The following is a 42591-nucleotide window of genomic DNA, read 5'->3' as shown; positions in this document are numbered from 1 at the left end:
CTCCGAGCCCACGCCCAGGTCGGTCCAGTTCTCGATGAACGCGACCTTGCCGTCGTACCACGCGCCGTTGCCGACGCCGAAGTCGGTCTCGGCAGCCGTCGGGAAGGCGTAGGGCACCGCATCCACCAGCGCCTCGGCTGCTGCCACAGCCTCCGGAGAGTTGATCGTAGGCTTGCCGTCCTCGTCGACAAACTCGCCGCCGAAGCCCGCCAGGCGGTTCGCGTAGGCGGCGCCGAGGATCAGCGGCGACTTCTGACCGAAGATCGCGGATCCGTAGACGCCGTCATCACCCTCGTTCTCGGTGATGGTCTTCACATCTGCGAGGTACTCGTCCCAGGTCGCGGGGGGCTCGGTGATGCCGTTCCGCTCGAGGATCTCCTTGTTGTAGAAGAGCACGTGCGTGTCGCCGTCGAAGGGCAGGCCGTAGCGGCGGTCGCCGACCAATGTGTACGGGTCGTTGATCGACGGGATGAAGTCGTCGGTGTCGAGCGACGGGGTCTCGTCGATCCAGTCGGTGAGGTCCTGGATGGAGCCGCCCTCGGCGAGGTCCCCGATCGACACGTACCAGGGAGCGGCGACGTCGAACGTGTTCGCGCCCGACTGCTGGTCGAGGGCGAGGGTCGAGCCGATCTCGTCGTAGGGCACGATCGTGAGGTTCACCTCAGCGCCGGTCTCCTCTTCGAAGTGCTCCTTGAGCCAGTTTCCTGCGCCCTCGTGCGACGTGATGAGCAGCGCATTGAGGGTCTGGCCCGAGAAGTCGCCGTCTGCGCCCTCACCACCGGACTCGGGGCTCTGGGTCGCGCAGCCGGCGACGGCGATGGTCGCGGCCGTCAGAGCGGCGGCACCGAGGAGGACGCGCCGGCGACGGCGGCTCGGAAGGAATGACATGGGGGCTCCTCAAGGCGTCGGGTCGGGGAAGCAGATCGGCGCTCACGCTAGGAGCCGAGGGACGACCGCCGCATCGGGGACGTAACAGTTCGTCGTGGAGCGACGCGAAGAGTCATCCGGCGGGTCGCCGCACGGCTCGAGTGGCTATGGTCGCGACGTCCCCGATCTCCTGAGGAGCACCATGTCTCGCCGCATCATCCTGAACGCCTTCGACATGACCTGCGTGACTCATCAGGCTCCAGGACTCTGGCGGCACCCTGACAACCAGGCCGATCGGTACCACGATCTCGACTATTGGGTGGATCTCGCGAAGACCCTCGAGCGGGGCAGGTTCGATGCGATCTTCATCGCTGACGTGCTCGGGACGTACGACGTCTATCGCGACTCGGCCGCCACCGCGCTCGGTGATGCGACGCAGGTTCCCCTCGGCGACCCCGTCGTGCAGATCTCCGCCATGGCGCACGCGACAGAGCATCTCGGATTCGGTGTGACCGTCGCCACGACCTACGAGCAGCCGTACGCGCTCGCGCGCCGGTTCTCGACTCTCGACCACTTCACGCGCGGCCGCGTGGGATGGAACGTCGTGACGAGCTATCTCGACTCCGCCGCCCGAAACCTCGGACTCGACACGCAGATCGCGCACGACGACCGGTACGAGATCGCCGAGGAGTTCCTCGACGTCACGTACAAGCTGTGGGAAGGGTCGTGGGAGGACACCGCCGTGCTGCGCGATCGGGAGGCCGGCGTCTTCGCGGATGCGTCGCGCGTGCACCCGATCGGCCACGAGGGGCGGCATTACCGGGTTCCCGGCATCCATCTCGCCGAACCCAGCCCGCAGCGCACGCCGGTGATGTTCCAGGCGGGCGCCTCCCCTCGCGGACGCCAGTTCGCCGCGAAGCACGGCGAGGCGATCTTCATCAACGGACTGCGTCCGGAGGCGACGCGTCCGGTCACCGACGACATCCGCGATCGCGCCGAGGCTCTCGGGCGCCCGCGGGATTCGGTCAAGATCCTCACCCTGGTCACGGTCGTCGTCGCGGCGACGGACGAGGAGGCTCAGGCGAAGCTCGATGACTATCGCCGCTATGTCTCGGTCGAGGGCGCGCTGGCACTCTATGCCGGATGGACGGGACTCGACCTGTCGCAGTACGACCCCGACGTCCCCCTCGAATACGTCGACACGGATGCCGGACGATCCGCCCTCTCGGTCTTCACCAAGGCCGATCCGGAGCGCAAGTGGACGCCTCGCGACATCGCCCACTACGTCGGGATCGGCGGCATCGGTCCCGTCATCGTGGGCAGCCCGCAGACCGTGGCGGACGAGCTCGAACGATGGGTCGAGGTCGGCGGTGTCGACGGCTTCAACATCGCCTACGTCGTGACACCCGGGTCGTTCGAGGACATCGTGGACCACCTCGTGCCCGAGCTCCGCCGCCGCGGGCGCACCTGGGACGCCTACCCCGAGGGCACGCTGCGCGGACGACTCAGCGGCGACGGCTCCCCCGTGGTGCCCGAGTGGCATCCCGCGCACGCCTACCGCGGCGCCTACGAGGGCGGCGCGTCGGCTCTCGACGGCACGCTCGGCGGGCCGCTGGTGGATGCAGCGGCCGCTTCCGCTCCGGCGGAACTCGACGACCTGACAGAACTCACCGAGAAGGAGGGCGTCCGATGAGCGTCATCGCAGAGACCACCCACCGCAGCCGATGGACGGGAACGGCGGATGCCGAAGAACGCGCGCACTGGCGCGGCATCGCCGAGCGCGTCGCCGCCGAGCTCGAGAGCGATGCGCTGCAGCGCGACCGAGCGAATCAGGACCCGACAGTCGAGCTCGACCTGCTCCGCGAGGCGGGGCTGGTGACGCTTCTGCAGCCGGCCGAGTTCGGGGGTGGCGGTGCGCACTGGGAGACGGCCTTCCTCGTCATCCGCGTCCTGTCGCGCGCCGATGCGTCGGTCGCCCAGGTTCTCGCGTACCACTACATCAACTCGGGCAACATCGGCTTCGCAGCCGACCCGTCGGTGCAGGAGAGATGGCACCGCAAGACCACAGAGGGCCGATGGGTGTGGGGCGACTCCGTGAACCCGACCGACCCCGACCTCGAACTGACCGTCGACGGCGAGGGGTATCGACTCAACGGTCTCAAGCGCTTCTCGACCGGTGCCTCGGCCGGCGACGTCGTGCTGGCGGCCGCACTCGTGCGCGGCGGCGAGCGCGACGGTCAGGTGCTGTTCGTCGTGCTGGACCACGACCGCGACGGCATCCGATATCTCGGCGACTGGGATGCACTGGGACAGCGGCTGTCGGCGAGCGGGTCCGTCCGCTTCGAAGACGTGCGCGTCTCTGCCGACGACGTGCTCGGCGAACTCGGGGACGAGCCTTTCTCGACGCTGATCACGCCAGGCATCCAGCTCGCCTTCGGCAACCTCTACCTCGGTGTCGCCGAGGGAGCACTCGCCCGGGGACTCGACATCGTCCGTGCACGCCCGCGCGCCTGGTTCCTCAGCCAGGCCGACTCGTACCGCGACGACCCGTTCGTGCAGCGCGTCGTGGGCGAGTTCTCTTCGCGGATCGCGGCGGTCGAGGCGCTGGCGGACCGCGCCGGGCGTCTCTTCGACGAGGTCGTGGATGAGGGAGACGGGGTCACGGCGGCGCGCCGAGGGGAACTGGCCATCGAGATCGCCAAGGTCAAGGTCGTCTCGACCGAGGTCGGCATCGAGGTCGCGAACAGGATCTTCGAGATCACCGGCTCGAGTTCCGCGCGTGCGGATGTCGGGCTGGACCTGTTCTGGAGGAACATCCGCACGCACTCGCTGCACGATCCGATCGATTACAAGAAGCTCGAGGTCGGCGCCTGGACGCTGAACGGCGAGCTCCAGCCGATCTCGCTGTACACCTGATGGGCGAGCAGACGCGGCGGCTCGATGCCGTGCGGGAGCGACTGCGCCCGGTCATCGCAGAGATCGCGGCGGGCACGGTCGCGCGGGAGAAGGATCACGAGCTGCCGTTCGCCCAGGTCACCGCCCTCCGCGCAGCGGGCTTCGGTCGGCTCCGGCTGCCGATCGAGCACGGCGGTTTCGGGCTGGACTGGGAATCCTTCGCCGAGGTGCTGATCGAGCTCGCCGCGGCCGACTCGAACCTCCCGCAGATCTTCCGTGGCCACATCGCTTACGTCGAGCACATCCTGGCTGCGACGCCGAGTGAGCGGCGCTCCCGCTGGCTCGAGCGCATCGCCGACGGAGAGCTGGTCGGCAACGCGTGGTCGGAGAACGGTGCCGCCGCAGTGGGGACGAATGCGACGCGCGTGACCCGACGCCCTGATGGAAGCTGGCGCGTCGACGGACGCAAGTTCTACACGACGGGCAGCATCTTCGCGGAGTGGATCGACGCGACCGTCGACCTCGACGGCACGACCGTGACCGCCCTCATCCGCAGGCATCAGGACGGAGTGGAGATCTCCGACGACTGGGACGGCTTCGGACAGCCGCTGACGGGCACCGGCACTGCCGTGTTCACGGACGCCTCGGTCGATGAAGACGACGTCGAGCCGTTCACGTCGCGGTTCCCATTCCAGACGGCGGTCTATCAGCTGACGCTGCTGTCGGTGCTGGCCGGGATCGCCGCCGCGATCGAGCGCGACACCGTCGCTCAGGTGCGGGCACGCACTCGCACCTACAGCCACGGCAGCGCCGAGCGAGTGGCCGACGACCCTCAGATCCTGCAGATCGTCGGCGAGCTGACGGCGACGAGTGCGACGGCCAGGGCGCTCGTGCTCGACGTCGCTCGAGCGGTCCAGCACGCAGCAGACGTGCTGGGCACACCGGAGACGGAGGCTGCCGTGATCGCGGCCGAACTCCGCTCGGCGCAGGCGCAGATCGTGCTCACCGACCTGGTGCCCCGCGCCGCCTCTCGGCTGTTCGACACGCTCGGCGCATCTGCCGTGAGGTCGGGCACCGCTCTCGACCGCCACTGGCGGAACGCTCGCACCGTGTCATCGCACAACCCGTGGATCTTCAAGGCCCGACAGCTCGGCGACCACGCCGTGAACGGCCGGACGCCCGAGTTCGTCTGGTCGGTCGGGCAGGCGAAGGTTCTGGAGGCGAGCACGGCCGAGCGCTGAGACGTTCACCGAGGCTGCCCACCTCGCCCCTCTCGAGGCGGACGGAACGACGCATGCACCCGGTTCTCTGGCCGAAGCCGCATGAGCCGGGTGCCTCGTGAACCACGCCCCTCGAGCTACTCGATGGGAAGATCGTCGACGGACTGCGGCGGGATGCTGGCGTTCGTTCGGCGCTGCACCGTCCGGCGTTGCACCGTGCGGAGCAACGCCGTCGCGCCGGTGACGAGCAGGAGCACACCGATGGTCAGGATCATGAGAGTGCTGATCGTGACGGGTGTGAGGGTGAGCGCCCAGTCGGCGACGCCCGAGCGGCGGTCATCGTCGGCGATGAGCCAGAGCGAGGTCGCCGCCACGGCGGCGAACAGGACGCCCCAGACGATGGCAGCCCAGCGGGTGCGAGGCGGGGTGACCGCTTCGGCGTGGGGTGCGGATGCAGCGGTCGCCCCTGCTGTGCCCGCCTCGGTGGTCGTCTGAGTGCTCATCGCTCGTCCTCTTCCTCAGCCTCGATGAGGGTGATGTCTATCTCGCCGCTGGTCTGCGCGATGGTCACACGCTGCACGGTCGTCGTCGGTGCGTTCTCGGCCGAGATCGTCTCGGCCACGACCGATTCGCCGTCGCGTTCCGTCGCCGTCCATGTGCCGCTGTCGATGATCGCGCCGGTGCCGGCCTCGACCCGCGTCCAGCTCACGTCGGCGGTTCCGACGGTCGCCCGCAGCTGCAGCTGCACACCGGGGTCGACGGAGATCCAGGTGCTGCCGGCACCCTTCTCCACGACGATCGGCCGCGGAGCGTCGTCATGCCGGTTGAGCGAGATGGAGAGGTCACCGAACGGCTGGCGCACGTGCGCGGCCTCGTTGTTCGAGATCGATGCCCAGCCGATGCTCACGCCCTGGAAGGCGGAGAACCCGCCGGCCACCAGTCCGGCGACGAGCGTCAGCACGGTCGCGAAGGCGAGGAAGCCGCTGCGCCGTCGGAGGGCACCGGCGACGATCATCCCGATCGCGAGCACCAGTGCGGCCGACAGCAGGCCGAGGGCACCGCCGACTGCGGCGTCGCCGTTGCCGAGCCCGACCAGAGCGCCGACGACGATGGCGAGGCCGATGACCGAGGCGACGATCGCGAGACCCGCGCGTGGGCGGGAGGCGCGACGAATGCGACGGCGCTCCGCGGCCTCGGCGGCGAACACCGCTGCCTCCGCCTGACGCTCGCGTCTGACCTGATCGCGCGCCATGCGTTCGGCATCCTGCTGCCGCCGGCGCCACGCCTGGTCCTGCTCCTTCCACGCCCGATGCTGGATCCGCCACGCGGCGACCTCGGCCGGGTCCTGCACCCCGGAGGGAAGCGGCGCGGGTGGTGCGGGCGGTGCGTCGTCGATGAACGCGGCCGGTGCGGCGTACACCTCGGACGAGGCGGCGGATGTGGCATCCGCCCCCTCGGCGGTACCCGAACCGCCGAGGGGAACGGATGCCTCCGGGGCCGCCGGATCTGCGGAAGCCACCGGCAGATCAGGCGCGGAAGCACCCGGGGTGCGGCTTGCAGCACGCACGATCAGGAAGAGCAGGCCACCCACGATGACCAGCCCGACGATCCAGCTGAAGACCGCCAGCGCTGACCAGCTCTCGTATCCGAACCCGAACAGGCGTCCGGTGAGCGGAGCCGTCGGGATCAGCCCGACGACGGCCATGCCCAGAAGACCGAGCTGCACGGGCTGGTAGTCCCGCCGCAGCAGGTCGCGGACGTGGACCCGGCCGTCGAGATCCGGCAGCAGCGCCCAGGCGAGGGCGTAGAGGAAGATCACCGGCAGGCCGAAGAGCGCTGCGACCACGAGGACGCCGCGCACGATCAGCGGGTCGATCCGCAACCGGGCGGCGATGCCGGCGGCGACCCCACCGAGCCATCCGTCAGAGCGGACCACTCCGAGACCGGCGACCCACAGGAGGAATCGCTCGGCGCCGTGCGGAACGGCCGTCCTCGGCGGGCTGGCCTGGTCGGCGGGAGGCGGTGGCGCGGTCGGAATCGTCATGTGTCAATCCTGTCTCCCCCGGTCGGATCCCTGCCATGGGGTGAACCCCTGAGCGACCCCTGATTCTCTCCAGGGGAGGTCACGGATCCGCGCGCCGGATGATTGGATGTCGACATGTCCTCTTCCGCGACCGCGTCTGCGCGACCCTCTCGCTCCGCCGTGTCGTCGCGAGCGGGAGGAGACCTCCAGCCCGAGCCGCGTCAGGCCCTGACACGCGACCGCGACTGCCTGGTCGCAGGCGTCAGCGCGGGTCTCGCCCGTCACCTGGGCGTGCGGGTGTGGATGGTCCGTGCGCTCTTCATCGCTCTCACGATGTGCGGCGGGGCCGGCATCCTGCTCTACGCCTGGTGCTGGGCGTTCACGCCCTGGGCCGACGGCGACGGCACCCCGTCGCGACGGGTGCCCGTGGCCTGGATGCTGCTCGTCCCTGCGAGCGTCGGCATGCTCATCGTGCTCTTCTGGCGCGGCGGCAGCGACTGGCTCTCGGGAACGATTCCGCCTGATGCGGCGGCCGTGGTCGTGTTCGGCACCGTGGGGGCGGCGACCGGGGCCGGGCTGTGGGCGACCCTGATCGATCGCACCGACACCGCCCGGGGACCTCGACACACGATGCTGGTCAGGATCCTCTCGATCGCGCTCCTCGCGATGCTGTTCGGCCTGCTCCTGACCCGGCCTGTCGGCAGCACCGGTGTCGCACTCGTGCTGGTCCCGCTCGCCGGCATCCTCGCCGTGCTGCTGTCGACCCTGATTCCGCGGTGGCGCGACCTGGCGGGCGAACGCGTGCGGCGCATCCGTGAGGAGCAGCGCAGCGAGATGGCCGCGCACCTGCACGACTCCGTGCTGCAGACCCTCGCGCTGATCCAGAACAGGGCGGGCGCATCGAGCGAGGCGGCTCGGCTCGCACGGGCGCAGGAGCGCGAGCTGCGAGCCTGGCTGTACGACGGCGATGCCCCGGCCGACAGCGATCTGGCGACCGACCTGCGCGACTATGCCGGGGGCCTGGAACTCGACTACCCGGTGCGGATCGAGGTGGTCTCGGCGGGCCTCTCCACCGAGCGTGCGAGCGGGGAACTCGCCGCGGCGGCGCGAGAGGCGATGCTGAATGCCGCACGGCACGCGACGGGGGAGGTCTCTGTCTACATCGAGGGCAATGCGACCGACGTCGACGTCTTCGTGCGTGATCGGGGTCCGGGCTTCCGACTGGACGACGTGCCGGGCGACCGCCTGGGCGTGCGGGAGTCGATCATCGGTCGGATGCGTCGAGCCGGGGGCTCGGGCACCGTGCGCAGCGATGAGAGCGGCACCGAGGTGCATCTGCGACTGTCGACCGTGCCGCGGGGCGCGACGAACGCGCAGGCGCCGAACGCGCCGGCGAACACGGATGAAGGCGAGGACGCTCGTGGCTGACAGCATCCGCATCGTGATCGTCGACGACCATTCGATCTTCCGCTCGGGACTCCGCGCCGATCTCGATGCGAGCGTCGAGGTGATCGGGGAGGCAGCCGACGTGCCGTCCGCCATTGCGATGATCCGCGAGACCGTGCCCGATGTGGTGCTGCTCGACGTGCACCTTCCGGGTGGCAGCGGCGACGACTCCACCGGCGGCGAGTCGGTGATCCGCGGCTCGCTGCCCACGACGGCCCGGTTCCTGGCGCTGAGCGTGTCGGATGCCGCAGCCGACGTCGTGCGGGTGATCCGCGCCGGTGCGCGCGGCTACATCACGAAGGGCTCATCCGGCGGGGAGGTCAGCCGCGCCGTGCACGCCGTCGCCGACGGGGATGCGGTGTTCTCGCCGCGGCTCGCCGGGTTCGTGCTCGACGCTTTCGGCGCGGTCGCCGGCGAGATCGCCACGACGACCGACGAACTCGATCGACTGTCGGCACGCGAGCAGGAGGTGATGCGGCTGATAGCCCGCGGATACGCCTACAAGGAGGTGGCCGCAGCGCTGTTCATCTCGATCAAGACGGTCGAGACGCACGTCTCATCGGTGCTGAGGAAGCTGCAGCTGTCGTCGCGCCACGAACTCACGGTGTGGGCCTCGCAGCGTCGACTGCTCTAGCGGGGGCTGTTCCTCGGGATGCCTCGGGCAGCGTGCGACTCAGCGTATGCCGGGGTCGGCCGTGAGCTTTCCGAGCAGACGCTCGAGCTCGCTGAGGTCGTGCAGCGCTGGCCGTGGCAGAATGCTCGGCGATGCTCGATCACGGCGATCCGAGTGCGACATCGTCACGCCCCCAGACACGCGAACGGACCGAGATGGCTGAAGCGACAACAATCCTCGACCGGGTGGCGACGGCTGCCGAGCATCGATCGATCGCGGAATCGGTGGGCTGGCACGACGCCTTCGACTGGGCGACGATCGCAGATTCCCTGGCCGGCTCGACGTTCGGCGTGGTCGCGTATGCCGGAGACGCGGCTGTAGGCATGGGGCGCGTCGTCGGAGACGGCGTGAAGTACTTCTACGTGCAGGACCTGGCCGTCCTCCCGGCCTTTCAGGGGACCGGCCTGGGGGCGCGCATGCTGGATCGCCTGACGGAGCGAATCGCCATGGTCTCCCCGGCAACGGCCTTCGTCGGACTGTTCTCGACCGCCGCGGGCACCGACCTCTACACCTCTCGCGGTTTCGGCCCCGGCGACATGACCGGGCTGTTCAGGCTCATCGAGCCAGCGCCGCGGGACGATGGGCAGAACGGATAGACGCGGGACGACAGGACAGCGACCGGCACGCGCTGAGCACGTTCATCTGAGGGCCACGGTGCGGCCCCAGTCATCCCGCCTCGACGACCCCGGCCCTGATCCCCCAGAGCACGGCCTGCAGGCGGTCGCGGGCTCCGGTCTTCTGGAGGATGCCGGCGAGGTGGTACTTGACGGTCGTCAGTTCCACGAAGAGACGGTCGGCGATCTCGGCATTCGACAGCCCCTCGGCGAGGAGTCGGAGCACATCCAGTTCCCTCTCGGTGAGCGGAGGCCCCTCGGCCGGAACCTGCGCGCTGCTCGCTCGACGGCGGTCGGCGAACTCGTGCAGGATGCGGCGGGTCAGGCGTTGGTCGAGTGTTCCGTCGCCGGCGGCCACCGAGCGGACCGCGGCGAGCAGCGTGTGCTCGTCGGCGCCCTTGAGGAGGAACCCGGCGGCGCCTGCCTCGAGAGCGGCGAAGACATCGGCGTCGACATCGAAGGTGGTGAGGATGAGCACGTCGGTCGCCAGGGCTGCGTCTCCGACGATCTCGCGTGTGGCTGCGATGCCGTCTGTTCCCGGCATCCGGATGTCCATGCAGACGACGTCGGGGCGGAGGCTGCGGGCGAGACTCACGGCGTCGGCGCCGTCGACCGCTTCGCCGATCACCTCGATGTCGGCCTCGGCTCCGAGGATGACGGCGAGCCCGGCGCGCACGACGGCCTGGTCGTCGGCGATGAGAACACGGATCATGGGGTGCTCCGTCCGTCGTAGGGGATGCTCAGGCGATTGGTCCATCCGCCGTCGTCGTCGGGCCCTGTTGACAGGTGCGCCCTGATGAGTTCGGCCCGCTCCGCCATGCCGGAGAGCCCGTAGCCGGCGCCCGAGCTGTCGGTCGTCTCCCGCGTCCGGACTTCGGCGGAGGGCTCGTTGGCGACCGTGATCTCCACGGCATCCGCTCCGAACCGCACGGTCACGGCTCCCGCCGCGCCGGGCGCATGTCTGGCGACGTTCGCCAGCGACTCCTGCACCATCCGGTACGCGGTGGTCTCGGCGAGCGCACCCACCGGACGCGCATCCCCGACGGCGGCGAGTGCGACGCGCTGGCCCCGTTCCCGCGCGATATCCACGAGCGCAGGGATGCCGGCGATGGTCGGCACCGGGCTCGGGGCACCCGAAGGTGCGTCGTCATCGCTGCGCAGGAGCCCGACCGTCCGTCGGAGGTCGGCGAGCGCGATGCGGGCATCGTCCTGGACCGTCTGCATCATCTCCCGCGCCCGGTCGAGATCGCTGCGGGTGAGAGCGGTGGCGGCCTGGGCGCTCACGATGATCCCCGAGAGGTGATGCCCGGCGATGTCGTGCAGTTCCCGCGCGAGGGCCTCGCGCTCGGCACGCACCTCGCGCTCGGCGCGCTCGCGCCGCTCGTGCTCGGCCATCCTCGCCTGCTCCTGCAGCGCATCCGCGAGACGCTCGCGCCCGCGCACGTACTCGGCGACGGCCGCCGGTGCCGCGTACTGCAGGGCGATGCGCGCGATCACGGTGAGGATCAGGACGAGCGCCGATTCGCGTGACCCCAGGAGCAGCGCACTCGCGCCGACGCCGGTGGTCATGAGCGCGCCGAGGGCGAGCGCCGTCAGCGCCGGGTTGCGCGGGCTGCGCCGAGCCATCGCATAGGCGGCGAGGATCACGCCCAGCGAGCCGACCCCCAGCTCCCCCGCCGAGGTCGCCAGGATCACGGCATCGAGGAGCACGGCGCCGGCGAAGACGCTGATGGGTGCGCGCTGGCGGAAGACGAGCAGGACGGCCTGCAGGGCGACCAGAGCGGCGTGGGCGAACGGCGACACATCGCCCGGCACCGCTGCGGGGAGCTCGTCGATCCACAGGTCGGCTCCGATGTAGCCGACCGCCGCAGCGAGCACGAGAATCGGCGGGATCGCGCGGCGCACGCGTTCGGCGCGCCGGGAGGGCGGCTCCGCAGGGGACATGGACTCAGTCAACCACGCCGGGCCCCACCCCCGTCGGGAGGCAGGACCCGGGATCGATCGAGGTGTGATCACCGATCGCACAGTGTCTCATCGAGCGCCTCGACGACGATCCGATACTGCTCGAGCAGCACCTCGTCGTCATCCGGGGAGACCACCGCCCAGGGAAGCGCGGTCACTGCGATCGTGACAGCGGTGCCGTCAGGTGCGACGGCGTTGCGCGTCTGGGTGCCGGGGATGTCGCCTCCGTGCCCCCAGGCGAATCCTCCGCAGCTGAGCGGGTACCGCTGCAGACCGAGTCCGTACTCCGCCTCGGGCCAGAGCTCATCGCCCGCCGGCACGGTGGTCTTCATCGTCTCGAGCCCGGCACCGCTCAGCAGCTCGCCGTTCAGCAGAGCGCGCATGAAGGTGTTGAGCTCTGCCGGGGTGGACACCATGGCTCCGGCCGACCAGGCGAATGACGTGTCCATGGCGGAGATGTCACGCAGCTCTCCCGGAACGTCGGCGTGGTAACCGGTGGGGTGCTCCCCGCGGAGCGGGAGCTCACCGGGGGCGGGGAAGTACGTGTGTTCGAGTCCCAGCGGCGTCACGATGCGCTCATCGATCTGCTGGGCGATCGCGCGGTCGGTCACCGCCTCGATGAGCAGCCCGAGCACCAGGTAGTTCGTGTTGCTGTACTCCCATCTCTCCCCCGGCGCGAAGCTCGCAGGGCGAGTGAGGGCGATGTCGAGCATGTCCCGCGGAGAGATGTACTTCTCCTGCGCGCCGAAGGCATCGGCCGCGATCCGGTCGGCGTATTCCGGCAGACCGGTCGTCTGCTGCAGCAGCTGGTGCACGGTGATGCCGGCGCCGTCGATCCCCGCTCCCCTGATCAGCCCGGGAAGATACGTGTCGATCGGAGCGTCCAGGTCGACGAGGCCCTCGTCGACCAGCTGAAGCACGATCGTCGCGACGAACATCTTGGTGTTGCTGGCGATCCGCACTTCTGCGTCGGGTGGAGGCGCCTGGCCGGTCTCGATGTCGCCCTCGCCGGCGACCGCGTTCTCGACCTCACCATCCGGCGAGGTCACCGATGCGAGGGCCGCCGGGTAGCCGGCGTCGACGAGAGACTGCAATCTCGTCTCGAGCGCGCTGGTCGCCTCCGCATCCGCGGACGAGGCCGGTCGATCGGACGCCCGGAAGAGCGCGCCCGCTGTGATCGCTCCCGCGACGAGCACGGCGGCGGCCGCGATCGCGATCACCGTCCGCATCCTGCGTCTGGGGGCGGGATGGTTCTGGGGTGTGGGGATGTCGTTCATGTCGTGTCCTTTCCCGTCGGATGGGTCGTGTCGGATGCGTCGGGCATCAGAGGTCGCGCCGGGACAGAGCGACGGATGCCGCGGCGAGCGCCGCCGCGGAGAGGGCGGCGAGGGCCGCCAGCGCCACTCCGACAGGCACCCCGGCCGACCCGCCGTGAATGACGTTCTGCGCGAGCGCGACCGGCAGGAACTGCGTCCAGACGGGCGCGGAGCCGCCGCCGATCAGCGAGGTCATGGCGGTGACGAGCGGTTCGGCGAAGAGCACCGCGAGCATGGTGAGGATGCCGGCGAGCTGCGTCCGCACGAGGATGCCGACCGCGAGGCCGATCAGTGCGAGGCCCGCGACTGCGACGACGCCCCGCCCCAGGGTGGCGACGACGTCACCGACGCCCGCGGTGAAAGGCGTTGCGGTCGTCGCGAGCGCGACGAGCAGGGCGGCGAGACTGACAACCGCCATGAGGGCGCCGATGACGACACCGACGACTGCGACGGCCATGGCCTTGCCCGCGACGATGCGACCACGACGGGGCGACGCGAGGGCTGCGCCGACCATGCCGCCGTACCGGTCGTCACTGGTGCCGGCGAGGGTGCCGAGCAGGACGATGGCGAGGAGCGCGATGCCGATCGACCCGCCTCCCATCGACGCGCCGAGCGGATTGATCGCGTCGAGCTGCGCCGCCGGAGATGTCAGGTCGAGCACGGGGAGGTCGGCACCGAGCGCCTCTGCGCCGGGACCGATGTCGCCGCGAGCCAGCGCCGGGAGCACGGTCACGAACATCAGCTGCGTCAGGATGAGTCCGATCACGGCGACGAGCGCACTGACCTTCGTCGCTGTGGTCGTGGTCAGTCCGAGGAGTTCTGCGCGGAACATCAGCGCACCCCCGCGATTCCGGTGACCTGGAGGTAGTAGCCCTCGAGGTCTCCGCTCGCTGTGGCGACGGCATCCGCCAACGTCACGTCGGCGACGACCCGCCCCTCGGCGATCACGACGATGTCGTCGGCGATGTCCTGCACGTCGGAGAGCAGGTGTGAGGAGAGCAGCACCGTCCCTCCGGCATCTGCGAAGGCCCGCAGGCGATCACGCAGCCAGCGCATGCCGGCGGGGTCGAGGCCGTTGGAGGGCTCATCGAGCACGAGCAGCTTCGGCTCTCCGAGAAGCGCTGCCGCGACCGCGATGCGCTGCTTCATGCCGAGCGAGTATCCGCCGGATCTGCGGTCGGCGTCGGCGGTCATGCCCACCTCGGCGAGGACCACATCGACGCGCTGGGGGGCGACGTCGGCGCGGGCCGCGGCGATGCGCAGGTGCTCACGTCCGGTGCGGGCGGGGTGCAGACCGCCGGCGTCGAGAACGGCGCCGACCATCGTGGCCGGCCGCTCGAGGTCGCGGTAGGGGCGCCCGAAGACCAGCGCCTCGCCCTGGTCCGCGGCGATGAGTCCGAGCAGCAGGCGGATCGTGGTGGTCTTGCCGGCGCCGTTGGGCCCGAGCAGGCCGACGACTCTCCCTGACGCGATCGTGAAACCGACTCCGTCGACGCGAGAGCGTCCATGGAAGGACTTGTGCAGTCCGCGCGCGTGGAGCGGCGGAGATGTGGAGATGTTCATGTCTCCAGCCTCGCCAGCGCGGCTCTCGAGCACCCCCGCCGGCCGCACGGGATCGCCCTGTCCGAAAGGACAGTCGTCGTCGGATCCGGATCCCGGGAACGGAACAGAAGGCCTCGCGAGGGCCGTCGCCCCGCTCCGGACCTCCCCCTACATCAGCGACGCATCAGGCCTCGCCCTGGTTGACACGCCCGCGACCCGGCTTCGGGACCCCGGCTGGCTGGCTGCGGGGACGCTCGCGCGCCGGCCACCGGAATCGCTCGACGAATCCCGCGACGGCCTTCGAGCGCGTCGCGAGGACGATCAGGCCGTAGCCGATGATCCCGCCCAGGATGTTCGTCATCCAGTCGTTGATGTCCGCGAGGTGTCCGCCGAGAGCGAGCCGGGCGGTGGCCATCTGCGTCAGCTCGATGGCGAGGCTCGCACCGGCGACGATCGCCACCACCTTCCACCAGCGCGGCCGGGCGGTGAGCAGGGGGACGAGCACACCGAGCGGGACGAACACCGCGACGTTGATGAGCGCGTCCTCGAGCCCGTAGTCGACGAACGGCACGAGGTAGAGCGGCAACGGGCGCGGCCCGTCATAGAACCCTGTCCCGACACGGAGGAAGATCGGGAAGACCGTGTTGGCGAGCACCCCACCCGCATAGATCGCGAGGACCGCGGCGACACTCGCCCGGGGAAGCGTCACGGCCCCACGGGAGCGGAGCACCCAGATCAGCACGAGGAAGATCACGACTCCGAAGGGGATCACGATCGGGAGCATGGGGACTTCGACGAACTTCATTCACTGCTTCCGGAGACTGTGGGAGGAGGTGCGAGAGCACCGCCCCGATCGTACAGAGGACCGGATCTGCCGCGAGGCTCACCGAGCTCGACCAGCGCGAAGCTTCGTGAGTGCCGAAGATTCCGTGACCAAACCGTTGCATTCGTTACCTCGCCGTTATAGAGTGATCGCACGGTGAATGTTTGCTGTGGCATACACCGCATGTGATTGCAGGACACTCTTGGTGCAAGGGACAAGGGCCGGTCGGGAGCCTCTCCGACCGGCCCTTTACTGTTGCCAGTACGCTGTTCTCCATGACCGATCGCAAGCTCGCCCTCGAGGCCTGGGAGAGCCTGTTCCGCGCACAGCACGAGCTGTTCACCGAGATGAACACCGACTTCGATCACACCGATCTCGGGCAGGCCGAGTACGACGTCCTGCTCACCGTGACCCGCTCCCCCGGGATGTCAGCTCGCCTGCGCGATGTCACCGCGAACATGCTGATCAGCCAGCCGAGCGTCTCTCGTCTCGTCGACCGCATGGTCGCCCGCGGACTCGTCGCGAAGTGCCCCGACCCCGATGACGGGCGCGGCGCGCTGATCAGGGCCACGGATGCCGGTGTCCGAGAGTTCCGCAGCGTCGCCACGGTGCATGGCCGTTCGATCGCCGAGCGGATGTCGCGACTCGACGACGCCGAGCTGAGGACGCTGCGCGACCTGGCGGAGAAGCTCCGCGGCCACTGAGCGGCGCGCAGGCCTCGGCCTGACGACAGAAACCTGCCCCACGGGAGGAGATCTGCCCCACGGGAGAAGCCTGCCCGCGGGAGAAACCTGCCCCACGGGAGGAGATCTGCCCCACGGGAGGAGATCTCGAGCTGAGACCTCCTCCCCAAGCGCATTTCTCCTCCCGAGGCGCATCCCGACGTCGACTCCTTCGACGGCATCCCCCGATCTCTGGCAGGGTGGAGCGTGAACGCCCGCGCGGCCGCGCCGGCATCCGAGACCGCCCCCTCGGGGGGAACCAGGGAGGTCATCCATGGAGATCGCCGGAGTCGTAGGCATCCTCATCATCGTCGGCATCGGCATAGCCATCGCTATCGTCGTCCTGCTCATCCTGCTGCTGTTCGCACGCAGCTGGATCAAGGTGGCGCGCGCCGATGAGGCGCTCGTCATCTCGGGACGCAAACAGAAGGTGGCGCGCGCCGTCATCGGCGCAGACGGCTCGACCAGAGACGAGATGTCGGAGTCGCCCGTCACGGTCATCGTGAACGGCAAGTCGCTGGTGAACCCCATCACGCAGCGCCACGAGATCATCTCGCTGCGCTCGCGTCAGGTCTCGCTCAACGCCGAGGCCCAGTCGCTCGACAGCGTCACGCTCAACGTCGACGGCGTCGCGATCGTGAAGATCGGCTCCGACCCCATCCTCGTGCGCCGCGCCGCCGAGCGCTTCGCCTCGCAGGACAAGGCCATCGAGCAGTTCACCACCGAGCAGCTCGAAGGTGCGCTCCGTGGCATCGTCGCGACCCTCTCGGTCGTCGAGCTCATGCGCGAGCGCAAGAAGTTCTCCGACCAGATCGCCGCCGATGTCTCGCAGGAGCTCGCCGAGCAGGGTCTGATCCTGGACTCGTTCCAGATCAAGGGCATCACCGACAAGGTCGGCTACATCCAGTCGCTCGGTGCTCCCGAGATCCAGGCGAAGCGTCAGTCGGCGGAGATCTCGCAGACCAACGCCGACCGCGCGATCAACCAGAAGAACATCGCCAACCAGGAAGCCAACCTGGTCGAGCAGACCGCCCTCGACACGAACACCGCCAACGCCAACGCCGGCATCGGCCGTGCGCGCGCCGAGGCCGAGCAGGCCGAGAACCTCGCCCGTGAGCAGGCTCAGCAGGCCGTTCTGCAGCAGCAGGCCGAGAACCGTCAGGCTCAGCTCGACGCCGACGTCAAGCGCGTCGCCGACGCTCAGCGATACGAGGCCGAGACCCGCGCACAGGCCGAGCTCTACACGCGTGAGCGCGCAGCCGAGGCCGGCGCGATCGAGCAGGTCAAGCAGGCCGAGGCCCGCACCCGCATCGCCGAGCAGCAGGCCCAGGCCGACAAGGCCAAGGCCGACGGTGAGGCCGCAGCCGCGATCGCGCGTGCGACCGGTGAGGCAGACGCCCTTCGGGCGCAGGCCGAGGCCGAGTCCGAGGCCCGCCGCCTGCGTGCGAACGCCGAGGCAGACGCCATCCGTGCCGAGGGTGAGGCGCGAGCCGCCGCCGTCGAGGCCGAGGCGAAGGCCATCGCGTCGAACCAGGACGCGTTCCTGTCGCAGCGCGTGCTCGACGTGCTGCCGTCGATCATGGCGGAGTTCTCGAAGGGCTACGCCGCGATCGGCAACGTGTCGATCATCGGCAGCTCGGGCGAGGACGGCGCGTCGAACCTCGTCGGCGCCGACAGCGCGAAGGCGCTGAAGTCGGTGTTCGACAGCGTCAGCTCGGCGACCGGACTCGACCTCGCGTCGATCATCCAGGGTCAGGCCGTCGGCCGCGGCATCGGTGAGGGGGTGGCTGCGGCATCCGCGCCGTCTGCTCCGGCGACCCGCACGTCGACCCCGACCACCCCGCCGCCGCCCGCACCGCCGGCTCCGGCAGCGGAGTAGTCAGCACACAGCACACAGCACACAGCGGATGCCGCGGCCGGATCGGTCGCGGCATCCGTCATCTCGGGGAGCGCACCGTTTACTGTTCAGCATGAATCGGGGCGTCGGGGGCCAGGATCACTTTCTGGGACAGGTCGAGCATCTTCATGCTGAATTGTGAACGCCGTTCTCCGGCGGGGCAGACTGGAGTGATGATGCCCGCCGCCTTCGACCTCGCCGCCATCGGCGCCGGGCTCTCGTTCGCGGCCGCCCTCGACAAGCTCTCGACTGCCCTGGACGAAAGCGGTTCGGTGGTCGTGAGCGCACCGCCCGGCACGGGCAAGACCACCCTCGTGCCGCCGCTCCTCGCATCGCGATCGACCGGACGAGTGATCGTCACCCAGCCTCGTCGCGTCGCCGCCCGGGCAGCTGCGCGGCGCCTCGCGCAGCTCGACGGCTCCCCGCTGGGCACCCGCGTCGGCTTCACGGTGCGCGGGGAGCGCTCGGCGGGACCGCAGACCCGGGTCGAGTTCGTCACCGCGGGAGTGCTGCTGCGGCGCATGATCGACGACCCGGGCCTCGACGGCGTGGATGCCGTCATCATCGACGAGGTGCACGAGCGCGCACTGGAGACCGATCTGCTGATCGGCCTGCTCTCGGAGGTCCGCGAGCTGCGGGACGACCTCGTCGTCGTCGCGATGTCGGCCACGCTCGACGCCGCGCGCATCGCCGCAGTCCTCGGCGCGGATGACCGTCCGGCTCCGGTCGTCGACCACGACGTCCCCGCTTTCCGGCTCGCCGAGTGCTGGGCGCCGAGCGCGACGCCGCGCCTCGACGAGCGCGGAGTCACCAGAGGGTTCCTCGACCACGTCGCCCGCACCACCACGTCAGCGGCCCTCGATCTGCGACGCGAGAACCCCGACGCGGACGTGCTGGTCTTCGCACCGGGCGCACGCGAGGTCTCGGAGATCGCCCGTCGCATCCGCGACACGAGCGATGCGTTCGACGTGCGGGAGCTGCACGGCCAGATCCCCGCGGCGGAACAGGACGCCGTGATCCGCGGCCGCTCCCCGAACGACAGGCCGCGCATCATCGTCACGACATCGCTGGCCGAGTCCTCGCTCACGGTGCCCGGTGTGCGTCTGGTGGTCGACAGCTGTCTCTCGCGGCATCCGCAGCGCGACGCGACCCGCGGCATGACGGGTCTGGTCACGACCGCCGCGTCACGCTCATCGTGCGTGCAGCGCGCCGGTCGAGCCACACGCCAGGGCCCCGGCGTCGTCATCCGCTGCGTCGACGAGCGCTCCTATGCGGCAGCGCCTGCACGCCCGGCTCCGGAGATCGCGGTGACCGACCTCGCGGATGCCGCTCTGCTGCTCGCCTGCTGGGGCGCTCCGGGTGGCGCAGGTCTGCGCATGATCGATCCGCTGCCCGCAGACAACCTGGCTGATGCCGTCTCGGTGCTTCGCAGTCTCGGCGCGATCGACCACGAGGGTCGCGCGACCGCCGAAGGCCGTGCCCTCGCACGAGTTCCTGCTGACCCCCGCCTTGCCCGCGCGCTCCGCGACGGGAGCCCCGTGGTCGGCAGCCGCCTCGCGGCCGAGGTCGTCGCGGTGCTCGGCGGCGACCTGCGTATCGCCGAGGCCGACGTCGCTCACGCACTCATCACCCTGCGAGGCGGACGCACACCGGACGCGCGACGATGGCGCGACGATGCGAATCGCCTCGAGCGCATGGTCCGTCCGACACCGGACGCACGCTCGGGCCTCGACGGCGTCGGCTTCGTGATCGCCCTGGCGTTCCCCGAGCGGATCGCCCATCGCGTCGAGCGCACCGCCGAAGGGGCGACGTTTCTGCTGGCATCCGGAACCCGGGCCGGGGTGCGCGGCCCGCTCGGGGCCGTCGAGTGGCTCGCGGTCGCTGACGTCGCGCGCGCTTCGGCACGGGCGACTGCCGGCTCAGGCGCGATCATCCGATCGGCGGCCGTGCTCACCGAGGCGCAGATGGAGCGCGCCGCGAATCACCTATTGACCGACCGCGTCGAGGCGGAGTTCACGGCCGGCCGCGTCCAGGCGCGGCGGGAGCGCCGCGTCGGCGCGATCCTGCGTTCGTCTTCGCCTGTGCGGGCATCGGCCCAGGAGGGGCGCGACGCCGTGCGCCGCGCGATCAGGCGTGAGGGGCTCGAGATGTTCACCTGGTCTGACTCGGCCGCCGCGCTGCGCTGCCGACTGGGGCTGCTGCGACGAGAGCTGGGCGCCCCCTGGCCCGATGTGTCGGATGCCGGGCTGCTCGACGCTCTCGACGAATGGCTGGCTCCCGAGCTCGACGTGCTGGCCGGCGGCACGCCTGCGGGGCGGATCTCTCTGACGTCAGCGCTGCGGCGCCTGCTGCCGTGGCCCGACGCCGCGCGACTCGACGAGCTGGCTCCGGAACGCCTCGAGGTGCCCACCGGCTCGCGCATCCGCATCGACTACCCCGACCCCGCCGACGCCACGGCCCGCCCTGTCGTGGCCGTGAAGCTGCAGGAGTGCTTCGGCTGGGCGGAGACCCCTCGGCTGGTCGACGGGCGGGTGCCTGTGCTGTTCCATCTGCTGTCGCCCGCGGGTCGTCCGCTCGCGGTCACCGATGACCTCGCCTCGTTCTGGTCCGGTCCGTATGGCCAGGTGCGCGCCGAGATGCGAGGGCGCTACCCACGGCATCCGTGGCCTGAGGATCCCTGGGCCGCCGTGCCCACGAAGCACACCAAGAACCGCTCGGCGCGCTGAGCAGCGGCCGGCGCTGAGGCGTCAGGGCGTGCGGCGCCGCAGGGTCAGCGACGCGAGCACGAGGGCTCCGATGCCGAAGGCGACGACCACGAGCAACGGGGCGTAGACGTCCCACCCCTCGTCCCCGGCGGTCACCGCGTTGATCGTGTCGATCGCATAGCTCAGCGGGAGCCAGCCGGAGATCGCGTACAGCACATCGGGCATCTGATCCCGCGGCATGAAGAGACCGCCGAGGATGATCTGCGGGAAGACGAGCAGCGGCATGAACTGCACCGCCTGGAATTCGGTCTCGGCGAACGCGCTCGCGAGCAGTCCGAGCGCTGTTCCGAGCAGCGCGTCGACCACGGCGACGAGTCCGAGCTGCCACAGCTCGCCGTCGACATCGAGGCCGCAGACACCGACCGCGAACGACACGGTGATGACCGCCTGCAGCAGCGCCATGACTCCGAAGGCCAGGGCGTATCCGAGGATGAAGTCCGCCTTGCCGAGCGGAGTCGTCATGAGACGCTCGAGGGTTCCGGAGCGGCGCTCGCGCAGGGTCGTGATCGACGTGATGAGGAACATCACGATGAACGGGAACAGCGCGAGGATCGCACCGCCGAACTGATCGAACACACCGTCCTGGTCGCTGAACAGCCACGCGAACAGACCGACCAGCAGGCTCGGCGCGACGAGCATGAGTGCGATCGACCGCGGGTCGTGGCGCAGCTGACCGAGCACCCGGCCCGCTGTGGCGAGGATCCGCCGGCCGTTCATTCCGCCGCCTCCCGACGCTCGCGCCTCGTGGTACCGGGAGGCCGGCGGTCCGGCATCCGACTGTCGCGTTCGATCAGAGCGAGGAATGCCGCATCGGGGTCGGCGGTGCCGGTCTCTGCGAGGAGGGCCTTCGGGGTCGTGTCGGCGATGATCCGCCCGCTGCGCATCAGCACGAGCCGGTCGCACCTCAGCGCCTCGTCCATCACGTGGCTGGAGACGATCATCGTCACTCCGCGTTGAGCGAGCCCGCGGAACAGATCCCACAGCTCGACGCGGAGCACCGGGTCGAGGCCGACGGTCGGCTCGTCGAGGACGATGAGCTCGGGAGACCCGATGAGCGCCATGGCCAGCGAGATCCGTGTGGTCTGGCCGCCGCTGAGCGACTCGACGAGCTGACCCGCCTGCGCTCCGAGACCGACCTCCGCGATCACCCGATCGACATCGCCCTTCGGCGCCTTCAGCACTGCCGCGAGGTACGAGAGGTTCTGACGCACGGTGAGGTCGCCGTACACGGCAGCGCCTTGAGTGCCGTAGGCCACGCGATGGCGCAGCTGCGCCGATCCGGCCGGTTCGCCGAGCACCGTCACCGTGCCTGCGGCGACCCTCTGCACGCCGACGATCGCACGCATCAGGGTGGTCTTGCCGCATCCGGAGGGCCCGAGCAGACCGGTGATCTCGCCCTGCGGGATCGTCAGGTCGGTCCCGTCGAAGACGACGGTCTTCCCCCGGCGCACGTGCAGCCCTGCGACCTCGACCGCCGGGTTATTCATCATGTGATGAATTATGCGCTCGCCGGCCGGCGAGGTCAACGGGTTCCGTGGTGGTGGGTGTGGAGTCGGGTCGGCCCCGAACTACTCGAAGAGATACCGCTGCACGGTGGGACCGACGCGCGCGACGATGTCGTCGACGGGTGCGGAGGCCATCGGTGCGAGCTTCAGCACATACCGCGTGAGCAGCAGCCCCGCGATCTGCGACGCGACGAGGGCGGCCCGCAACTCCGCATCCGCGACGCCGAGCGTCTTCGCGATCTTGCCGATGAGCTCGCGGGCGAGGAACCCGGCCAGCAGCGGCGTCGTGAGCCGGCTGCCGATCGCGGTGCGCATGAGCATCACGCCGCGTCGGCGGATGTCGGGCTGCTCGAACGCCTCGAGAACATAGCGGACGAGCCGTTCGCCGACTTCCCCTCGGGGACCGGCGACGATTCCGGGCACATCGATGTCAGGTCGGAGCGGGATGCCGACCGCCTCCGCGAACAGATCGGCCTTGGTGCCGAAGTAGTGATGCACGAGCGCGGAATCCACGCCGGCCCTGCTGGCGATCGAGCGCACCGTCGACCCGTCATACCCCTGCTCGCCGAACTCGTCGACGGCGGCACCGATGATGCGCTCGTGCGAGTCCGAGCCACCCCTCGGACGACCGCGCTTCCTCGGCGCACGCTGCTCGGTCATGGCGTCAGCCTACGACCCGCGACCGGGGTGCCGGGACGCGCCCCCTAGTCGAGCAGGTGCCGGAGATACCGCGGCGGGTCCTGCAGGAACGAGCGCCAGTGGTTCACGAGCTCGAGGTCGTTCCACTCGGCAGGGCGGATGCCCCAGTCACCCACCTCGAGGATCCGGGCGCCCGGCAGCGCAGCGAGCACCGGCGAATGCGTGGCGCACAGCACCTGGCCGCCGTCGTCGACGATGCGCTGCAGCACGGCGATGAGGGTGAGCGTCGACTGGAACGACAGCGCTGCTTCGGGCTCGTCGAGACAGTAGAAGCCCGGCTCGTCGAATCGGCTCTCGAGGAGGGCGAGGAACGACTCGCCGTGACTCATCTCGTGGAACGGCACGTCTCCCCGCGGCGAGGGGTTCTCTTCGAGGTACGTGTAGAAGGAATGCATCGTCTCGGCCCGCAGGAAGAATCCCCAGCGGTTCGCTCCGACACCTCGCTGCAGCTGCAGCCATTCCGACAGCGGTGATTCCGTCGGTCGCGTGCTGTGTCTGGCGAACTTCGACCCCCCCTCGGGCGAGAGGCCGTAGGCGATCGCGATCCCCTCGACGATCGTGGACTTGCCGCTGCCGTTCTCGCCGACGAGGAACGTCACCCCGGGCGAGAGGTCGATCCCCTCCTCCAGCACCTGGGCCACCGCGGGGATGCTCATCGGCCAGACCCGCCCGACCTCCGGCGCGTCGTCGCTCGCTCGCACGGCGACGACCGGCTGCTCTCGTCGACGACGGCTGCCGGGGGTCCAGATCGATTCCATGCGTTCCTCCTCCGAAGGAGGCTAGCCGCAGCCACCGACGCGACCGTCGGGAGGTCGGATCAGCACTCGATCACGTTGACAGCGAGGCCGCCCTCGCTGGTCTCCTTGTACTTCGTCGACATGTCGATGCCGGTCTGGCGCATCGTCTCGACGACCGCATCGAGCGAGACGTAGTGGCTGCCGTCGCCGCGCAGCGCGAGACGGGCGGCCGTGACCGCGGTCGACGCCGCGATGGCGTTGCGCTCGATGCAGGGGATCTGCACGAGGCCGCCGATGGGGTCGCATGTGAGCCCGAGGTGGTGCTCCATCGCGATCTCGGCGGCGTTCTCGATCTGCCGGTTGGTGCCGCCCATGACGGCCGTCAGCCCTCCGGCGGCCATCGCGCAGGCGGAGCCGACCTCGGCCTGGCATCCTCCCTCGGCACCCGAGATCGAGGCGTTCGCCTTGAACAGCGAGCCCAGTGCCGTGGCGGTGAGCAGGAATCGCCTGATGCCGCGGCGACGGTTCGCATCGGCGACAGCCTCATCGTCATCGGCCCCGCCGGCGTCGATCGCCCGTGTGCCGTCGAAGCCGAGCAGCGCGCTGCCGACCAGCTCTCCGTACGGCGTCACGGCATTGCCGGCGCCGAGGCCCGAGTCTGCGAGGAACCGCCACCAGTACATCGCGACGGCGGGGAGGATGCCGGCGGCACCGTTCGTCGGAGCGGTGACGACCCGACCGCCCGCGGCGTTCTCCTCATTCACCGCGAGCGCGAAGGCGCCGAGCCACTCCCCCGGCAGCTCGCGATGACCGTCGGCCTCTGCCTCCTCGAGCTGGGCGCGGATCATGCTCGCGCGTCTCTTGACCTTGAGCATGCCGGGGAGCACACCGTCGGAGTGCAGTCCGTTCTCGACGCACGCGGCCATGGCATCCCAGATCGCGTCGAGTCCGGCTGCGACCTCTTCTTCCGGGCGCTCGGCGGTCTCGTTGAGTCGCGCGACCTCGGCGATGGACAGTCCGTGCTCGTCGCACAGCGCGAGCAGAGACGCGGCGTCGGCATACGAATAGGGCAGCGGCGCCGAGGCGAGCTTCGCGTCTTCTCCATCCCGCCGGATGAACCCGCCGCCGACGGAATAGTAGGTCTCCTCGGCGACGACACCCGCAGCGGCATCCCACGCGGTGATCGTCATGGCGTTCGGATGGCCGGGCAGTCGGGTGCGGGGCTCGAACACGATGTCGGTCTTCGAGAACGGGATCTCGTGAGACCCGTCGATTCGCAGCGTCGCCCCATCGCGAAGGTCGGTCCACGCTGACCGCACGTCAGCCGGATCGCAGGTTTCCGGCGCCAGACCGCGCAGCCCGGCGACGACCGCATCGGGTGTGCCGTGTCCGATTCCGGTGGCACCGAGAGAGCCGTAGAGGGTGCATCCGATGCGCGCGACGCGATCGAGCGTTCCTGTCGCGCGGAGCCGGTGTGCGAACTCGAGCGCCGCCCGCATCGGCCCGACCGTGTGGGAACTCGAGGGGCCCACTCCGATGGAGAAGAGATCGAAGGCCGAGACGTACGCTGTCACCTCCTCAGCCTACGTCGTGGTCAGGAAGACGGGTCGGGGCATCGCCGTCAAGGCCCTTCTCGCCGCGGAGTCGTAGATCGATCCTGGTCGTGCATCCGATGTGAAAGGGACCACCATGACGAACAGCACTCCTGAGCAGGACCCGACCTCCGGCCTCGACCCCGAGGCCCAGACGCCGACCCCGACACCGTCGTCGGGCGATGCCGGCGAGTTCAAGGACACGGGCAGCACCGCCGAGAAGCCGGCCGAGGCCGACTCTCCTGAAGACGCGGACCCCTCCGAGGTTCCGAGCAACGACGAACTCGAAGAGCCGAGCACTGAGAAGGAGCCGTCGGAAGAGCCCAAGGCCCCGACGCGCAACGACCCCGAGCCCGACCATGAAGCGGTCGGGATCGGGGTCATCGACGGTCCGGAGACCGACGAGGGCGACTGAGCGACTCCTACCTCGCTCGCCACCCGGCCGCTCCCGTCGCGATGCACCCTGCGACGGGAGCGAGTTCGGTGAGGGCTACTCGACGAGCTTGCCCTCGGTGTCGACTTCGCGCATGAGCTCGGCGATCTCCGCGGGGATCTCGGGGATCGACTCGTGCGTCACGCCGCCGGTCGGCGACCAGACGAGATTTACCTGCAGCGTCGGGTCGGTGTCGGGGTAGTCGCTGCGGTTGTGGCATCCACGCGTCTCCCGACGCTCCAGCGCCGCCTCGAGCGTGGCCCGTGCGGCGAGAGCAGACGCCTTCAGGTCGAACGCGTGCGCGAGGTCTTGGAAGCCGGCGATGTCGGGGTGGATGCCGATGTCCTCCATGCGTCCCTCGATCATGTCGAGTTCGGCGAGACCTGCCCGCAGTCCCTCCTCCGAGCGGACGACACCCGCGTGCTGGGTCATGGTGTTGCGGATGGCGCGCTGCAGCGCCCGCACGTTCTCGCGGCCGTCGGCGACGAGAAGGTCGTCGATCTCTGCTCGGGCCTGCGCCACGGCATCGGCCGACCGACGCTGGGCGTCGAGCCCCGCCGCATGCGCCATGGCCGCCTGACCGACGATGCGGCCGTAGACCAGCAGCTCGATGAGCGAGTTGCCGCCGAGGCGGTTGGCCCCGTGCAGTCCGCTCGACGCCTCGCCGATCGCGTAGAGTCCGTCGACGTCGGTCTGGTGGTCGTCAGGGCGCACCCACACGCCGCCCATCGAGTAGTGCGCCGTGGGAGCGATCTCGATCGGGTCGGTGGTGATGTCGAGCATCTGCAGCTCCATCATCGTCTGGTAGACGCGAGGCAGACGGGTCATGATCGTCTCGCGAGGCAGGTGCGAGACGTCGAGCCAGACGCCGCCGTTCTCCGTTCCGCGGCCCTCGGCGATCTCGGTGTATGCCGCGAGCGCGACGCGATCCCGGGTCGAGAGCTCCATGCGCTCGGGGTCGTACTTCGACATGAATCGCTCGCCGAGCGCGTTGCGCAGGATGCCGCCTTCACCACGTGCGGCCTCGGAGATCAGCGTGCCTGCAGCGTTCTCGGGCTCGATGATTCCGGACGGGTGGAACTGCACGAGCTCGGGGTCGCGCAGCCGGGCGCCCGCCTCGACCGCGAGCCGGAACGAGTCGCCGGTGTTCTCGTCGCGACGCGAGGAGGTGCGGCGCCAGATGCGGTTGTGGCCGCCGGCGGCGAGGATCACGGCATCCGCGTGGATCAGATAGCGCGTGCCGTCTGACTGGTCGAAGCCGTAGGCACCGAACACGACGTTGTCTCGCACGAGCAGGCGCGTGATGTACACGTGGTCAAGGATCGGCACCTCGAGCTGCTCGGCCTTCGCGACCAAGGTGCGCTGGATCTCGAGACCGGTGTAGTCGCCGGCGAACGCGGTGCGACGGAACGTGTGAGCTCCGAAGAACCGCTGCGAGATGCGTCCGTCGTCTTCGCGGGCGAAATCCATGCCCCAGCGCTCGAGGTCGCGGATGCCGCGCTCGGCGCCCTGCGTCACGATCTCCACCGTGTGGGGATTGGCGAGCAGATAGCTCTCCTTGATGGTGTCGGCCGCGTGCTGCTGCCAGCTGTCTCCCTCGTCCATGGTGCCGAGCGCGGCGTTGATGCCGCCGGCGGCGAGGGAGGTGTGGGCATCCTGTCGGGGGCGCTTGCCGACGGCGAGGACGTCGATGCCGTGCTCGGCGACCTCGATCGCCGCCCGCAGCCCGGATCCGCCGGTGCCGATGACGAGGACCGTGGTGGAGATCTGACGTTCGCGAGTACTCATGCCTTCCACGCTAGGTAGGGTGCCCTGATAACTCCAATGCATTGTTCTACTGGTATCGATACAGTGAACACATGAACCTCGAGCAGCTCCGCGGGTTCGTCGAGGTCGCCCGCCTCGGCCACTTCACCCGCGCCTCCGAGCACCTGCACCTCGCACAGCCGTCGCTGAGCCGACAGATCTCGACCCTCGAGCGCGAACTCGGCGCCGAGCTGTTCCACCGCGCACGCGGCCACATCGGCCTCACCGCGGCCGGAGAGGCTCTGCTCCCCCGCGCTCAGCGGATGCTCGCAGAGTCAGACGCGATTCGCGAGGAGATGGCCGAGCTCGCCGGGCTCCGCCGCGGACGCGTGCGTCTCGGAGCACCACCCACTCTCTGCATCAGCCTCGTCGCCGAGGCGATCAGCACCTTCCATGCCGCGCACCCCGGCGTCGACCTGCACCTGACCGAGAGCGGGTCGAGGCTGCTCGTCGACCAGCTGGCCGTCGGGGCCGTCGACATCGCGCTCATCACGGAGTCGGAGGGGCCCCCGCCCTCGGGATTCAGTCTGACTCGCATGCCGCTGCTGACCGAGGAGCTCGTCGTCGTGTCTGCGGCGTCCGAGCCTCCGGTGTCGACGTCGTCGATCATGAGCCTCCACCATCTCGCCACGCTGCCGCTGATCGCCCTCGACGAGACCTATGAGCTGCGGGCGACCACCGACGCGGCCTTCCGCTCGGCGGGACTGACTCCGACGGTCGTCCTCGAGGGCGCAGAGATGGACGCGCTGCTCCGCTTCGTCGAACGCGGCGTCGGCGTGGCCGTGGTTCCGGCGATGGTGCTGCTCGATCAGCCGGCGCTGCGCTCGGTCAGGATCTCGCACCCGATGATGAGGCGCACCGTGAGCCTGGCCCACCGCGCCGACGTCACACCCGCCGTCGCGGTCGCCGCGATTCGCCACGTCATCATCGGCACAGCGGCAGAGGTCGCCCGCCGCGACCCGGCCATCACGAGCCTGCTCGACTGAGGCGAGTCAGGAACCGATTCGCTCCGCCCGCTGCGAAGGAGAACACTCGTAACGAAGGGCGGAACCGTTGTTGGGTCCTTCACTGCGCGACTTCTCCTTCACGGCGAGGGCCCGCAGCTCATTCAAGCGTTCGTAAGCTCGCAAACTTGATCGCGATACTCCCGCAAGCCATCATCGTCTTATGACGAAACGTCCACCTGTACCGTCGGAACTCAAACGACGGTTGTTCCTAGAGGTCGGATACAAGTGCGCTGTACCAATCTGCGGATCGACTACGGCCCTCGAAATGGAACACATCAAACCCTGGGCGAAGGTCAAGCGACACGATTTCGACAACATGATTGTTCTCTGCGCGAACCATCATCGCGGCAACCGTAGCAACGTGTCCGGACTAGACCGGAAAAACCTTCGTGCGATCAAGGCAAATCTAGGGCTACTGAACGGGCGCTTTGTCGACATCGAACGGCGAATTCTTGAGGCTTTTGCCGCAGATCCAGATCTTAAGAGCGTCAATCTGCAGGGCCCGAAGGACAATATATTGGTGCGCGAACTTCTGTCAGCAGAATTGATATCTGCTTCACCCGCGCCCATGTCAGTCGTCCTGGAAACAGAAGATGGCGGGCTCATCTACACTTCTCACGCGTTTTCTTTGACGAAGACCGGGCGGGCTTTCGTAGATGACTGGGTGAAGCGGCACTCTCTCGCATGATCACCTCGCCCATTTTGGCCTTGGGGCCGTGGATCATGGTCGAGCACGAACTAGTTGGTCGAGACGCCTCGACGACGTGAAAAACCGCGGCGCTCGAGAACAACTTCCTTCGTCAGCGACCGTCGTTGGAAGTCTTCCGAGATCGCTTGAGCTTGCCCGATCAGTCGCTCCAGCCAGCTGAGTCGCTCGTAGACGTTACGAAGGCAATCCGGGTGTAGCGCCTCGCGGAGTCGTGTGCGTGAGTCGGAGCAGGATCGCGCCGACAACATGAACCGTGAACCAGGCGTCTTCGCGGCTCGCCTCGTCGGCGTTGCGCGCGTCGCCCTTGTTGCTCCGGTCAGCAGACGCCCATCGACACGCCTTGTCGATCGTCTGGAGGAGTGGAGCGTCGTGTGACGCGATGATCCCTTTGCTCTTTGCCGATGTCGTCAGATCGCCAAGCTGGTTTCCCTCTGCGCCGAGGAACGAGAGTGCTTCTTGAAGCGCGGTGCCCGCATCGGTGATCGCATCCGCGCCTTCGTCGCGCGCAAGCTCGGAGAGCGCGCTCTGGTAGCTCTTCTCAACTCGCTCCCACCCTGGTGTCGCCAAGAGCCGCAAGACAGGTTCAACGACCTCGACATGCAGTTCCCGAGACGCGAAGGGCACCATCTCACCGCCAACGTACTCAAATGCGATGCGATCCTCCGCGAGCACACGGTTGATCTCGCGCACAAGCAGGGCATCAATCGGGATGCGACCATCCTGTGGAGGCTGACCGCTGAAGAACGACTGGCGCTGAGCCTCCTCTTCGAATGCGCGCTCGTACCCCTTGCCAAATGCTTCGACCACGGAGGGCACCATGTCGTCGTCACATTCTGCGAGATAGCGGAAGAACTGGTCTCTCGAATCGCCGTGCGCATTTTTGTAGAGCGAAAGCAAACCGAGGTCTGCAAGCAAGACGCGGATCGAGGCTTCGATGGTTCGATAGTCGCCCCCACCCGCACCACTCTGCATCACCAACTGAAGTCGGTTCCTGGTTTCTATCGAGAAGTTCTCCGACCAAAACGATTCACCCTGACGCTCGCGTTCTTCGAGCGCCGCAAGCTCGCGTCTGCGCTTGTAGAGAGGGGACATGGAGACCTATCTGCTCGACCCGGTGCCTCATCGGCGGTTGCTTCACCGTACCTGGTCGCTCGCGCCGCGCGGGAACAACCGCTCTCCCGTGAACTCGATCCGCTCGCCCACCATCTGTACTCCGACCAGGTCGGGCACTGGCAGGTCACTCGGGACGAACTTCGCGTCGTCGCTGGCTTAAAGCCGCTGCGCGTTTCATAGATCAGTACTTCATCGAGGTCGGAGACGTGTCTCTAGCGCTTTGCGGCCTCGTTCCGCAGGACGATATCGCGGGTGACGATGCGGTGCCGCTGAACGACGCGGAGCACGCCGCTCTGCTTGGTGAAGCCGGGCTTGACGAGTGAAAGCATGGACAAGCCCCCGCTTAGTACAATGCCTAGCCCCATAATCGCGAACCGTGGAGTGCGACATCCGCACGCGGCGACCGCCTGTTCTGCGCTTCCATGTCCCACTTTGCCGCGAGATAGGGAGGAAATGACAAAACCCCCGCCGCTTTCGCGACGGGGGTTTCAGCTGATGTGCGCCCGAAGGGACTCGAACCCCTAACCTTCTGATCCGTAGTCAGATGCTCTATCCATTGAGCTACGGGCGCTCCTGGACCGCTCAGCGGGCCGTAGAACAGCCTACAACAGACGCGACACGAAAGCGAAACGAGGGCTCACTCGTCACTGTCGGGCGTGTTCTGCTTCTTCTTGCGCTTGGCCTTCGCGCGCTGCAGAGACGACAGCGCCTGCAGATCGACGAGGCGCAGCGCCTGCATCCGCGCCTCGCGCATGCGCTCGTAATCGGGATCCTGATCGGGCCGCATGCCCTCGACGCGCAGTCGACGATCGAGGTTGTGCCGCACATCGGCCCAGGCGCCCTCGCGGGCCTCTTCGACGATGACGCGCAACGCGGCCTCATCATCCATCATGTCGCGCAGCTTGATCGCGACCCCGTGCGACTGCTTGGCCCGCCGACGCAGGTTGCGCACATCGCGGTCCCGGTAGTCGTGGGTTCCCGAGGGGTCGGAGTGGCGCCCGCGAGCGCGCTTGCGCAACTCGGTCATGTTGCGCTCGACCTCTTCGGACTCCTCAGCCATCGCCCGCAGCGCTTCGCGCGCATCGGCGATGTACTTGTCCGTGTCGAAGACGCCGTTCTCGGCGATCGTGCCGATGAGGATGTGATTCTTCACGGCGAGGCGCGCCGCAGCGGTCGCGATCGCGACGCCTTCTGCGATGGCATCTGCAGTTCGTCCCACCGCTACCTCCTTGCTTCGAGCGTACCGGTATCGCTCTCGGTTGCAGTGGGCCAGAATGGATCGGAATCGGGTCTCCGCGACCGGCTCCGCGACCGGCTGCTGCTCCGATCGCCGCCAGGAGGGGTGCAATGAAGCGTCTCACGCTCACCGGAAGCACGACGGTCATCACCGGCGCTGCGAGTGGGATGGGCGCCGACATCGCCCGCCTGCTCGCGCGCCGGCGCGTGCATCTGGCGCTCATCGACCACAACGCCGAGGGGCTCGCGGCCATCGCCGCCGAACTCGGGGGTCCCACCGTCACCACGCACGTCGTCGATCTGCGCGACGACGACGCCGTCTTCGCCGCGGCCGACGAGATCACCGCAGCGCATCCGCGCGTGAACGCTCTGATCACGTGCGCGGGCTCGTCGATGCTCGGAGATCTCGAACAGCTGACCATGGAGGAGATGCGCTGGCTGACCGATGTGAACCTCTGGGGAACGGTGTCGATCACGAAGGCGCTGCTGCCCGCCCTGCGTGCGGCACCCGCTGCGCACATCTCGCACCTTGCGAGCGTGTACGCGCTGGCCGCGCCCGCCGGACGCATCCCGTACTCCCTGAGCAAATTCGCGGTGCGCGGGTTCTCCGAGGCGCTGCGACACGAACTCGAGGGCACCTCGGTGACGGTCGGTGCGGTCTACCCCGCCGGCGTGCGCACGGGGATCATCCTGCACGGAAGATATGCGGCCGCGATCGATCCGGCGGTCGCCGCGCGCGCCGCGGCGGCGCAGGCAGCGATGTATCACACCGAGCCGACGGATGCCGCCGCGCTGATCGTGCAGGCGACTGAGCGTCGCCGCGCGCGGACGATGGTCGGCAGGGAGGCGCGGCTGATCGATGTTCTCGCTCGCCTCGCACCGACGGGCTACTGGCGGGTCATGCGCGGCCCTCTGCGCGAGGCCATCGACACGACCACCCCGATCGCCTGACTCAGCGGACCGCGCCGACCCAGATCCCCGACGCCCACGACTGCTGCTCGCTGTCGCACCCGATGGACCCGGGGTAGCCGCGCACGACCGCCATGCAGTTGGCGAGGAACTCGGGGTCTCCGCCGAAGGACGAGTAGTACACGTCCGACGAGGTCAGGGCGCCCCAGACCCGGAACTGATAGATGTGGGCCAGCTCGTGCGCCATCGCCCAGTTCAGCCGGTCGACGCTCCAGTCCACGATGTCGGCGCGGTACTTGATGTAGCCGCTGCTGTTCGCGCACGCCGGCGCAGTGCCTCCCGCACATGAGGCCGATTCGTACAGGCCGACGCCCCCTCCTCCGACCCGGTCGAGGGCGGCGCGCACCCGCGCGAATCCATCCGGCCCGCTCGACGACCAGGCCGGGCCCGACGGCGCCGCGTACTGCGCCGCCTCCCAGCTGCCGATGTCCTGCCCCACCCTGTCGATGAGCGCATGCACGGTGGCGGTGGCGGCGATGACCGTTGCCGGGTTCTTCCGCTCGGCGAGGACCGACTCCTGCGCCGACATCGCGGCCGCCCGGTGCGCCGAGGTGTCGATCTTGCCGTCTGCTCCCTCCATCGCCACTCTCAGCGCGGTGATCTCAGCGACGAACGCGGGCCGTACCTCGAGCACGGCGGCGCGCGCAGCGGTGTCCTTCTCGGCGATCGCGATCGCCCCTTCGAGATGGTCGGTGCGCATCTGCGCCGTCCGAGTCGACTGCGCAAGCGACTGCAGCTCGGCGATCACGGCCGCCCTGTCTTCGTCGAGAGCGACGGCGCGAGCGACGACGCCCGCACCCAGCATCAGCGCGGCGACCATGGCGACAGAGAGGACCCGTCGGATCACAGACATCCCCTCATGGCAGCAGACCCGAGGTGTCGGAGAGGAGCGTCTCCTGTTCGGCGATGGCCGTGCGCAGCGTGGTCAGCTGCCCTGCGAGGCGCAAGTTCACCTCGTGAGCGGCGTCGAGCCGCTCTTCGGCCTCGACGACGGCCGCCCTAGCCTCGGCGAGCGCCTCCACGCGCTGCTGATCGGCGACAGCGATGAGCACCGTTCCGCCGAGGAGCAGCAGCCCACCGGCGACGACGGCAACGCCTCTCATATCGCTCCCCAGGACACGACGATTTCCGGAACGATTCCGTAGGGCCAATATATCCTCGCCGGGAAGCACTCTCCAGACCGGTGCGCGCTCAGCGCGGGGCGGGACAGACCGGACGCTCAGATCGAGTACGCCTGATCGCTCAGGCGCCGTTCTGCGGCTTCCTGACCGCTGGCGAGGTGCCGGGGGATCATCCAGCGGAGGGTGTCGGTGTCACGCGCTGCGACAGCGTCGAGAATGAGGCGGTGCTCCTCGGCCATTCCGAGCAGATCGTCGTGCTGTCCGAACAGCCAGCGCAGGCGCGTGACGAAGACGGCGATGAGTTCGCCGAGCATCTCGTTACCGGCGAGCTCGGCGGCGATCTCGTGGAACTCGCCCGCCGCTATGCGGGCGGCTTCGACCTCGTCGGCGGATGCGGCGGCGAACTCGCGCTCGTAGGCCGCCCGAAGCCGCGCGATTCCCTCGTCAGTATGGCGCTCAGCGGCGAAGACGAAGATCAGCGTCTCGATCGCCTCTCGGACCTCTCCGAAGTCCCGGATGTCATCATGCGTGAACTCCCGCACCACTGCCCAACTGCGTGGTCGGGCGACGACCACTCCCTCGCCGACGAGCGTGCGGATCGCCTCGCGCACGGGCAGCCGCGACACGTTGAGCTCCGCAGCGATGTCGCGTTCGATGAGCCGGGATCCGGGGGCGCGTCGACCGAGCACGATGTCGTCGCGCAGAACGCGCGTTACCCTCACCGACTCGAGTTCGCCGGTAGTCCCCACCCCCACCATGCCGGAATTATCGCACTCGCCGATCCGTCCGACAAGTTTGGTATCCCAACGGAACGCATATGTTACCGTTCCGTGCCTCGTCGGACGGCTGACCTGAGAGAGGGGAGCGGATGCCGCCGGCATTCCTCCCCTCTCCCCTCACGTCAGGGCAGACGGTTCGCGATCGCGAGGTTCGCCGTCAGCTCGTCGGCGTTCTGTCGCACGACGTACGCCGGCCGGCCGCGCTCCACGCGCCAGGACTCGCTGAGGGATCCGACGTTGACCGTGTCGAAGCCTGCCTCATCGTAGAAGCGGGTGACGAAGGCGACGGCCTCGGCATCATCACCGGCCGTGGCGAGCGCGCGTCGATCGGGCGTGCCCGCCGGCGACCCGTCGGTCGTGATGTCGGCGGCGTAGATGTGGTTGAACGCCTTGGCGATGCGCGAGGTCGGCAGCTGCGCCTGCAGAAGCTCCGACGTGGTCGTCTCGCCCCGGTCGAGGGCGTCGATGTGCCCATCGCGCTCGAAGTAATAGTTGTTCGTGTCGAGCACGATCTTGCCGGCGAGCTGCTCGACGGGCAGCTGGTCGATCTTGCCGAGCGGCACCGTGACGACCACGACGTCGCCCGCGGTGGCGGCGTCGGCAGCAGTCGCGGCCGTCGCCCGATCGCCCAGCTCCGCGACGAGGCCCGCGAGGGTCTCCGGTCCGCGCGAGTTCGCGATCACGACGTCATAGCCGTTGGCCACGGCGACGCGTGCGACCTGGCTGCCGATGTGTCCTGCACCGATGATTCCGAGAGTAGTCATGCTCGGGCCAACGTGTGCGCGGCCCTGCTATTCCCCCATGACGCCGCGTGTCGCCGATCACACCGTGAGCAGGAACCGCTCCTCGACCCGGCGGTAGCCGAGGCTCTCGTAGAGCGTGATCGCCGAGGTGTTGAAGCCGAAGACATGCAGCCCGATCGAGTCTGCTCCCAGCCGTGCCGCCTCATGCTCAGCCGCGAGCATGAGATCGCGACCGTAGCCCTTGCGACGCTGATCGGACGCGATCTCGATGTCGAGGATGAACGCATGCGGACGCCCACCCCGGCGGCGCACACCGATCCACAGCACCCCGACCTCGGCGCCGTCGACGTGGGCCGTGAAGAGCTCCTGCCCCTCCGAATCGATGCCCTCGGGAAGTTCGAGCTCCATCTGCCGGTGCGACTCGACCACCGCATCCTCTGCCGAATACCGGCCGGAAGACACCAGATCCTCGGCGAAGGCCGCTTCGGATGCCGCGGCGAAGCTCGTGAATCGCTCGGACGTCATCGGTGTCACGACAAGGCCACCGGACGCGCGAGGCGCGCGAGACGGGAGAGGTTCGAGAAGCATCTGGATCGACGCGACCTCGAAGCCTCGTCCCTCGACGAAGGCTCTGCCCGCGGTGTCGGACGAGTGCAACGCGATGCTGAGGCGACCGACGTGCTGCCTGCGTGCCAAAGACCGGAGCTCATCGAGCAGCTCGTCGAGCTGTCGCGCGGTCGGATCGATCGCGAACGCGAGATCGACGATGATCAGCACCCCGCTGTTCGCGGCGAGCCACACCGTGCCGACGCGGGTGCCCTCTTCATCGATCGTGAGGATGAGCGAGGTCTCGGTCTCGTGGCCGGCCGAGAGCAGGTCACCCAGGACGGCATCGACGTGCGAGCCCGCGTCCTCGCCGACGAACATCCCCGACTCCTGCCGGAGCGTCACGAGCCGCGCTCTGGTGGCCTCGAGCCAGTCGTCGAAGCGGTCTGCGCTGAGCGGGGTCAGGTCAAGAGGCATGAGTCCATCCTGCACCGCACGGCGCCGAGGCTCATGCCTTGTGGAGTGCGTCCTCCACGGCGACCCACGCCAGCATGGCGCATTTCACTCGCGCCACATAGCGCGAGACGCCCCCGAGGGCGGCGGCGTCGCCGAGCAGCTCCTCATCCGGTTCGATCTTGCCTCGCGAGCGCATCGCCTCGCGGAACGCGGCGATGCGGATCTCGAGCTCGTCGACCGTGAGCCCCTCGGCGAGTTCGGCGAGCAGGGACGCGGAGGCCTGCGAGATGGCGCATCCGTGGCCTTCCCACGCGAGCGCCTCGATGCTGCCGTCGTCGGCGCGATGCACCTGCAGGGTGACCTCGTCACCGCAGGTCGGATTCACCTGGTGCGACTGCGCGGCGATCTCGCCGCGCAGCCCGAACCCGTGCGGGGTGCGGGAGTGGTCGAGGATGAGTTCCTGATACAGGTTCTGCAGGTCGCTCATGCGCCCCTCCGGAAGAAGTCGATCGCACCCTGAACGCCGTCGAGCACTGCATCGATCTCGGCCTGGGTCGTGTACAGATAGGTGCTGGCCCTCGTCGACGACGTGATGCCGAGACGACGATGCAGCGGCTGCGCGCAGTGGTGCCCCACCCGCACGGCGATGCCGCGATCGTCGAGGAACTGGCCCACGTCGTGCGAGTGGATGCCGTCCACGTCGAAGCTCGCGAGCCCGACGCGCGGCAGGTCGATGCCGGCGCCGAGCACGCGAACCCCGTCGATGGCTGTGAGCCCCTCGACGAGTCGTCTGCCGAAGGCGGCCTCGTGCGCGGCGATGCGCGGCATGCCCACCGAGGTCAGGTAGTCGATCGCCGCGGCGAGCGCGACCGCCTGCGAGACCCGCTGGGTGCCGGCCTCGAAGCGCTGGGGCGGCGGCAGATAGGCGGCCTCCGTGGTGGTGACCGTCGTGATCATCGAACCGCCCGTGAGGAACGGCGGCATGGCTTCGAGCAGCTCGCGCCGACCGTAGAGCGCGCCGATGCCGGTGGGGCCGAGCATCTTGTGACCCGACAGCACGGCGAAGTCGACATCGAGCGCGCGCACGTCGAGCGGCAGATGAGGTGCCGACTGACAGGCGTCGAGCACGACCATCGCGTCGACCGCGCGGGCCAGGGCGACGAGCTGCTCGACGGGGTTGATCACGCCGAGCACGTTCGACACGTGTGTGAACGCGACGAGCTTCGTGCGTTCGGTGATGAGGTCGGCGGCGGCATCGAGTCGGAGGGCCCCGTCGTCGTCGAGCGGGATCACCCGCAGGGTCGCCCCCGTACGTGCCGCGAGCTCCTGCCACGGGATGAGATTCGCGTGGTGCTCCATCTCGGTGGTGACGATCTCGTCGCCCGCACGCAGCCGAAGACGCTCGGCAGCCGCTCCCCCGCGTCCCAGCGACGCGTTCGAGATCGAATAGGCGACGAGGTTGAGCGCCTCGGTGGCGTTCGACGTCCAGACGATCTCGCCCTCGTCGGCGCCCACGAACCGCGCCACGGTCGCGCGGGCATCCTCGAACACCTCCGTCGCCTCGGCGGCGAGGGTGTGTGCGCCGCGATGCACGGCGGCGTTCAGCGTCGAGGCAAACTCGCGTTCGGCGTCGAGCACGGCGAGGGGACGCTGCGAGGTGGCGCCCGAATCCAGATACGTCAGGGGATGTCCGTTGACCTCGGCGCGCAGGATCGGGAAGTCCTCACGGAGGCGCTGCACCTCCACATCGGTCAGAGCGCCACCTCCCGATGGGGCGATCACGTCGGATTCGCGGGAAAGGCTCATCCTTCTAGCTTCTCATCTGGCGCACCCTGCGGGGCGCCCCTTCGCGCAGAGGAGTCGGTCAGGGCACCACGAGGATGTGGTCTGTGTCTGCGAACCCGAAGGTCCCCGTCGCCGGGTCGACATATCGCAGCGTGACCCGATGGAGTCCCGGCCGGATATCGACGAACGACACGACGGTCGACGCGCCCGTGAGCAGCACGGTCGACGCAGGACCCCCGTCGACGGATACGGATGCCGTCGACCCGGCGACGCCCCGAACATCGAGCGCGAGGTCATCGCGCCTCCCGTCGCCGTCGGAATCCGTGCGCGAGATGACCCCGTCCGAGTCCTCACCCAGTCCCGGGACGGGGAAGTACACCGGTCCGGTCGGCTCGCTCGCCGTCTGCTCGCCCGTGGTCGGCGAGGTCTGCCGCATCGAGATCGAGATGCCCTGATGAAGGAACTCGATGTCGGGACGAACCGAGAACGTTCCGTCCGCAGTGACGACCGTCGTGGCGATCACGCGCCCCGTCTCATCGACGATCTCGACGGCTGCACCCGGCGTCCCGGTGCCGGTGATCACCGGCGGAACGGCCGTGGTCGGCAGGATGATCCAGGAGATCGTCACGGGAGGCTCCACCACGGGAGGCCCCACCACCGGAGGCTCCACAACCGGAGGGTCCACCACCGGCGGGTCCACGACGGGAGGCTCGACGACCGGAGGGTGTTGCGCGGGGGCCGCCGGCGGCCGTACCGGGGGTGGGGTGCGCACGTCCCCCGGTGTCGAAGGCTCGGTGATGTCCGTGGGCGCCGGAGGCACGGCGATCGGATCCTCGACGGCCTCGCGATCGGGCTGCGGCTCAGGGACCGACGCGGGCGGCTGCGGTTCGACAGGAGGCTCCGCCTCGATCGGAGGTTCGGTCGGTGCCGGAGATTCGACCGGTGCCGGGGATTCGATCGGTGCCGGGGCGCCAGCCGATGCGGGCGACTCGATCGGAGCCGGCGATGCGACGACGAGTGCGGACGACTCGTCGGCATCCGGGGATCCGACCGGCGCCAGCTGCGCGGCGACCGCCGCGACCGCGACGACCGCCGTTGCCGCGGCGACAGATCCGCCGACCACGAGCCACTGCGACGTTCCTCGGGGCATCCAGCCCGTCATCGAAGCCGCCATGGCGGGCGCCGGAGATCCGGCCGAATAGGCTGCCGCCGCAGGTCCGCCGATGACCACGGGCAGCAGCACGGCCCGCAGCTTCGACGAAGCCCGCTCGATCTCGGCACTGGCCATCGTGCATCGTATGCAGCGTTCGAGGTGCGCGTCGAAGCGCGCGCGGTCGGCGCGCGCCACATGGCGCTTGCGACCCTGCGCCACGATGCGCTCACACGTCCACCGGCATTCGGGGTCGCGTCCGGGTTCTGTGATGTGCGCCTGCAGCCATGCGAGCTTGAACCCCTCCCTCGCCCGCGCTGCCAGCACCGAGACGGCGTTCGGGGTCATGCCCATGAGCGGTGCGATCTCTCGCGGCTTCATGCCCTCGACCTCGAGGTACCAGAGCAGGGTGCGCCATCGCTCGGGGAGATCCTTGAACGCCGCTGTCAGCAGCGCCTTGTCTGACAGCAGGTCGAGCGAGTCGTCGGTGTGCTCGACCGGCAGCTCGTCGATGTACTCGAGCGCGACGACGTCCTTCTGCTTGCCTCCCCAGGTGGCCGCGGCACTGCGCACGGCAGCGAGGATGTAGGGCCGGAAGGCGTCGGTCGGACCGCCGCCGTTGCGGATCGCGCTGAAAGTTTTGGCGAATGCCTCGCTGACGAGGTCCTCCGGATCGATGGAGCTCGTGATCGAACGCGCGGCGCGAAGTGCGGCCGGCGAATGACGATCCCAGAGCACGCCGAACGCCCTGCTGTCCCCCGCGCGGGTGGCGAGCACGAGTTCGTCGTCGCTCACCTCGGAGGCGGTCCGCATGCGTCGCTCGCGCACAGTCGAGGCGCTCACGGCGTGGCCCCGGGGGCGCGCATCGAGTCAGGAGCAACGGGCGGGTTGTTCACTGGGTTCCCTTTCGATTTCTCACTACCAGCCTTGCGATCCAGCGATCTGACCGGTATGTAGATTCGTATGAAAGTTCTCCGCGTCGAGTAGAGAAGGTTCCATGGCAGCCTCCGAGGTTCACCCCGCAGATCCGACGTTGCGAGACGCTCTGCGGGTCAGTGGCGGGCGGCTCTTCACGGCTGCCCGAAGCGCCCGCTTCGACTCGAGGACGTTCGCCGGAGTGGAGTTCTACGATCCGTCGACACCGGCCCCCGCGTACATCGACCGGATCGTGCTCGGTGCCGGCGTCGCATCGAGTCACGTGACGGCGCTCATAGCCGAGCTGGCCGACGCCGGGGCGGCCGCTCTCGTGCTGCGTGCCCCCATGGACGACGATCCTCGGGACTGGACGTCGACCGATCAGCACCCCGCCCTCGCCGTGCTCCGCCACGGCGAGGGAGACTGGGCGCAGCTCGCGAACGTCCTGCGGTCGCTGCTGGGTGCTCACTCGATCGGGCAGGTCACCGGCGTGCGGCTGGGTGATCTCTTCGGTCTTGCCGACGCGGTCGCCACCCTGGCAGGCGGAGCGGTCAGCATCGTCGACTCCGCGGGCCAGGTCGTGGGGTACTCCACGCACAGCGAGCAGCCGATCGACGACGCACGACGACGCACCACTCTCCTGCTGCAGGAGGACATCTCGATCACGTCCGACTCCCGCTACCGATCGCTGCTCCGTGTCACCGAGGCGCGGCACTTCCCCTCGAGCACCGACCTGTTCGGCCGGGTCGGGATCGCCGTCAGAGCGTCGGGAGAACTGCTCGGCTCTCTCTGGGTGATCCAGGTCGACCCGTCGCACGCCGCCCACACCCGAGATCTGCTGCAGGAGATGGAGCCGATCGTCGCCCAGCATCTGCTGCGCGCACGCGAGGACGCGGGCGACCGCGACCAGCGCACCTCCGGGCTTCTCCGAACGCTTCTCGAGGACCGTCGGCATGCCCGCGGCGCGGCCTCGCAGCTGCTCCTCCGACCCGAGGCCGGTTGCACCGTCGTGTGCCTGCGGGTGAACACCTTCGACGAGGTCGAGGCTGTGCGTGGATTGCACCGCGTGCTCCATCTGGCGATCAGCGTGTCCAGCGCCGCGTTCCCGGGTTCGCACAGCGCGATCGTGGGCTCCCAGGTCGTGACGCTCATCCCCGGCCCTCACCAGGCAGCGGCCGAGACCTTCACCCAGGCGATGGTCCGCGTCGACAACGCGCTGATCGCAGGCATCGGCAGGCGTGCGAACGACATCAACGGCATCGCTCGTTCGTACCGCGAGGCCGGAGCCGTCGCCGGCGCGCTCATGAGTTCGCCGCGCCATGACAGAGACCGTCACGCCCTTGTCGCGACCTTCGACGAGATGCGCGATCGCCTCGCGATCCTTCAGGTCGGCGATCTCATCGAGGGCCTCGACGCCGCGGTCGGCGATGCGGCGAGCATCCTCGCCGCACATGACGCGGCACAGGGCACCGACCTGACGCGCACCGTGCGCGTCTACCTCGACCAGCTCGGCAGCGTCCGCGAGACGGCGAATGCGCTGCACGTTCACCAGAACACCGTCCGGTACCGGCTCGATGTCGTGCGCACCGAGCTGGGGATCGATCTCGATTCGCCCGACACCCGGCTCTGGCTCTGGCTCCGTCTGTCAGCCGACTCGCGCACAACGGACTGAGCGCTCATTCGATGGCCGCCGGCAGCAGGATGGTCACGCCGGCGCGCTTCGTCGTCGGGTCGACGTATCGGGCGGCGACGAACGGCTCATCGGCCCCGGAGCGGATGACGATCCCGTCGCGAGCTGCGGCCGAAAGCCACACCATGCGCGACCGCCCCTGACCATCGAGCAGCTCGACCCACGCATCCGGCTCGGCGCGCAGACGCAGGCAGCTCACAGCGCCGAGAGAGACCCCGGGGCAGGTGTCTGGGTCGGCGGGCGCGATGGTCGGTGTCGCGAAGGTCAGTGGCCCGATGTCCTCCGCCCACTCGGTGAATCCGGTCACGGCGTCCTGCTGCCCCACACTGAGCGTCATGCCCTGGTGAGTCTCTTCGCCCGAGACGTCGAGCACGAATGCGCCGAACTCATCGACGATCGCCCTATGCAGCACCACACCGTTCTCGTCGACGACCGTGATGATCGCGCCGGGAGTGCCGATCCCCTCCAGCAGATCCGGGATCAAGGAGTTCTGCGCGATCGACTGCGTGATGCGAAACTCCGGTGCGTCGACGGGAGGTGATGCCTCCGCGCTGCCCTCGGTCGGCCCCGTCGTCTCGGGCGCGACTGTCGACGGAACCGGAGTGCCATCGCTGCCCGGAACCAGCCGGTGGCCTTCCTCCGTGACTCGTGCCGAGCTCTCACGCGGATCGCTCTCCGTCGAATCCGACATCGACTCCGGTGCGGGCGCCGGCTCGTGCTCCGGTGCCGGCTGCGCCTCGGGCGTCGGTTCGGCCGCAGGCGGCAGGACCACAGGGTGGGGCAGCTCTTCGAGAACCGGACCGGCCTCACCCGCGATCGTCACCTCAGACGACGA

At 69.0% G+C, this 42591-nt stretch carries 40 protein-coding genes and 1 tRNA gene (1 of these 41 running past the window's edge); 14 read left to right on the top strand and 27 right to left on the bottom strand.

Features of this window, described 5'->3' with window-relative positions; translation table 11 throughout:
* On the bottom strand, positions 1-888 hold an 888-nt coding region (locus RU09_RS02655), incomplete at its 3' end, for an ABC transporter substrate-binding protein (RefSeq protein ID WP_042537159.1).
* Positions 889-1069: 181 nt separating this feature from the next.
* Between RU09_RS02655 and RU09_RS02650 the strand changes: the two genes are divergently transcribed.
* From RU09_RS02650 to RU09_RS02640, 3 genes are read left to right on the top strand one after another with little or no spacing between them, the layout of a single operon-like run.
* On the top strand, positions 1070-2560 hold the full coding sequence (locus tag RU09_RS02650; protein ID WP_082041010.1) for an LLM class flavin-dependent oxidoreductase: 1491 nt from the start codon (positions 1070-1072) through the stop codon (positions 2558-2560).
* The gene (locus tag RU09_RS02645) at positions 2557-3783 is read left to right on the top strand and encodes an acyl-CoA dehydrogenase family protein (protein ID WP_042537157.1); all 1227 of its coding nucleotides are present in this window, start codon (positions 2557-2559) and stop codon (positions 3781-3783) included. The genes RU09_RS02650 and RU09_RS02645 overlap by 4 nt, the downstream gene beginning before the upstream one ends.
* Positions 3783-5003 (top strand): acyl-CoA dehydrogenase family protein, encoded by a 1221-nt coding sequence (locus tag RU09_RS02640; RefSeq protein ID WP_042537155.1) that lies wholly within the window; start codon positions 3783-3785, stop codon positions 5001-5003. Before RU09_RS02645 ends, RU09_RS02640 begins: the two co-directional genes overlap by 1 nt.
* 116 nt (positions 5004-5119) lie before the next feature.
* Here RU09_RS02640 and RU09_RS02635 read toward each other — a convergent pair whose 3' ends face one another.
* Together RU09_RS02635 and RU09_RS02630 are read right to left on the bottom strand one after the other, a co-directional pair.
* Positions 5120-5485, bottom strand: coding sequence for a hypothetical protein (locus RU09_RS02635; protein ID WP_231567454.1), 366 nt, complete (start codon positions 5483-5485; stop codon positions 5120-5122).
* Positions 5482-7026 carry a PspC domain-containing protein gene (locus tag RU09_RS02630; protein ID WP_042537153.1) on the bottom strand — a complete coding sequence of 515 codons (1545 nt, stop codon included), beginning with the start codon at positions 7024-7026 and terminating at the stop codon, positions 5482-5484. Before RU09_RS02630 ends, RU09_RS02635 begins: the two co-directional genes overlap by 4 nt.
* A gap of 114 nt (positions 7027-7140) precedes the next feature.
* Between RU09_RS02630 and RU09_RS02625 the strand changes: the two genes are divergently transcribed.
* From RU09_RS02625 to RU09_RS02615, 3 genes are all read left to right on the top strand, one after another.
* Positions 7141-8433 carry an ATP-binding protein gene (locus tag RU09_RS02625; protein WP_082041009.1) on the top strand — a complete coding sequence of 431 codons (1293 nt, stop codon included), beginning with the start codon at positions 7141-7143 and terminating at the stop codon, positions 8431-8433.
* A complete protein-coding gene (locus RU09_RS02620; RefSeq protein WP_197065942.1) occupies positions 8408-9085 on the top strand; it encodes a response regulator transcription factor in 678 nt (225 codons plus the stop codon). The genes RU09_RS02625 and RU09_RS02620 overlap by 26 nt, the downstream gene beginning before the upstream one ends.
* Positions 9086-9279: 194 nt before the next feature.
* Positions 9280-9720: a GNAT family N-acetyltransferase gene (locus RU09_RS02615; protein WP_042537206.1), complete on the top strand. Its 441-nt coding sequence runs from the start codon at positions 9280-9282 to the stop codon at positions 9718-9720.
* Between the two features lie 70 nt (positions 9721-9790).
* Here RU09_RS02615 and RU09_RS02610 read toward each other — a convergent pair whose 3' ends face one another.
* From RU09_RS02610 to RU09_RS02585, 6 genes are all read right to left on the bottom strand, one after another.
* A complete protein-coding gene (locus RU09_RS02610; RefSeq protein WP_042537151.1) occupies positions 9791-10450 on the bottom strand; it encodes a response regulator in 660 nt (219 codons plus the stop codon).
* On the bottom strand, positions 10447-11682 hold the full coding sequence (locus RU09_RS02605; RefSeq protein ID WP_082041007.1) for a sensor histidine kinase: 1236 nt from the start codon (positions 11680-11682) through the stop codon (positions 10447-10449). Before RU09_RS02605 ends, RU09_RS02610 begins: the two co-directional genes overlap by 4 nt.
* A 68-nt stretch (positions 11683-11750) precedes the next feature.
* Positions 11751-12977, bottom strand: a complete 1227-nt coding sequence (locus tag RU09_RS02600; protein WP_042537149.1) for a serine hydrolase domain-containing protein — start codon at positions 12975-12977, stop codon at positions 11751-11753.
* Positions 12978-13023: 46 nt separating this feature from the next.
* On the bottom strand, positions 13024-13848 hold the full coding sequence (locus RU09_RS02595) for a hypothetical protein (protein WP_042537147.1): 825 nt from the start codon (positions 13846-13848) through the stop codon (positions 13024-13026).
* Positions 13848-14579 carry an ABC transporter ATP-binding protein gene (locus RU09_RS02590; RefSeq protein ID WP_042537145.1) on the bottom strand — a complete coding sequence of 244 codons (732 nt, stop codon included), beginning with the start codon at positions 14577-14579 and terminating at the stop codon, positions 13848-13850. Before RU09_RS02590 ends, RU09_RS02595 begins: the two co-directional genes overlap by 1 nt.
* Positions 14580-14742: 163 nt before the next feature.
* Complete coding sequence (locus tag RU09_RS02585; RefSeq protein ID WP_042537143.1) at positions 14743-15363, bottom strand: VanZ family protein; 621 nt, start codon at positions 15361-15363, stop codon at positions 14743-14745.
* Positions 15364-15656: 293 nt separating this feature from the next.
* Between RU09_RS02585 and RU09_RS02580 the strand changes: the two genes are divergently transcribed.
* The 3 genes from RU09_RS02580 (at position 15657) to hrpB (ending at position 20726) form a co-directional block, all read left to right on the top strand.
* Positions 15657-16085 (top strand): MarR family winged helix-turn-helix transcriptional regulator, encoded by a 429-nt coding sequence (locus RU09_RS02580; RefSeq protein ID WP_042537141.1) that lies wholly within the window; start codon positions 15657-15659, stop codon positions 16083-16085.
* 292 nt (positions 16086-16377) lie between these two features.
* Positions 16378-17982, top strand: coding sequence for an SPFH domain-containing protein (locus RU09_RS02575; protein WP_042537139.1), 1605 nt, complete (start codon positions 16378-16380; stop codon positions 17980-17982).
* A 191-nt stretch (positions 17983-18173) separates the two neighbouring features.
* Positions 18174-20726 carry an ATP-dependent helicase HrpB gene (gene hrpB / locus RU09_RS02570; RefSeq protein WP_042537137.1) on the top strand — a complete coding sequence of 851 codons (2553 nt, stop codon included), beginning with the start codon at positions 18174-18176 and terminating at the stop codon, positions 20724-20726.
* 21 nt (positions 20727-20747) lie between these two features.
* Here hrpB and RU09_RS02565 read toward each other — a convergent pair whose 3' ends face one another.
* The 5 genes from RU09_RS02565 to RU09_RS02545 form a co-directional block, all read right to left on the bottom strand.
* Positions 20748-21482: an ABC transporter permease gene (locus RU09_RS02565; protein ID WP_042537135.1), complete on the bottom strand. Its 735-nt coding sequence runs from the start codon at positions 21480-21482 to the stop codon at positions 20748-20750.
* Positions 21479-22255 carry an ABC transporter ATP-binding protein gene (locus tag RU09_RS02560; RefSeq protein WP_231567453.1) on the bottom strand — a complete coding sequence of 259 codons (777 nt, stop codon included), beginning with the start codon at positions 22253-22255 and terminating at the stop codon, positions 21479-21481. Before RU09_RS02560 ends, RU09_RS02565 begins: the two co-directional genes overlap by 4 nt.
* A gap of 78 nt (positions 22256-22333) precedes the next feature.
* Positions 22334-22930 (bottom strand): TetR/AcrR family transcriptional regulator, encoded by a 597-nt coding sequence (locus RU09_RS02555; protein WP_042537133.1) that lies wholly within the window; start codon positions 22928-22930, stop codon positions 22334-22336.
* Positions 22931-22974: 44 nt separating this feature from the next.
* Complete coding sequence (locus tag RU09_RS02550; protein ID WP_042537131.1) at positions 22975-23727, bottom strand: AAA family ATPase; 753 nt, start codon at positions 23725-23727, stop codon at positions 22975-22977.
* Positions 23728-23786: 59 nt separating this feature from the next.
* Entirely contained in the window at positions 23787-25280 is a 1494-nt protein-coding gene (locus tag RU09_RS02545) for an L-serine ammonia-lyase, iron-sulfur-dependent, subunit alpha (RefSeq protein ID WP_042537129.1), read from the bottom strand.
* A 115-nt stretch (positions 25281-25395) separates the two neighbouring features.
* Here RU09_RS02545 and RU09_RS02540 point away from each other — a divergent pair, with 115 nt between their 5' ends.
* Positions 25396-25713 carry a hypothetical protein gene (locus RU09_RS02540; RefSeq protein ID WP_042537127.1) on the top strand — a complete coding sequence of 106 codons (318 nt, stop codon included), beginning with the start codon at positions 25396-25398 and terminating at the stop codon, positions 25711-25713.
* Positions 25714-25788: 75 nt separating this feature from the next.
* Here RU09_RS02540 and RU09_RS02535 read toward each other — a convergent pair whose 3' ends face one another.
* Complete coding sequence (locus RU09_RS02535; protein WP_042537125.1) at positions 25789-27519, bottom strand: L-aspartate oxidase; 1731 nt, start codon at positions 27517-27519, stop codon at positions 25789-25791.
* Between the two features lie 71 nt (positions 27520-27590).
* On the opposite strand from RU09_RS02535, the gene RU09_RS02530 reads away from it, so the two are divergent.
* Both RU09_RS02530 and RU09_RS18190 read left to right on the top strand, forming a co-directional pair.
* Positions 27591-28523 (top strand): LysR family transcriptional regulator, encoded by a 933-nt coding sequence (locus RU09_RS02530; protein ID WP_042537122.1) that lies wholly within the window; start codon positions 27591-27593, stop codon positions 28521-28523.
* Positions 28524-28704: 181 nt separating this feature from the next.
* Positions 28705-29232, top strand: coding sequence for an HNH endonuclease signature motif containing protein (locus RU09_RS18190; RefSeq protein WP_082041006.1), 528 nt, complete (start codon positions 28705-28707; stop codon positions 29230-29232).
* A gap of 195 nt (positions 29233-29427) precedes the next feature.
* Here RU09_RS18190 and RU09_RS02525 read toward each other — a convergent pair whose 3' ends face one another.
* The 3 genes from RU09_RS02525 to RU09_RS02515 all read right to left on the bottom strand — a co-directional run bounded on the left by RU09_RS02525 (position 29428) and on the right by RU09_RS02515 (position 31585).
* Entirely contained in the window at positions 29428-30345 is a 918-nt protein-coding gene (locus tag RU09_RS02525; protein ID WP_042537120.1) for a hypothetical protein, read from the bottom strand.
* Positions 30346-30864: 519 nt separating this feature from the next.
* Positions 30865-30937: transfer RNA gene (locus RU09_RS02520), tRNA-Arg, on the bottom strand.
* A gap of 66 nt (positions 30938-31003) precedes the next feature.
* Positions 31004-31585 carry a hypothetical protein gene (locus RU09_RS02515; RefSeq protein WP_042537118.1) on the bottom strand — a complete coding sequence of 194 codons (582 nt, stop codon included), beginning with the start codon at positions 31583-31585 and terminating at the stop codon, positions 31004-31006.
* A gap of 128 nt (positions 31586-31713) precedes the next feature.
* Here RU09_RS02515 and RU09_RS02510 point away from each other — a divergent pair, with 128 nt between their 5' ends.
* On the top strand, positions 31714-32553 hold the full coding sequence (locus RU09_RS02510; RefSeq protein WP_042537116.1) for an SDR family NAD(P)-dependent oxidoreductase: 840 nt from the start codon (positions 31714-31716) through the stop codon (positions 32551-32553).
* A 1-nt stretch (position 32554) separates the two neighbouring features.
* On the opposite strand, the gene RU09_RS02505 is transcribed toward RU09_RS02510, so the two are convergent.
* The 8 genes from RU09_RS02505 to RU09_RS18000 form a co-directional block, all read right to left on the bottom strand.
* Positions 32555-33424 carry a hypothetical protein gene (locus RU09_RS02505; protein WP_231567452.1) on the bottom strand — a complete coding sequence of 290 codons (870 nt, stop codon included), beginning with the start codon at positions 33422-33424 and terminating at the stop codon, positions 32555-32557.
* Between the two features lie 4 nt (positions 33425-33428).
* Positions 33429-33674, bottom strand: a complete 246-nt coding sequence (locus RU09_RS02500) for a hypothetical protein (RefSeq protein WP_042537114.1) — start codon at positions 33672-33674, stop codon at positions 33429-33431.
* Between the two features lie 116 nt (positions 33675-33790).
* Positions 33791-34414 (bottom strand): GntR family transcriptional regulator, encoded by a 624-nt coding sequence (locus RU09_RS02495; protein WP_231567451.1) that lies wholly within the window; start codon positions 34412-34414, stop codon positions 33791-33793.
* Positions 34415-34593: 179 nt separating this feature from the next.
* Positions 34594-35235, bottom strand: coding sequence for an NADPH-dependent F420 reductase (locus RU09_RS02490; protein ID WP_042537109.1), 642 nt, complete (start codon positions 35233-35235; stop codon positions 34594-34596).
* Between the two features lie 57 nt (positions 35236-35292).
* Positions 35293-36237: a GNAT family N-acetyltransferase gene (locus RU09_RS18005; RefSeq protein ID WP_052492830.1), complete on the bottom strand. Its 945-nt coding sequence runs from the start codon at positions 36235-36237 to the stop codon at positions 35293-35295.
* A gap of 31 nt (positions 36238-36268) precedes the next feature.
* The gene (sufU, locus tag RU09_RS02480; protein ID WP_042537106.1) at positions 36269-36703 is read right to left on the bottom strand and encodes a Fe-S cluster assembly sulfur transfer protein SufU; all 435 of its coding nucleotides are present in this window, start codon (positions 36701-36703) and stop codon (positions 36269-36271) included.
* Positions 36700-38022 (bottom strand): aminotransferase class V-fold PLP-dependent enzyme, encoded by a 1323-nt coding sequence (locus RU09_RS02475; protein ID WP_042537104.1) that lies wholly within the window; start codon positions 38020-38022, stop codon positions 36700-36702. The genes sufU and RU09_RS02475 overlap by 4 nt, the downstream gene beginning before the upstream one ends.
* A 58-nt stretch (positions 38023-38080) precedes the next feature.
* A complete protein-coding gene (locus RU09_RS18000; RefSeq protein ID WP_052492829.1) occupies positions 38081-39994 on the bottom strand; it encodes a sigma-70 family RNA polymerase sigma factor in 1914 nt (637 codons plus the stop codon).
* 154 nt (positions 39995-40148) lie between these two features.
* Here RU09_RS18000 and RU09_RS02465 point away from each other — a divergent pair, with 154 nt between their 5' ends.
* Positions 40149-41738 (top strand): PucR family transcriptional regulator, encoded by a 1590-nt coding sequence (locus RU09_RS02465; protein WP_042537102.1) that lies wholly within the window; start codon positions 40149-40151, stop codon positions 41736-41738.
* Between the two features lie 4 nt (positions 41739-41742).
* Here the strand turns inward: RU09_RS02465 and RU09_RS02460 are convergent, their stop codons facing one another.
* On the bottom strand, positions 41743-42591 hold the 3' portion of the coding sequence (locus RU09_RS02460; protein WP_042537099.1) for a sigma-70 family RNA polymerase sigma factor. It continues 1050 nt past the right edge of the window; the window shows 849 of its 1899 coding nt (coding positions 1051-1899); its start codon lies off the right edge, out of view; the stop codon is at positions 41743-41745.

The sequence above is a fragment of the Microbacterium sp. MEJ108Y genome, from assembly GCF_000834175.1.
GTDB classification, from domain to species: domain Bacteria; phylum Actinomycetota; class Actinomycetes; order Actinomycetales; family Microbacteriaceae; genus Microbacterium; species Microbacterium forte.
The sequence above is the reverse complement of the archived record's forward strand: the minus strand, read 5'-3'. Positions and strand labels throughout refer to the sequence as shown.

Excerpts from the sequence above, each read along its gene's own strand:
- RU09_RS02650 (WP_082041010.1), top strand. The coding sequence starts at position 1,070 with ATGTCTCGCCGCATCATCCTGAACGCCTTCGACATGACCTGCGTGACT.
- RU09_RS02645 (WP_042537157.1), top strand. The coding sequence starts at position 2,557 with ATGAGCGTCATCGCAGAGACCACCCACCGCAGCCGATGGACGGGAACG.
- RU09_RS02640 (WP_042537155.1), top strand. The coding sequence starts at position 3,783 with ATGGGCGAGCAGACGCGGCGGCTCGATGCCGTGCGGGAGCGACTGCGC.
- RU09_RS02635 (WP_231567454.1), bottom strand. The coding sequence starts at position 5,485 with ATGAGCACTCAGACGACCACCGAGGCGGGCACAGCAGGGGCGACCGCT.
- RU09_RS02630 (WP_042537153.1), bottom strand. The coding sequence starts at position 7,026 with ATGACGATTCCGACCGCGCCACCGCCTCCCGCCGACCAGGCCAGCCCG.
- RU09_RS02625 (WP_082041009.1), top strand. The coding sequence starts at position 7,141 with ATGTCCTCTTCCGCGACCGCGTCTGCGCGACCCTCTCGCTCCGCCGTG.
- RU09_RS02620 (WP_197065942.1), top strand. The coding sequence starts at position 8,408 with ATGAAGGCGAGGACGCTCGTGGCTGACAGCATCCGCATCGTGATCGTC.
- RU09_RS02615 (WP_042537206.1), top strand. The coding sequence starts at position 9,280 with ATGGCTGAAGCGACAACAATCCTCGACCGGGTGGCGACGGCTGCCGAG.
- RU09_RS02610 (WP_042537151.1), bottom strand. The coding sequence starts at position 10,450 with ATGATCCGTGTTCTCATCGCCGACGACCAGGCCGTCGTGCGCGCCGGG.
- RU09_RS02605 (WP_082041007.1), bottom strand. The coding sequence starts at position 11,682 with ATGTCCCCTGCGGAGCCGCCCTCCCGGCGCGCCGAACGCGTGCGCCGC.
- RU09_RS02600 (WP_042537149.1), bottom strand. The coding sequence starts at position 12,977 with ATGAACGACATCCCCACACCCCAGAACCATCCCGCCCCCAGACGCAGG.
- RU09_RS02595 (WP_042537147.1), bottom strand. The coding sequence starts at position 13,848 with ATGTTCCGCGCAGAACTCCTCGGACTGACCACGACCACAGCGACGAAG.
- RU09_RS02590 (WP_042537145.1), bottom strand. The coding sequence starts at position 14,579 with ATGAACATCTCCACATCTCCGCCGCTCCACGCGCGCGGACTGCACAAG.
- RU09_RS02585 (WP_042537143.1), bottom strand. The coding sequence starts at position 15,363 with ATGAAGTTCGTCGAAGTCCCCATGCTCCCGATCGTGATCCCCTTCGGA.
- RU09_RS02580 (WP_042537141.1), top strand. The coding sequence starts at position 15,657 with ATGACCGATCGCAAGCTCGCCCTCGAGGCCTGGGAGAGCCTGTTCCGC.
- RU09_RS02575 (WP_042537139.1), top strand. The coding sequence starts at position 16,378 with ATGGAGATCGCCGGAGTCGTAGGCATCCTCATCATCGTCGGCATCGGC.
- hrpB (WP_042537137.1), top strand. The coding sequence starts at position 18,174 with ATGATGCCCGCCGCCTTCGACCTCGCCGCCATCGGCGCCGGGCTCTCG.
- RU09_RS02565 (WP_042537135.1), bottom strand. The coding sequence starts at position 21,482 with ATGAACGGCCGGCGGATCCTCGCCACAGCGGGCCGGGTGCTCGGTCAG.
- RU09_RS02560 (WP_231567453.1), bottom strand. The coding sequence starts at position 22,255 with ATGATGAATAACCCGGCGGTCGAGGTCGCAGGGCTGCACGTGCGCCGG.
- RU09_RS02555 (WP_042537133.1), bottom strand. The coding sequence starts at position 22,930 with ATGACCGAGCAGCGTGCGCCGAGGAAGCGCGGTCGTCCGAGGGGTGGC.
- RU09_RS02550 (WP_042537131.1), bottom strand. The coding sequence starts at position 23,727 with ATGGAATCGATCTGGACCCCCGGCAGCCGTCGTCGACGAGAGCAGCCG.
- RU09_RS02540 (WP_042537127.1), top strand. The coding sequence starts at position 25,396 with ATGACGAACAGCACTCCTGAGCAGGACCCGACCTCCGGCCTCGACCCC.
- RU09_RS02535 (WP_042537125.1), bottom strand. The coding sequence starts at position 27,519 with ATGAGTACTCGCGAACGTCAGATCTCCACCACGGTCCTCGTCATCGGC.
- RU09_RS02530 (WP_042537122.1), top strand. The coding sequence starts at position 27,591 with ATGAACCTCGAGCAGCTCCGCGGGTTCGTCGAGGTCGCCCGCCTCGGC.
- RU09_RS18190 (WP_082041006.1), top strand. The coding sequence starts at position 28,705 with ATGACGAAACGTCCACCTGTACCGTCGGAACTCAAACGACGGTTGTTC.
- RU09_RS02525 (WP_042537120.1), bottom strand. The coding sequence starts at position 30,345 with ATGTCCCCTCTCTACAAGCGCAGACGCGAGCTTGCGGCGCTCGAAGAA.
- RU09_RS02510 (WP_042537116.1), top strand. The coding sequence starts at position 31,714 with ATGAAGCGTCTCACGCTCACCGGAAGCACGACGGTCATCACCGGCGCT.
- RU09_RS02505 (WP_231567452.1), bottom strand. The coding sequence starts at position 33,424 with ATGTCTGTGATCCGACGGGTCCTCTCTGTCGCCATGGTCGCCGCGCTG.
- RU09_RS02500 (WP_042537114.1), bottom strand. The coding sequence starts at position 33,674 with ATGAGAGGCGTTGCCGTCGTCGCCGGTGGGCTGCTGCTCCTCGGCGGA.
- RU09_RS02490 (WP_042537109.1), bottom strand. The coding sequence starts at position 35,235 with ATGACTACTCTCGGAATCATCGGTGCAGGACACATCGGCAGCCAGGTC.
- RU09_RS18005 (WP_052492830.1), bottom strand. The coding sequence starts at position 36,237 with ATGCCTCTTGACCTGACCCCGCTCAGCGCAGACCGCTTCGACGACTGG.
- sufU (WP_042537106.1), bottom strand. The coding sequence starts at position 36,703 with ATGAGCGACCTGCAGAACCTGTATCAGGAACTCATCCTCGACCACTCC.
- RU09_RS02475 (WP_042537104.1), bottom strand. The coding sequence starts at position 38,022 with ATGAGCCTTTCCCGCGAATCCGACGTGATCGCCCCATCGGGAGGTGGC.
- RU09_RS02465 (WP_042537102.1), top strand. The coding sequence starts at position 40,149 with ATGGCAGCCTCCGAGGTTCACCCCGCAGATCCGACGTTGCGAGACGCT.